Annotated in this window: 52 protein-coding genes (2 of these 52 cut by a window edge); 42 read left to right on the top strand and 10 right to left on the bottom strand. The window is 69.1% G+C overall.

What is annotated here, in order from left to right; all coding sequences use genetic code 11:
- From JJB11_RS17105 to JJB11_RS17075, 7 genes are all read left to right on the top strand, one after another.
- Nucleotides 1-210, top strand: the 3' end of a protein-coding gene (locus tag JJB11_RS17105) for a chorismate mutase (RefSeq protein ID WP_201174009.1). 210 nt of this gene lie to the left of the window's left edge; only the last 210 of its 420 coding nucleotides appear in the window; the start codon falls outside the window, past its left edge; its stop codon occupies nt 208-210.
- Nucleotides 207-1,199: a tripartite tricarboxylate transporter substrate-binding protein gene (locus JJB11_RS17100; RefSeq protein ID WP_201964906.1), complete on the top strand. Its 993-nt coding sequence runs from the start codon at nt 207-209 to the stop codon at nt 1,197-1,199. Before JJB11_RS17105 ends, JJB11_RS17100 begins: the two co-directional genes overlap by 4 nt.
- 336 nt (nt 1,200-1,535) lie before the next feature.
- Nucleotides 1,536-1,952, top strand: a complete 417-nt coding sequence (locus JJB11_RS17095; RefSeq protein ID WP_201174005.1) for a hypothetical protein — start codon at nt 1,536-1,538, stop codon at nt 1,950-1,952.
- A gap of 124 nt (nt 1,953-2,076) precedes the next feature.
- Nucleotides 2,077-2,754, top strand: a complete 678-nt coding sequence (locus JJB11_RS17090; protein WP_201174332.1) for a heparan-alpha-glucosaminide N-acetyltransferase — start codon at nt 2,077-2,079, stop codon at nt 2,752-2,754.
- Nucleotides 2,755-2,835: 81 nt separating this feature from the next.
- Complete coding sequence (locus JJB11_RS17085) at nt 2,836-3,249, top strand: MarR family transcriptional regulator (protein WP_201174331.1); 414 nt, start codon at nt 2,836-2,838, stop codon at nt 3,247-3,249.
- 129 nt (nt 3,250-3,378) lie between these two features.
- Nucleotides 3,379-5,808: a catalase gene (locus JJB11_RS17080; RefSeq protein WP_201174003.1), complete on the top strand. Its 2,430-nt coding sequence runs from the start codon at nt 3,379-3,381 to the stop codon at nt 5,806-5,808.
- A 23-nt stretch (nt 5,809-5,831) separates the two neighbouring features.
- Nucleotides 5,832-6,305 carry a hemerythrin domain-containing protein gene (locus JJB11_RS17075; RefSeq protein WP_201174001.1) on the top strand — a complete coding sequence of 158 codons (474 nt, stop codon included), beginning with the start codon at nt 5,832-5,834 and terminating at the stop codon, nt 6,303-6,305.
- Nucleotides 6,306-6,371: 66 nt separating this feature from the next.
- Here the strand turns inward: JJB11_RS17075 and JJB11_RS17070 are convergent, their stop codons facing one another.
- The 5 genes from JJB11_RS17070 to JJB11_RS17050 are packed head-to-tail and all read right to left on the bottom strand — an operon-like array spanning nt 6,372 to nt 9,924.
- Nucleotides 6,372-7,151, bottom strand: coding sequence for a peptidylprolyl isomerase (locus tag JJB11_RS17070; protein WP_201173999.1), 780 nt, complete (start codon nt 7,149-7,151; stop codon nt 6,372-6,374).
- 25 nt (nt 7,152-7,176) lie between these two features.
- Complete coding sequence (locus JJB11_RS17065) at nt 7,177-7,470, bottom strand: BolA/IbaG family iron-sulfur metabolism protein (RefSeq protein WP_201173997.1); 294 nt, start codon at nt 7,468-7,470, stop codon at nt 7,177-7,179.
- On the bottom strand, nt 7,467-8,021 hold the full coding sequence (locus JJB11_RS17060; RefSeq protein ID WP_201173995.1) for a septation protein A: 555 nt from the start codon (nt 8,019-8,021) through the stop codon (nt 7,467-7,469). Before JJB11_RS17060 ends, JJB11_RS17065 begins: the two co-directional genes overlap by 4 nt.
- Entirely contained in the window at nt 8,018-8,437 is a 420-nt protein-coding gene (gene msrB, locus JJB11_RS17055; RefSeq protein WP_201173992.1) for a peptide-methionine (R)-S-oxide reductase MsrB, read from the bottom strand. The genes JJB11_RS17060 and msrB overlap by 4 nt, the downstream gene beginning before the upstream one ends.
- Nucleotides 8,434-9,924 carry a protein adenylyltransferase SelO gene (locus tag JJB11_RS17050; RefSeq protein ID WP_201173989.1) on the bottom strand — a complete coding sequence of 497 codons (1,491 nt, stop codon included), beginning with the start codon at nt 9,922-9,924 and terminating at the stop codon, nt 8,434-8,436. Before JJB11_RS17050 ends, msrB begins: the two co-directional genes overlap by 4 nt.
- Before the next feature lie 120 nt (nt 9,925-10,044).
- Here JJB11_RS17050 and JJB11_RS17045 point away from each other — a divergent pair, with 120 nt between their 5' ends.
- Genes JJB11_RS17045 through JJB11_RS17030 form a run of 4 tightly spaced genes read left to right on the top strand, consistent with a single transcriptional unit; the run spans nt 10,045 to nt 14,472 of the window.
- The gene (locus JJB11_RS17045; RefSeq protein ID WP_201173986.1) at nt 10,045-10,356 is read left to right on the top strand and encodes a hypothetical protein; all 312 of its coding nucleotides are present in this window, start codon (nt 10,045-10,047) and stop codon (nt 10,354-10,356) included.
- Nucleotides 10,311-10,763 carry an N-acyl amino acid synthase FeeM domain-containing protein gene (locus JJB11_RS17040; RefSeq protein WP_377371981.1) on the top strand — a complete coding sequence of 151 codons (453 nt, stop codon included), beginning with the start codon at nt 10,311-10,313 and terminating at the stop codon, nt 10,761-10,763. Before JJB11_RS17045 ends, JJB11_RS17040 begins: the two co-directional genes overlap by 46 nt.
- An 8-nt stretch (nt 10,764-10,771) precedes the next feature.
- Entirely contained in the window at nt 10,772-13,306 is a 2,535-nt protein-coding gene (locus JJB11_RS17035; RefSeq protein WP_201173980.1) for a hybrid sensor histidine kinase/response regulator, read from the top strand.
- 5 nt (nt 13,307-13,311) lie between these two features.
- Nucleotides 13,312-14,472: a hybrid sensor histidine kinase/response regulator gene (locus JJB11_RS17030; RefSeq protein WP_201173978.1), complete on the top strand. Its 1,161-nt coding sequence runs from the start codon at nt 13,312-13,314 to the stop codon at nt 14,470-14,472.
- Here JJB11_RS17030 and JJB11_RS17025 read toward each other — a convergent pair.
- Nucleotides 14,469-15,491 (bottom strand): AraC family transcriptional regulator, encoded by a 1,023-nt coding sequence (locus tag JJB11_RS17025; RefSeq protein ID WP_201964903.1) that lies wholly within the window; start codon nt 15,489-15,491, stop codon nt 14,469-14,471. The two genes, JJB11_RS17030 and JJB11_RS17025, sit on opposite strands and share 4 nt — an antisense overlap.
- A 164-nt stretch (nt 15,492-15,655) precedes the next feature.
- On the opposite strand from JJB11_RS17025, the gene JJB11_RS17020 reads away from it, so the two are divergent.
- The 22 genes from JJB11_RS17020 to JJB11_RS16915 all read left to right on the top strand — a co-directional run bounded on the left by JJB11_RS17020 (nt 15,656) and on the right by JJB11_RS16915 (nt 41,883).
- Nucleotides 15,656-17,356 (top strand): carboxylesterase/lipase family protein, encoded by a 1,701-nt coding sequence (locus JJB11_RS17020; protein ID WP_201173977.1) that lies wholly within the window; start codon nt 15,656-15,658, stop codon nt 17,354-17,356.
- A 78-nt stretch (nt 17,357-17,434) separates the two neighbouring features.
- On the top strand, nt 17,435-19,063 hold the full coding sequence (locus JJB11_RS17015; RefSeq protein ID WP_201173975.1) for a 3-(methylthio)propionyl-CoA ligase: 1,629 nt from the start codon (nt 17,435-17,437) through the stop codon (nt 19,061-19,063).
- A 127-nt stretch (nt 19,064-19,190) separates the two neighbouring features.
- Entirely contained in the window at nt 19,191-20,423 is a 1,233-nt protein-coding gene (locus JJB11_RS17010; RefSeq protein ID WP_201173974.1) for a branched-chain amino acid ABC transporter substrate-binding protein, read from the top strand.
- A 98-nt stretch (nt 20,424-20,521) separates the two neighbouring features.
- Nucleotides 20,522-21,469: a branched-chain amino acid ABC transporter permease gene (locus JJB11_RS17005; RefSeq protein WP_201173973.1), complete on the top strand. Its 948-nt coding sequence runs from the start codon at nt 20,522-20,524 to the stop codon at nt 21,467-21,469.
- Nucleotides 21,470-21,542: 73 nt separating this feature from the next.
- Nucleotides 21,543-22,880 carry a branched-chain amino acid ABC transporter permease gene (locus tag JJB11_RS17000; protein ID WP_201174329.1) on the top strand — a complete coding sequence of 446 codons (1,338 nt, stop codon included), beginning with the start codon at nt 21,543-21,545 and terminating at the stop codon, nt 22,878-22,880.
- Nucleotides 22,877-23,647: an ATP-binding cassette domain-containing protein gene (locus tag JJB11_RS16995; protein WP_201173971.1), complete on the top strand. Its 771-nt coding sequence runs from the start codon at nt 22,877-22,879 to the stop codon at nt 23,645-23,647. The genes JJB11_RS17000 and JJB11_RS16995 overlap by 4 nt, the downstream gene beginning before the upstream one ends.
- Nucleotides 23,647-24,342 carry an ABC transporter ATP-binding protein gene (locus JJB11_RS16990; protein ID WP_201173969.1) on the top strand — a complete coding sequence of 232 codons (696 nt, stop codon included), beginning with the start codon at nt 23,647-23,649 and terminating at the stop codon, nt 24,340-24,342. The genes JJB11_RS16995 and JJB11_RS16990 overlap by 1 nt, the downstream gene beginning before the upstream one ends.
- Before the next feature lie 315 nt (nt 24,343-24,657).
- Nucleotides 24,658-26,760, top strand: coding sequence for a 3-hydroxyacyl-CoA dehydrogenase NAD-binding domain-containing protein (locus tag JJB11_RS16985; RefSeq protein ID WP_201173967.1), 2,103 nt, complete (start codon nt 24,658-24,660; stop codon nt 26,758-26,760).
- 4 nt (nt 26,761-26,764) lie between these two features.
- Entirely contained in the window at nt 26,765-28,240 is a 1,476-nt protein-coding gene (locus JJB11_RS16980) for a M20 family peptidase (RefSeq protein ID WP_201173965.1), read from the top strand.
- Nucleotides 28,241-28,270: 30 nt separating this feature from the next.
- A complete protein-coding gene (locus JJB11_RS16975) occupies nt 28,271-29,446 on the top strand; it encodes an acetyl-CoA C-acyltransferase (protein ID WP_201173963.1) in 1,176 nt (391 codons plus the stop codon).
- 143 nt (nt 29,447-29,589) lie between these two features.
- The gene (locus JJB11_RS16970; RefSeq protein WP_201173962.1) at nt 29,590-31,446 is read left to right on the top strand and encodes an acyl-CoA dehydrogenase; all 1,857 of its coding nucleotides are present in this window, start codon (nt 29,590-29,592) and stop codon (nt 31,444-31,446) included.
- Nucleotides 31,446-31,649, top strand: coding sequence for a hypothetical protein (locus JJB11_RS16965; protein WP_201173960.1), 204 nt, complete (start codon nt 31,446-31,448; stop codon nt 31,647-31,649). The genes JJB11_RS16970 and JJB11_RS16965 overlap by 1 nt, the downstream gene beginning before the upstream one ends.
- A 104-nt stretch (nt 31,650-31,753) precedes the next feature.
- Nucleotides 31,754-32,650 carry a phosphatase PAP2 family protein gene (locus JJB11_RS16960; protein WP_201173959.1) on the top strand — a complete coding sequence of 299 codons (897 nt, stop codon included), beginning with the start codon at nt 31,754-31,756 and terminating at the stop codon, nt 32,648-32,650.
- Between the two features lie 11 nt (nt 32,651-32,661).
- Nucleotides 32,662-33,573: a hypothetical protein gene (locus JJB11_RS16955; RefSeq protein ID WP_207190051.1), complete on the top strand. Its 912-nt coding sequence runs from the start codon at nt 32,662-32,664 to the stop codon at nt 33,571-33,573.
- The gene (locus JJB11_RS16950; protein ID WP_201173956.1) at nt 33,570-34,643 is read left to right on the top strand and encodes a glycosyltransferase family 2 protein; all 1,074 of its coding nucleotides are present in this window, start codon (nt 33,570-33,572) and stop codon (nt 34,641-34,643) included. The genes JJB11_RS16955 and JJB11_RS16950 overlap by 4 nt, the downstream gene beginning before the upstream one ends.
- Nucleotides 34,636-36,210, top strand: coding sequence for an ArnT family glycosyltransferase (locus JJB11_RS16945; protein ID WP_201173953.1), 1,575 nt, complete (start codon nt 34,636-34,638; stop codon nt 36,208-36,210). The genes JJB11_RS16950 and JJB11_RS16945 overlap by 8 nt, the downstream gene beginning before the upstream one ends.
- Nucleotides 36,211-36,328: 118 nt before the next feature.
- Entirely contained in the window at nt 36,329-37,120 is a 792-nt protein-coding gene (locus JJB11_RS16940; RefSeq protein WP_201173950.1) for an SDR family oxidoreductase, read from the top strand.
- Nucleotides 37,121-37,124: 4 nt separating this feature from the next.
- A complete protein-coding gene (locus JJB11_RS16935) occupies nt 37,125-37,553 on the top strand; it encodes a hotdog fold thioesterase (RefSeq protein ID WP_201173947.1) in 429 nt (142 codons plus the stop codon).
- 14 nt (nt 37,554-37,567) lie between these two features.
- Nucleotides 37,568-38,584: an NADP-dependent oxidoreductase gene (locus JJB11_RS16930; protein WP_201173939.1), complete on the top strand. Its 1,017-nt coding sequence runs from the start codon at nt 37,568-37,570 to the stop codon at nt 38,582-38,584.
- Between the two features lie 100 nt (nt 38,585-38,684).
- Complete coding sequence (locus tag JJB11_RS16925) at nt 38,685-40,352, top strand: isovaleryl-CoA dehydrogenase (RefSeq protein ID WP_201173936.1); 1,668 nt, start codon at nt 38,685-38,687, stop codon at nt 40,350-40,352.
- Nucleotides 40,353-40,372: 20 nt separating this feature from the next.
- The gene (locus JJB11_RS16920; protein ID WP_201173934.1) at nt 40,373-41,329 is read left to right on the top strand and encodes a glutathione S-transferase family protein; all 957 of its coding nucleotides are present in this window, start codon (nt 40,373-40,375) and stop codon (nt 41,327-41,329) included.
- Nucleotides 41,330-41,337: 8 nt separating this feature from the next.
- Entirely contained in the window at nt 41,338-41,883 is a 546-nt protein-coding gene (locus tag JJB11_RS16915; protein ID WP_201173932.1) for a methylated-DNA--[protein]-cysteine S-methyltransferase, read from the top strand.
- Here JJB11_RS16915 and JJB11_RS16910 read toward each other — a convergent pair.
- Nucleotides 41,880-42,605, bottom strand: a complete 726-nt coding sequence (locus JJB11_RS16910) for a DUF1223 domain-containing protein (protein WP_201173930.1) — start codon at nt 42,603-42,605, stop codon at nt 41,880-41,882. The two genes, JJB11_RS16915 and JJB11_RS16910, sit on opposite strands and share 4 nt — an antisense overlap.
- A gap of 47 nt (nt 42,606-42,652) precedes the next feature.
- The gene (locus JJB11_RS16905) at nt 42,653-43,327 is read right to left on the bottom strand and encodes a hypothetical protein (RefSeq protein ID WP_201173929.1); all 675 of its coding nucleotides are present in this window, start codon (nt 43,325-43,327) and stop codon (nt 42,653-42,655) included.
- 132 nt (nt 43,328-43,459) lie between these two features.
- Between JJB11_RS16905 and JJB11_RS16900 the strand changes: the two genes are divergently transcribed.
- The 4 genes from JJB11_RS16900 (at nt 43,460) to JJB11_RS16885 (ending at nt 49,025) form a co-directional block, all read left to right on the top strand.
- Nucleotides 43,460-45,781 carry a Tex family protein gene (locus JJB11_RS16900; protein WP_340643159.1) on the top strand — a complete coding sequence of 774 codons (2,322 nt, stop codon included), beginning with the start codon at nt 43,460-43,462 and terminating at the stop codon, nt 45,779-45,781.
- A gap of 61 nt (nt 45,782-45,842) precedes the next feature.
- A complete protein-coding gene (locus tag JJB11_RS16895; RefSeq protein ID WP_201173925.1) occupies nt 45,843-46,787 on the top strand; it encodes a nucleotidyl cyclase domain-containing protein in 945 nt (314 codons plus the stop codon).
- 5 nt (nt 46,788-46,792) lie between these two features.
- Nucleotides 46,793-47,908 (top strand): protein kinase domain-containing protein, encoded by a 1,116-nt coding sequence (locus JJB11_RS16890; protein ID WP_207190050.1) that lies wholly within the window; start codon nt 46,793-46,795, stop codon nt 47,906-47,908.
- 28 nt (nt 47,909-47,936) lie between these two features.
- Nucleotides 47,937-49,025 carry a phospholipase gene (locus JJB11_RS16885; RefSeq protein WP_201173914.1) on the top strand — a complete coding sequence of 363 codons (1,089 nt, stop codon included), beginning with the start codon at nt 47,937-47,939 and terminating at the stop codon, nt 49,023-49,025.
- A gap of 545 nt (nt 49,026-49,570) precedes the next feature.
- On the opposite strand, the gene JJB11_RS16880 is transcribed toward JJB11_RS16885, so the two are convergent.
- The gene (locus JJB11_RS16880; RefSeq protein ID WP_201173911.1) at nt 49,571-50,707 is read right to left on the bottom strand and encodes an iron-containing alcohol dehydrogenase; all 1,137 of its coding nucleotides are present in this window, start codon (nt 50,705-50,707) and stop codon (nt 49,571-49,573) included.
- 106 nt (nt 50,708-50,813) lie between these two features.
- Between JJB11_RS16880 and JJB11_RS16875 the strand changes: the two genes are divergently transcribed.
- Genes JJB11_RS16875 through JJB11_RS16865 form a run of 3 tightly spaced genes read left to right on the top strand, consistent with a single transcriptional unit; the run spans nt 50,814 to nt 54,784 of the window.
- Nucleotides 50,814-51,728, top strand: coding sequence for an alpha/beta hydrolase (locus tag JJB11_RS16875; RefSeq protein ID WP_201174328.1), 915 nt, complete (start codon nt 50,814-50,816; stop codon nt 51,726-51,728).
- Nucleotides 51,725-52,594, top strand: coding sequence for a YbgC/FadM family acyl-CoA thioesterase (locus tag JJB11_RS16870; RefSeq protein WP_201173908.1), 870 nt, complete (start codon nt 51,725-51,727; stop codon nt 52,592-52,594). The genes JJB11_RS16875 and JJB11_RS16870 overlap by 4 nt, the downstream gene beginning before the upstream one ends.
- Complete coding sequence (locus JJB11_RS16865) at nt 52,595-54,784, top strand: O-antigen ligase family protein (protein WP_201173905.1); 2,190 nt, start codon at nt 52,595-52,597, stop codon at nt 54,782-54,784.
- Here the strand turns inward: JJB11_RS16865 and ygfZ are convergent.
- On the bottom strand, nt 54,760-55,659 hold the full coding sequence (ygfZ, locus tag JJB11_RS16860) for a CAF17-like 4Fe-4S cluster assembly/insertion protein YgfZ (protein WP_201173902.1): 900 nt from the start codon (nt 55,657-55,659) through the stop codon (nt 54,760-54,762). The two genes, JJB11_RS16865 and ygfZ, sit on opposite strands and share 25 nt — an antisense overlap.
- 47 nt (nt 55,660-55,706) lie before the next feature.
- Here ygfZ and mltG point away from each other — a divergent pair, with 47 nt between their 5' ends.
- Both mltG and tmk read left to right on the top strand, forming a co-directional pair.
- A complete protein-coding gene (gene mltG, locus JJB11_RS16855; RefSeq protein ID WP_201173899.1) occupies nt 55,707-56,708 on the top strand; it encodes an endolytic transglycosylase MltG in 1,002 nt (333 codons plus the stop codon).
- On the top strand, nt 56,705-56,849 hold the beginning of the coding sequence (gene tmk / locus JJB11_RS16850; RefSeq protein ID WP_201173896.1) for a dTMP kinase. It continues 497 nt past the right edge of the window; the window shows 145 of its 642 coding nt (coding positions 1-145); its start codon is at nt 56,705-56,707; the stop codon falls past the right edge of the window. The genes mltG and tmk overlap by 4 nt, the downstream gene beginning before the upstream one ends.

Genomic DNA, 56,849 nt, shown 5'->3' with positions numbered 1-56,849 from the left:
CCGGCGCGCCAGGCGGAGGTGTTCGCCCGGGTGCGCGCGTTGGCCGAACGCCACCAGCCGGCGTTCAACGGCGGCTTCGCCGGCTTGCCGGACGTGGTCGAGTCCGCCTACCGGGCCCTCGTGGCAGGGTATATTGCATGCGAACAAAACTACTTCGGCCAGACCGAAGCCATCGCAGCAACCTCTCCACCGAAAGCGAACGAACCGTGAACGCACGCCGCCAGATCCTCCGAACCCTCGCGACCACCACTGCCTGCGCCGTCCTGCTGGGCGCGCCGTGGACTGCCGCGCAGGCGCAGGGCGACTATCCCGCCAAGCCCATCCACCTGATCGTTCCCTTCGGCGCCGGATCGACCCCCGACGTGTTCGCCCGCCTGGTCGGCGACCAGGCGAGCAAGACGCTCGGCCAGCCCATCGTGGTGGAGAACCGCGCCGGCGCGGGCGGCAACATCGGCACCGGCGCGGTGGCCAAGGCGGCTCCGGACGGCTACACCATCGGCGTGTCGATCACCGGCCCGCTGGTGAACAACACTCTCATCTACAAGAACCTGCCCTACGACCCGTTCAAGGACCTCGCGCCCATCACCTTCGGCGTGCACCAGGGCAACGTGCTGGCCGTGAGCAATTCGCTCCACGTCGACAACATGAAGCAGCTGATGGAGCTGCTGCGCAAGAACCCGGGCAAGTACAACTACGCGTCGGTCGGTGTCGGCACGCTGTCCCAGCTGAGCATGGAGGCGATCAAGGCGCTGACCCACAGCTACGTCGTGCAGGTGCCGTATGCGTCGTCTCCCGCTGCGGTGATGAGCGTGATCCAGGGCGACACGCAAATGGTGAGCCTGGCGCCGCTGGCGGTGATGCCGCAGGTGGAAGCCGGCAAGATGAAGGTGATCGCGGTGTCCACGGCCAAGCGCCTGCCGCAACTGCCGAACGTGCCGACCTTCCGCGAAAGCGGCGTGCCGCTCGACGGCAGCGCCTGGATCGGCGTCGTCGCGCCCGCCGGAACGCCCAAGCCGATCATCGACAAGCTGAACGCAGCGTTCGTCGCGGCCATGCGCGACCCGGCGATCGTCTCCAAGCTGCGGGCGCAGTACATGGAGCCGGAGCCCGGCACCCCCGCGCAGTTCGAGGCCTTCATGAAGGCCGAACTCGCCAAGTGGGGCCCGATCATCAAGCGCGCCGGGATCAAGGCCGACTGAAGCGCGGCCGGCCGGCCCTTTGAAGCCTGGGTGGTGATCGAGGCAGGAGAACGCAGAGGACGCGAAGGTTACGCAGAGGACGCAGAGGAAAACCTTTCTCAGGAAAATCCCCTTTCCAGACTGTCTTCTCTGCGTCCTCTGCGTAACCTCTGCGCTCTCTGCGCTCTCTGCGTTCTCCTGCCCGATCGCGCACCCAGCCCCTACCGCCCACTGGCTCAGGCGCTGTGGCAGGCCGGTCGAACATCTGGCCGCCGCCTACTTTCGCCCCCAGCCGACACCTACGGTTCATGGCGGTGGCGTGCGGCTCAATCGGGGTTCCCTGTCACGGAGAGCCTCATGCGCCGGTCCACCTTCCTGACCCTCTACCTTGCCGGCGTGCTGCTGCAACAGGTCGCGAGCCCCTGGGTCGTCCTGGGGCATCTCGCGGCGGCGCCGGACCAGCTCGCGCTCACGGATGTGGTCACGCTCTGCATGCCGCTGCTCCTGGTGGCCATCTCCTACTTCCGCGGGCAGGCGATCGGCATCCCGCGGCTGCCCCTCTGGCCCGCGGCCGCGCTGATCGCCTCCGGCATGCCCTTCTTCATCGGCTGGACGCAGATGCTGCTGACGCAGGCACCGGTGGACTGGAGATCCCTGCCTGCGGCCTGGCTCGCGGTGCTCGGCGGCGTGGGGGTCGGCGTCCCCTTGCTGCTGCACCTCGCTTGCGTCCACCTCGGCTGCGAGGAGCCGCGGGTCGCACCGGCTGCGACCTGAACGCGTGCGGGCAGCGTCCCGCCCGCGCCACCCGACCGGCCCTACACTCGGCCGCGTGCCAGCCACCCCCACCCGGATCCGTTTCGACCGCATCGATGCCCTGCGCGGCATCGCCATCGTCTGGATGACGATCTTCCATTTCTGCTTCGACCTCAACTACTTCGGCTGGATCCGGCAGAACTTCCTGTACGACCCGTTCTGGACCACGCAGCGCACGCTGATCGTGAGCCTGTTCCTGTTCTGCGCCGGACTGGGCCAGGCGGTCGCCCATGAGCAGGGGCAGGGCTGGCCGCGTTTCTGGCGTCGCTGGGCGCAGGTCGCCGGTTGCGCGCTGCTGGTGACGGCGGGATCGGCGGTCATGTTTCCCGACAGCTTCATCTACTTTGGCGTGCTGCACGGCATCGCGGTGATGCTGATCGTCATGCGGCTGACGGCCAACTGGGGGCGCTGGTTGTGGCTCGCCGGCGCCATCGCCATCCTGCTCGCGCGCGCGGCGCTGCCGGTGCACGTCCACTTCGGCAACCTGCACCTGCTCAACGAGCGCTGGCTCAACTGGATCGGCTTCGTATCGCTCAAGCCCGTGACGCAGGACTACGTGCCGCTGCTGCCCTGGATCGGCGTGATGTGGTGGGGCCTGGCCTCTGGCCAATGGCTGCTGCGCAAGCGTCCGGCCGTGGTGCAGGGGCCGATCCCGCGCGCCGCCGCGCCGCTGGCGTGGCTGGGACGCTGGAGCCTTTCCTGGTACATGCTCCACCAGCCGGTCATGCTGGGCGTGCTCATGCTGGTGCGGCACGCGGCCTAGGAGCCGGCCGGGCAGCGGGACGGGCCTGCCGGTATATCGTGGTGCGATTTATACTCGCCGGGCACCACGCCGGGAGGTCCCATCTTGAGCAGACGCAGAAGCTTCAGCAAGGCCGAGCTGGTGACCCGTTCGGAGTTCCGGCACCAGCTGCGCCGGTTCGAACGGGTCGGCGAGGACGCCGCCCGCGAGCGCGGGGTGACCTTCGCCCAATACCTGCTCCTGCTGCACCTGGCGGGCATGCCCGAGCGCGACTGGGCCCTCGTGGGCGAGCTGGCCGACCGGCTGCAGCTGGAGCACCACAGCACCGTGGGGCTGGTCTCGCGCTGCGAGACGGCAGGGCTGGTGGAGCGGCGGCGCTCCGAAGAGGACCGGCGCCAGGTGCAGGTGCACCTCACGCGCGCGGGTCGCGCAACCATGGCGGCCGTTGCCTCGGAACTCTCGGAAGAGCTCGACACGCTGGTGCACTACCTCGACCAGGCAAGCACCGCGGGGTGAGCTGCGGCGTAGCTCATCGTTGATCTTTTCCGGCCGTGCGGCGCGGCCGTCGGCGCGCGCCTACACGCTTGGCCCCCTTGTCGCATTACGGTGAGCGACTGGCAATTCGCCAGGTTCTTTCGTTCCGTCATGCCCAAGATTCCCAAGGCCTCCGCGCCATCCAAGAAGCCGGCGGCCCAGGCCGCCTCACGCAACACCGACAGCGGACCCGCCCAGGTGGCGGGCGATGCAGGCGGCGACCTCGCCGCCCGCAAGATGGCCGAGACCGAGCAGATGGCCGCGGCCATGGACAACCACGAAGCCAAGGCAGCGGAGCACGGCTTCGACAACGGCGTCGACCCGATGCCGGGCGCCGTCGTCGAAGCGCCTTCGCGCCTGCCCGGCGCCAGCACCTTGTCGGAGGCGAACAGCTCGGACAAGGTGGGCACCGAGGCGCTGGACGGACTCAACGCCACGATCGAATCGCTCGATCGCGTGCGCGTGGATTCCACCGGGCGCCCGCTCACCACGAACCAGGGCGTGCGCATCGCCGACAACCAGAACTCGCTGAAGTACGGCGTGCGCGGGCCGGCGCTGCTGGAGGACTTCATCCTCCGCGAGAAGATCACCCACTTCGACCACGAGCGCATCCCCGAGCGCATCGTGCATGCGCGCGGCTCCGGCGCGCACGGCTTCTTCGAGTGCTACGAGCCGGTCACCGACCTCACCAGGGCCGCGCCGTTCCAGCAGGCCGGCAAGATCACGCCGGTGTTCGTGCGCTTTTCCACCGTGGCCGGCGAACGCGGGTCCAAGGACACGGCGCGCGACGTGCGCGGCTTCGCCGTCAAGTTCTACACGGACGAGGGCAACTGGGATCTCGTGGGCAACAACATCCCGGTGTTCTTCATCCAGGATGCGATGAAGTTTCCCGACCTGGTGCACGCGGTGAAGCCCGAGCCGCACCACCAGATGCCGCAGGCCGCCAGCGCGCACGACACCTTCTGGGACTTCGTCTCGCTGATGCCCGAGTCGACGCACATGCTGATGTGGGTGATGTCGGACCGCGCCATCCCGCGCAGCTTCGCCACCATGGAAGGCTTCGGCGTGCACACGTACCGGCTGGTGAATGCCGAAGGCGACTCGGTGTTCGTCAAGTTCCACTGGAAGCCGAAGTACGGCACGCACTCGCTGGTGTGGGACGAGGCGGTGAAGATCTCGGGTGCCGACCCGGACTACCACCGGCGCGACCTGTGGGAGCGCATCGAGTCGGGCGCGTATCCGGAGTGGGAACTGGGCCTGCAGGTGTTCACCGAGGAACAGGCGGAGCAGTTCAGCTTCGACATCCTCGATGCGACGAAGATCGTGCCGGAGGAACTGGTGCCCGTGCGCATCGTCGGCCGCATGGTCCTGAACCGCAACCCGGACAACTTCTTCGCCGAGACCGAGCAGGTGGCCTTCTGCGTCGCCCACGTGATCCCCGGCATCGACTTCTCCAACGATCCGCTGCTGGCCGGCCGCATCCACTCCTACGTGGACACGCAGATCTCGCGCCTGGGCGGACCGAACTTCCACGAGATCCCGATCAACTCGCCCCTGGCGCAGGTGCACAACAACCAGCGGGACGGCATGCACAGGCAGGCCATCCCCCGGGGACGCGTGGCGTACGAACCGAACTCGCTCGCAGGCGGCTGCCCGTTCCAGGCCGGAGCCATGCAGGGCTTCGTTTCCGTGCCGGCCCGCATCTCCGCGAAGGAGGAGCAGGGCAAGGTGCGCGCGAAGCCCGAGAAGTTCGCCGACCACTACACGCAGGCGCGCCTCTTCTTCGAGAGCCAGACGCCGGTGGAGCAGGACCACATCGCGAACGCCTTCCGGTTCGAGTTGAGCAAGGTGACCGTGCCGGCGATCCGCGCGCGCATGGTCGCGTCGCTGCGCAACGCGTCCGAAGTGCTGGCGCAGAAGGTGGCCGATGGCCTGGGCATGGAGCCGTTGCCCGATCCGCTGCCGCTCGCGCTGCCCAATCCTGCCAGGCCGGAAGTGAAGAAGTCGCCGGCGCTCTCGCTGATGGCGCGGCCCGGCGATGGCTCCCTGCGAGGGCGCAAGGTGGCACTGCTCGTCGGACCCGGCGTGGATGCCGGCGCGCTCGAGCAGCTGCAGGCCGCACTGCTGGAGCGCGGCGCCGTCGGCCGCCTGGTCGGCCCGCGCATCGGTGCGTTCGCGACGGTCGCGGGCGGCACGCTGGACGCGGACGCCTCGATGGAGAACGAGCCCGGCTTCCTGTTCGACGGCCTCGTGCTGCCCGATGGCGATGAAGCGGTTGCGGCGCTGGCGCAGGACGGCCACACGGCGGAATTCATCAAGGACCAGTTCCGCCACTGCAAGACCATCCTCGCGATCGGCGCCTCGCGCAAGCTGCTCACGCAGGCAGGGCTGCCGCAGTCCATGGAGAAGAGCATGGCGCAGGGCGGGACAGGCCTCATCGTCGTCGATGCGGGCCAGTCGGCCGCCGGTATCACGGCCTTCCTCGACGGCCTGGCGAAGCACCGCCACTTCGGCCGCGAAACGGACCCGCCCCTCGTTTGACATCGCGCAGCCAAGGAGACCCCATGCCCGAATCGATGCCCCAGGATGCGTGCGAGCTGCTCGACGCCGACCACATCGCCGTGAAGCACCTGTTCGTGGAGTACGCGCGCCAGGCCATGGCCGCGCCCGAGGAAGCGCGCGATCGCCAGGCGCTGGCGCAGCGCATCTGCCAGGAGCTGACCGTGCACGCGCAGATCGAGGAGGAAATTTTCTATCCGGCGCTGCGCGAAGCGATCGCCGCGCCGCAGTTGCTGGACGAAGCGCAAGCGGAACACCAGCAGGCCAAGGCACTGATCGCCCGGATCCGGGGCATGCGCGCGCCCGATCCGCGCATGGACGATCTGGTGAGCCAGCTGGCGAACGCCGTCGAGCACCACGTGAAGGAGGAGCGCGACGTGCTGTTCCCCAAGGCCCGGGTCGCGCCCGGCCTGGATCTCATGGCCTTGGGCGCGCAGCTGAAGGAGCGGCAGGACGAGTTGGTGGGGCAGGCCGCCTAGCCCAAAGGAAAAGCGGCCCGCGGGCCGCTTTCTCGTCGAACACTCGCGCGCCCGAAGGCGCGGTGTTCACTCCACCTTCGCGCTCTTGCGCAGGCTTTCCTGGAACTGCGCGAGCTTTTGCTGCTGCAGTTGCTGCGCGATCTGGGGACGCACGTCTTCCAGCTTCGGCAGCTTCGCGTCGCGGATGTCGTCGACGCGGATGATGTGCCAGCCGAACTGCGACTTGACCGGCACCTGGGTCATCTCGCCCTTCTTCAACTTGGTCATCGCCTGCGCGAATTCCGGCACGTAGCTGGAGGCCGTGGCCCAGTCGAGGTCGCCGCCGTTGGCGCCGGAGCCCGGGTCCTTGGACTGCTTCTTGGCGATGTCCTCGAATTTCGCGCCCTTCTTCAGGTCGGCGATGATCTTCTTGGCCTGGTCCTCGTTCTCCACGAGGATGTGCCGGGCCTTGTATTCCTTGCCGCCGTTGGCCGCGGCGAACTTGTCGTACTCCGCCTTGATGTCGGCGTCGGTGACGGGATTCTTCTTCTGGTAGTCGGCGAACAGCTCGCGGATCAGGATGGTCTGGCGGGCCAGCTCCATCTGCGCCTTGTAGTCGTCGGTGGCGTCGAGTCCGCGCTTCTGCGCTTCCTGCAGGAAGATCTCGCGCGCGATGACCTCGTCCTTCAGCTGGCCCTGCATCTCGGGGCCGACCGGGCGGCCGGCCTTGGCCAGCTGCGCTGCCAGCATGTCGACGCGCTCCTTCGGGACCGGCTTGCCGTTGACGATGGCGACGTTCTGCGCCGCGGCGGGCAGGGCGATGCCGACGATGGCCGCGAGGACCGCGGTCAGGAGGACTTTCTTCATGGGGTGGTTTCCCTAGCGAACGGAATCAGGATGGAGCGCTCTCGATCGCCAGGGCATGGATGCCGCGGTCGCGGTCGATATAGTCGCGCAGGGCATCATACACAAGGCGGTGCGAGGCCACCCGGGACTGCCCGGCAAAGAACGGTGAAGCGATCCGGATGCGGAAATGTGTCCCGCTTCCGGTGCCGTCCTGGCCTGCGTGCCCGAGGTGCTCGGCGCTCTCGTCGATCACTTCCAGGCGGGTGGGCGCGAGCCGCTCCTGTAGGCGCACGCGCAGGCCCTCCGCCGTGATGCCGGTCCCGGTGGCGGCGCCGCTCACGAGTCGCTCGCCTCCGCCTTCTTGCCGTCCTTCATGTAGCGGCCGAGGTAGAGGGCCTGGCCGAGGACGAACAGCAGCATCAGTCCGAGGCCGCCGAAGAGCTTGAAGTTGACCCAGGTGTTCGTGTCGTAGTGGAACGCCACCCACAGGTTGAGCACGCCCATGCAGGCAAAGAAGGTGGCCCAGCTCCAGCTCATGGCACGCCACGCCGGCTCCGGCAGTTCCAGCTGCGCTCCCATCAGCGACTTCAGGAAGTTCTTGCGGAAGAACAGCATCCCGCCGGCGAGCGCTCCGCCCATCATCCAGTAGAGGACCGTCGGCTTCCACTTGATGAAGGTGTCGTCGTGCGCGAGGATGGTCGCGCCCCCGAACAGCACGATGATCGCCAGGCTCAGCCACTGCATGGGTTCCACCTTGCCCGTGGAGTAGCGCAGCCAGGCGATCTGGGCTACCGTCGCGGCGATGGCGACGCCGGTGGCGACGTAGATGTTCGCGAGCTTGAACGCCACGAAGAACAGGACGATCGGGAAGAAGTCGAGGAACAGTTTCATTCGTTCTTGCCTTCGGGCTGGAAGTCCAGCGAGGCGGAGTTCATGCAGTAGCGCAGGCCGGTCGGGCCCGGACCATCTTCGAACACGTGGCCCAGGTGGGCGCCGCATTGCGCGCAGACCGTCTCGGTGCGGACCATGCCATGGCTGGTGTCACGGATCTCCTGGATCGCCCCGGGCACGGCCTGCGAGAAGCTGGGCCAGCCGCAGCCCGCGTCGAACTTCGTGTCGGCATCGAACAGCTTGGCGCCGCAGCAGATGCAGTGGTAGCTGCCGTCGGCCCAGACGCGCTCGTACTTGCCGCTGAAGGGCCGCTCGGTCGCGGCGTGGCGCGTGACCTCGAAGGCGCCGGGCTCGGCGCCCTTGTCCTTCAGGAGGGCCTTCCATTCGGCCTCGGTTTTTTCGATCGGAAACGTCATGAGGAGCAGCTGATCTCGATGTGGGTCGCCCAGTCGGGCGGGAAGCCGGCGCGGTCGTCGTGGTCCGGATGTTCCTCGAACGGGGACTGCACCAGGCTGAGCAGGGTTTCGACTTCCGAAAAGTCCCCGAGTTTCGCCTGCCGGATGGCCAGTTCGCACAAATGGTTGCGCAGCACGTATTTTGGATTGGCCGCCAGCATGCGCGCTCCGGGCTCGCCTGCCTCGTCGGCGAGACGCGCCTCGTATTGTGCGACCCAGCCGTCGAATCCGGCGCGGTCCAGGAACAGGTCGCGCACGGCCGCCAGGTCGCCCCCGGCCGCGAAGCGCGAGAGGCGGCGCCAGAAGATCGGGTAATCCACCGGTCCTGCGGCCAGCAGCGAGAGGATCTGTTCGACCAGCTGACGATCGCCTGACTTTTCCGAGGCCAGCCCGAGCTTGGCGCGCATGCGCGCTTCCAGTTCGCGCGGGAACGCGGCCTTGTACGGCTCGAGCGCGGCCAGCGCCAGTTCCTCGTCGCCTATCAGGGGGAACAAGGCCTGGCCCAGGCAGAAGAGGTTCCAGTAGGCGACGTTCGGCTGGCGGTTGAACGCGTAGCGGCCGGTCTCGTCGCTGTGGTTGCAGATTTGGGTCGGCACGAAGGCATCGAGGAACTGGAACGGCCCGTAGTCGATGGTGAGGCCCAGGATGCTCATGTTGTCCGTGTTCATCACGCCGTGGCAGAAGCCCACGGCCTGCCACTGCGCCACCATCGCCGCCGTGCGGAGGGTGACCTCCTCGAGCAGCGCCGCATAGGGGTTGCCGCCCAGGCGGTCCGGGGCGCGGCAGTGCGGGTAGAAGGTGTCGATCACGTAGTCCGCGAGTTGCCGCAGCTCGTCGAGCTGGCCGCGCGCGGAGAAGTGTTCGAAGTGCCCGAAGCGCACGAAGCTGGGAGCGACGCGTGTCACCACCGCGGCCGTCTCGACCTCTTCGCGCCGCACGGGTTGCGGCGAGCCGGTCACCACCAGCGCGCGGGTGGTCGGCACGCCCAGGCCGTGCATGGCCGCGGAGCAGAGGTATTCGCGGATGCTGGATCGCAGGACGGCGCGGCCGTCGCCCATGCGCGAATAGGGTGTGCGCCCGGCGCCCTTCAACTGCAGCTCCTGCACGCCCTGCGGGGTGGCGATGCCACCCAGGAGGATGGCGCGCCCATCCCCGAGCTGGCCCGCCCACACGCCGAACTGGTGGCCGCTGTAGACGCTCGCCAGCGGACGCGCGCCTTGCAGCGCCTGGTTGCCGGTGAAGGCGGCGACCGCGTCGCTGCCGGCCAGCCGGTCGGCGTCGAGCCCGAGGTCCGCGGCCAGGCGCCGGTTCACCGAGACGAGGTGCGGGTCGGGGAGGGGGGTGGGGCGCAGTTCGGTGAAGAACGCGGGCCCGAGCTGCGCGAAGCCATGCTGCCACGCGGGCCCGAGCTCCAGGGCCGCTGAGGCCTCTGCGAGGGCTTGGTCCATGGGGGGATTGTCCGCTGAAGCGTTCGCCCGGAGCGGCTTAGGGGAATGGCTTACTGTGCCGTAAAGGGGCCTGCATCACATAATCCCGTAAAGCTGTGCCTACACATGGGAGGACGAGAAGTGAGTGATTTTTCTGAACTGGAGCAATCATTGGCGCTGCCTGCCCTGGCACCGCAGGAGGATGTTCGCACCGCGCGCGGCCGGGCCCATGCCCAGGAATCGACCCGCTCCTACGACGTCAAGCTTTCGGAGGTGGAATTCCGCCGCCTGCACGCAGCCGACGAGGTGCATGCCATTCAGAGAATGCGAGCGGAGATCCAGCTTCCGGGAACGGCGCTCGCCGATCCCGGATTCTTCGCACGAGAAAAAAAAAGGACCGAGAAGGGGTGGTCGGTGCATTCGAATGGCAGGATGCGTTCATCGGGACGATGAGGTTCCTGCCCATGGGCAAGGGCCTGAGCCCCGTCGAGGGTCTCTTGCGCGAACGCGGCGCCGCCGCTCTTGCCACCCGGGGCAACTGGGAATTCGGACGATTGGTCCTCGATCCCGCTTACCGCGCGGGACCCGAACTCCTTAACAAGTGCGTGTTCCTCGCGGTCTCCCATCTGGCCAGCGAGTTCCACTGCAACTACGCCTTTGCCTCCTGTACTCCCGTCCTCAGTCGCCTGTATCGTCGCTTCGGGTTTTCCGTGATCGCCAATGACGTGCGCGTGCCCGGCGACGAGAAGCCGTACCATTTGATCCAGGCCTCCATCGCCGACGTCCTGGAGTCCTCCGCCGGCACGCCCGCGGAACGTCAGCTGGCTCGTCGCCTCGGCGGCGTGGCAATGGCAGCGTGAGGTCCACCATGTCGATCAAGACCTTGTTCACCCCGCTGCGCAGGCTGTTCGGGTATTACGAGACCTACCACGGCAACGGTCGCCCATTGCTGAAGTTCATCGGGATCATCGGTTCGCTCACGTACCTGAGCTTCTACCTGATCCGCTTCACCAAGCCCAACCCGAAGCCCTTCGACGACATCGGCATCCGTGCGTTCGTCATCACCCTGTTCGCGCTGCTGGCAGCGCACGACCAATGGCCGGAGAAGCTGAAGAAGTTCTACCTGCCTTACTCGTACGCGGCCCTGATCGTCTGCATGCCGTTCGTGAACGTCTACGTGTCGCTCGAGCGCGGCGGCGGCGTGCCGGCGATGTCCAACTGCTTCATCGCGCTCAGCTTCCTGGTAATGCTGACGGACTGGCGCAACACGATCGCCATGCTGCTGGTGGGGATCAGCATGGCGGCGAGCCTGTTCTTCGCGTTGCACCCGGGTGGCCACTGGCCCGCCGACATGCTCGCGCAGATACCGGCCTACCTGATCATCCTGATCGGCGGTGGCGCGTTCAAGCTGTCCGAGAAGCAGATCGACAGCGAAAAATCCCGGCTGGCCGCTGCGCTCGCGGGCTCGATCGCGCACGAGATGCGCAATCCGCTCAGTCGCATCCTCTACGCGCTGGAGAAGATGCAGGCCGTGCTCGCCCGACCCAAGGTCCACGAGTCGGTCAAGACGCTCGAAGGCGAACAGATCGATGCCTTGTACCGCCACCTTGCGGACAGCGAGGGCGCGGTCCGCCGCGGCTTGCAGGTGATTTCGATGACGCTGGACGGCGTCAGCAACAAGCCGATGGACGCCACCGGGTTCCGCTACCTCTCCGCGGCCGAGGTCGTCCAGCAGGCTGTCGAGGAATACGGCTACGAGAGCGACGACGCTCGCAACCGGGTCAGCGTGAAGATCGAGAGCGACTTCACCTTCCGCGGCGACGAGACCGCGTACCTGTTCGTCCTATTCAACCTGATCAAGAACGCGCTCTATTACGCCGCGGCGTATCCGCGCCTGCACGTGACCCTGACGGTCGGGGACCAGCAGGTGAAGGTGCATGACACGGGGCCCGGCATTCCCGCGGACGTGCGCAAAACCCTGTTCGAGGTGTTCCGCTCGGTGGGCAAGAGCGGCGGCACAGGCCTGGGACTCACTTATTGCCAACGTGTGATGCATGCCTTCGGCGGGGACATCCGGTGCGATTCGGTGCCCGAGGAGTTCACCGAGTTCAGCATGACCTTCCCCAAGGTCACGGACGAGGAGCGCGAGCGGCACCGGCTGGAAGTCATCGCCGAAGCGCGCACAGTGCTGGCCGGCAAGCGCCTGCTGGTCGTGGAGGACGACGAGGCCCAGCGGGCCATGACACTGCGCAAGCTTGAGGCGATCGCCTCCACCACCGAAATCGACCAGGCCGCCGACGGGCAGCTCGCATTGCGCATGCTCGCCGAACGCAAGTACGACCTCGTCCTGCTGGACCTGCGCATGCCCGGACTGGACGGATACGCCGTGGCGGAGCGGGTGCGCGGGGGCGACAGCATGAACCGCGGCGTGCACATCGTCGCCTACAGCAGCGAGCCGGCCCACCTTTCTCGCTTCCGTGCGCTGCAATCGGGCATGGATCATTTCCTGAGCAAGCCGTGCGCCGAGATGCAGCTGCTCGCCAACCTGCAGCACATCATCCGCCGCAGGGGGGCAACCTCCGTCTCCGCGGCCAGCCGGCTGGCGGGCCGCCGCATCCTGGTGGCGGACGACAGTGCATTCAACCGCAAGGCCATCGCGGCGTACCTGCGCAACGCGGCGGCGTTCGTGATCGAGGTGGAGCACGGTGCCGCGGTCCTTCAGCAGCTGCGGGCGCAGGAGGGGATCGACGCAGTGATCGTCGACCTGCACATGCCCGGCATGGACGGCCTCGAGACCGCGCGGGCCATCCGCGCGTCGCGCGAGGGCTGGTGCGGCGTTCCGATCGTCGCGATGACGGCCCGATCGGACGAGCCTGCCGTCGCGGCGGCTACCGCGGCCGGCATGAACGGCTTCCTGGTCAAACCGGTGGATGCGCTCGTCCTGTACGACACGCTCAGCCGGCTTATCACCGGGGGGAGCGCCATGGCTCCGCACCCGGAAGCCCCTCGCACGCGCGAGGCGCGGGCAGAGTCCCAGGATCACGACGGCATGCTGAACCTCCAGCGCCTCGAGAGCTACCGCCGCCTCGGCATGCTCGACGAACTGCTGAACGACTACCTGCCCGAGATGCAGCGGCTCGTGAGCGACCTGCAGAAGACGGTGGACGAGGGTGACGTGCAGGGCAGCATCGATGCACTGCACTCGTTGCTCGGCATGAGCGGCGAGGCCGGCGCGCAGGCGCTCTACCAGAACGTGCGACGGCTCTACGTGCCGCTGCTCGAGGAAGGCCTGTGGCCCTCGGGACAGGAATGGCTGCCGCAGCTGCAGGCGCTGGCCGCGCGGACCGAAGAAGCCTTGAAGGCATACTGCGCGCAACAGGCGGCCTCGGGCGCCGCATCCTGAGGACCATGCAGTACGAGCTGACCGGCGAGATCCCTTCGATCCTCTATGTCGACGACGAACCCACCTCCCGCAAGTGGTTCGCGCTCGAGTTCGGCGACGAGTTCCGCGTCCTGACCGCCGGCAGCGCGGACGAAGCGCTCCAGATGCTGCGCGAGCGCAGCAGCGAGTTCGGCGTGCTGGTGACCGACTACCGCATGCCGGAGAGCGACGGCATGAAGCTGCTGCGCGCCGTGCAGCGCGACTTCCGCCACGTGATCCGGCTGCTGGCCACCGCCTATGCCGAAAAGGACGTGGCCATCGCCGCGGTGAACCAGGGCAAGGTGCTGCGCATCCTCGAGAAGCCGCTCGATGGAGAGGCGACGCGCGAAGCGCTGCGCGAAGCGCTCTCCGTCTACCGGGCGCAGGCGCTGGACCGGCTGGTGAACGAAGGCCGGGTGGCGGCGCTGCGCGAAGCGCTGGGCTTTCTCGCCCATGAACTGAACACGCCGTTGGCGACGGTCCGCGGCTACGTCAGCTCGGTCGCCGGGCGTTACGTGCAGCCCGGGCCGGACGCGCCGGCCGGCCTAGCGCAGTTCACGGAGGACCATCCCGGGGAGCTCGTGACCGCGCTGGAGCGCGCCGAGCGGCGGGCGCTCTATTGCCAGTCGCTCGTGTCGACCTTCGTGCAGTCCGCGCGCGACGCGTATCCGGACGCGCAGCCGCAGTCCATCACCGCCAGCAGCCTGGTCGAAGCCTTGCTGGACGAGTTCCCCTTCGAGGAGAACGAGCGCTCCTGCGTGGTGCTCGACGTGCGGCGCGACTTCCGCCTGCCCGGGCGGCGCGACCTGCTGTACCTCGTGCTGTGCACGCTCGCCAAGAACGCGCTGCTCGCGATGCGCGGCCGCGCTGGCTCGCGCCTGTGGCTGGAGGTGGACTCCGGCGGGGAGCACGCGAAGGGGCGCGCGTGGATCCGCGTGCGCGACAACGGGCCCGGCATCCCGCCGGAGGTGCTAGCCAAGCTCACCAGGGAGCCGGTCACGACCCGGTCCGGGGCGGGCGGCAGCGGCATGGGCCTCATGTTCTGCCAGCGCGTGATGCAGGCCATCAGCGGCGCGATCGAGGTGCACTCCACGCTCGGTGAAGGCGCGATGGTGACGCTGTACTTCCAGCCCCTGGGCGCACCCTAGGCGGTCGCGGGGTGCAGCGCGACCTGTTCGCGGTACTGGCCCGGCGGCATGCCGAACCAGCGCCGGCAGGCACGGAAGAAGTTGCTGGAGTCGCCGAAGCCGAGCAGGTCCGCCACCTCGCACAGCGAGTAGCGCGCATCGGCCAGGTACTTGCCCGCGAGTTCGCGCCGGGCGTCGTCCAGCAGCTGCTGGAACGACGTGTTCTCGGCGTGCAGGCGCCGCTGCAGGGTGCGGTCCGCCAGCGCCAGGCTGGCCGCCACCTGCTCGCGCCGCGGCTCGCCGCGATGCAGGCGCCGCACGATCTCGCTGGTCACGCGGTAGCTGATGTTGGCGTGGCCCAGGCGCGCGAGCCGCTCCTCCATCACTTGCTGGTGCAACGCCAGCATCCCGGGGTTGCGCGAGGGCAGGGCGGTCTGCAGGTCCGCAGCGGCCAGCAGCATGCGGTTTTCGTGGCAGTCGAAAGCCACCGGGCAGCCGAAGGCCACCGCGTACGCGCCGCGCTCGGGCGGCGGCGGAAACTTGAACTCCACTGCGAGCGGCTGCACGTCGCGGCGCGTGAGCCACTGCGACAGCGTGAGCATGCCCAGCATGCCGTACGCGAAGCGCTGGCGCGGGACCGGCCGCGTGTTGCCGGTGTGCCCCAGCTCCAGCCAGGCGCCGTCCTGGTCCGCGGCCACGACCTGGAAGGTCGCGGCGTCGGAAATCAGCGCGAGGTAACGCGCGAACGCCTGCAGCGCGCTGCGCAGGTCGGGACTGGAGAGCATCGCGTAGCCGACCACGTCGAAGTTCACGTGGCGCAGCGTGAGGGCCCGGTCCATGCCCAGCGTGCAGTCGCCCGAGCGTTCGACCGCGAGCTCCCACAGCCGGCTGACTTCGTCCGCCGTGAAACGCTCGTCGGGGTTTTCCACGCGCTCGGGCGCGATCTCCGCCGTCCGCACCAGCCAGGGCACGTCCACGCCGCGCGAGGCGAACATCTCCAGCAGGCCACGGACCCAGGTGCAGGAACTCGAGCGTTGCATTCAGTGGCTCCGCAAGTCAGTGGTTTGGCCGTCTTGGGATAGCGGCCGGGGTCCGCCCCCTGCCTAGACTGCGGCAGGCGGCGCGGGAAGGCATTTCATGCCAGCGCCGCCGCGCCGGCAAGCGGGATTCCCCGGGCCCGGCGACAACAGCCAAGGAGACCTGCATGCGTTTGTCCCGGACCCTCACTTCGGCGCTCGCCGCCGGCTGCGCGCTCGCGCTCGTCGCCTGCGGCGGCGGCGGCGGCAGCGCCGACCCTACCATCCGCCAGACGAGCTTCGGACTGGTGTCCGGCGTGTCCGCCGCGGGCGCCCTGTCATGGAAGGGTATCCCCTACGCCAGCCCGCCGGTCGGCGCGCTGCGCTGGAAGGCGCCTGTGCTCCCGCAGGGCTGGAGCAGCGTGCGTGACGGCAGCAAGTTCGGCAACGCCTGCATCCAGAACGGCCGCATCTACGGCCCCGGCGCGCACAACACCTACGACGCGACGATCGCCACCACGCTGAACACCCCGGTGGGCAGCGAAGACTGCCTCACCCTGAACATCTGGCGGCCGGACTCCGCCAAGACCGACCTGCCGGTGATCTTCTTCGTGTACGGCGGCAGCGACATCTCGGGCTACACGGCCGACCCCGTGTACGACGGCGCGGCGCTGGCCAAGTCCGCCGAGGCGGTGGTGGTCACGGCGAACTACCGCGTCGGTCCCTTCGGCTTCTTCAATCTTTCGCAGCTGAAGACCGGCGACCCGGTGCAGGACTCGGGCAATTTCGCGCTGCTCGACCTGATCCAGGCGCTCAAGTTCGTCAAGTCCAACGCGAACGCCTTCGGCGGTGATGCGTCCAACGTGACCCTCATGGGCCAGTCGGCAGGCGCGATCAACGTCTACGCGCTGTTGACGTCGCCGCTGGCGACCGGCCTGTTCCAGAAGGCGGTGCCGCTGTCCGGCGGCATCTCGCTGGGCACCAACCTGCCGCCGGGCAACATCCCGACGCTGAACCCGGCCACCACGTATGCCAACCAGGGCAATGCGCTGCTCGCCAACCTGCTGATCGCCGACGGCAAGGCCACCGACTCCGCTTCCGCGCAGGCCTACATCGCCACGCAAAGCGCGGCGGACCTGGCCACCTACATGCGCAGCAAGGACGCCGGGACGATCCTGACCACGCTGCTGGCCAAGGGACTCACGGGCTCGGGCCCGATCCCGGACGGCACGGTCATCCCGACCGACCCGATCGCCGCGATCGCCGCGGGCAAGTACAACAAGATGCCCGTGCTCGCCGGCAACACGGCGGACGAGGGCAAGCTGTTCGCGCCCTTCCTGACCCTGCTCGGCGGGCCGGCCGGCTTCAAGATCGACGACGCGACCCGCTTCAACATGATGATGAACTTCGACCCGAACGCGCCCACGGCGCTGACGGAGGCGGACATCCTCAACGCGGCGTACGTGCCGTCCAACACGCCGGTCACCGGCTGGACCGCCAAGGCGAGCCTGCTCGCGTCGGTCTTCATGGCGCCGAGCCGCGACAACGTGCTGAACGCGCTGAAGACGCAGCAGCCGAACGTCTGGTACTACCAGTTCAACTGGGCCCAGGAGCCGGCGCCCTGGAACACCGTGTACGGCGCCGCGCATGCCTTCGACCTGCCGTTCCTGTTCGGCAATTTCGGTCCCTCGCTGTTCTCCAACGCGGCGAACAGCAAGGCCAACGAGCCGGGCCGGCTGGCGCTGTCGTCCGCGATGATGGCCAGCATCGCCGCCTTCGCCCGCAAGGGCGACCCGAACAACGCGGCGCTCGGCACCACCTGGCAGCCCTGGCCCTCGCGGCTGTTCTTCGACGCCACGCCGACCCAGGCGAGCATCACCACGCAGTAAGGGTGGCCCCGGGCGCGGTGGCGGCCGCGCCCGGTTTAGGATAGCCAGCGTCAGGGACAACGTTCCGAGGAGACGACGATGCTGGGACTCATGCAAAGCCAACCGCTGCTCATTTCGGCGCTGATCACGCACGCCGAACGCCACCATGGCGACGGCGAGATCGTGTCGCGCCGGGTGGAGGGCGACCTCCATCGCTACACGTGGCGCGACGTCGGCCAGCGCGCGCGGCAGGTCGCGAACGCCCTGGACGCGGAGCAACTGCTCTTCTCCGACCGCGTGGCGACGCTCGCCTGGAACGGCTATCGCCACCTGGAGCTGTACTTCGGGGTCAGCGGTTCCGGCCGCGTGCTGCACACGATCAATCCGCGGCTGCATCCCGACCAGGTCGCGTGGATCGCCAACCACGCCGAAGACCAGGTCCTGTGCTTCGAGCTCAGTTTCCTGCCGCTCGTGCAGGCGGTGCACGCGCGCTGCGGCACGATCAAGAAGTACGTCGCCCTGTGCGGCCCCGACCAGCTGCCCAAGGACAGCGGCATCCCCCACCTCGTGAGCTACGAGGACTGGATCGGCGGCCGCCCGAGCACGTACGACTGGCCGACGTTCGACGAAAACTCCGCGTCCAGCATGTGCTACACGAGCGGCACCACGGGCAACCCGAAGGCGGCGCTCTACAGTCACCGTTCGACCATCCTGCACGCCTTTGCCGCGTGCCTGCCGGACGTGATGGCGCTGTCGGCGCGCGATTCGGTGCTGCCGGTCGTGCCCATGTTTCACGTCAACGCGTGGGGCATCCCGTATTCGGCGGCGCTCACCGGCTGCAAGCTGGTGTTCCCGGGCGCGGCCCTCGACGGCAAGTCGGTGTACGAGCTGATGGAGCAGGAAGGCGTGACCTTCGCCGCGGGCGTGCCGACCGTGTGGCAGATGCTGCTCGGGCACGTCAAGCAGAACCACCTGCGCTTCTCGACGCTCAAGCGCACCGTGATCGGCGGCTCGGCGTGCCCTCCGGCCATGATCGACGCCTTCCGCGAGGAGTACGGGGTGGACGTGCTGCACGCGTGGGGCATGACGGAGATGAGTCCCCTGGGAACGCTCTGCACGCTGAAGAACAAGCACCTGGCCATGTCCCCCGACGAGCAGATGAAGATCCGCCTGAAGCAGGGGCGCGCCATCTTCGGCGTGGACATGAAGATCGTGGGCGACGACGGCAACGAGCTGCCCTGGGACGGCAAGACCTACGGCGACCTGTACGTGCGCGGCCCGTGGGTCGTGCGCGAGTACTTCAAGGGCGAGGGCGGCGACCCGCTGGTGGACGGCTGGTTCCCGACGGGCGACGTGGCGACGATCGATCGCGAGGGCTACATGCAGATCACCGACCGCAGCAAGGACGTGATCAAGTCCGGCGGCGAGTGGATCAGCTCGATCGACATCGAGAACATCGCGATGGCGCACCCGGCCGTGCAGATGGCGGCGTGCGTCGGCATGCGGCATCCCAAGTGGGACGAACGTCCGATCGTCGCCGTCGTGAAGCGGCCCGGCATGGAGGTCACGCGCGAGGAGCTGCTCAAGTTCTACGAAGGCAAGATCGCGAAGTGGCAGGTGCCCGACGACGTGGTGTTCGTGGAAAGCATCCCGCTCGGCGCGACCGGCAAGATGCTCAAGACGCGGCTGCGCGACCAGCTGAAGGACTACCGCCTGCCGACCGCGTGAGGCCGGGCGCAGCGGCTGTCACATGGGCGATAAGCGCGGGGATTGCTTACGGGCAATCCCTGACCGTTGCAGCGCACCACTGCAGTACCCTGCGCGCTGTCGTTGCCATCACTCCAGGAGACAAGCAATGAAGTTCACGTTGAAGATCGTCAGCGCCACCGTCATGCTCGCCGCCGCCGGGGTGGCGTTCGCGCAGAAGGGCGAGACCGTGCGCATCGCATTCATGGACCCGCTGTCGGGGCCGTTCGCGAACGTGGGGCAGAACCAGCTCAAGAGCTGGCAGTTCGTTGCGGACCGCCTCTCCGGCAAGAATCCCGCGGGCGTGAAGTTCGAGGTGGTCGGCTTCGACAACAAGGGCTCGCCGCAGGAGACCCTGAACACGCTGAAGGCGGCCATCGACCAGGGCTTCCGCTACGTCGTGCAGGGCAATGGCTCCGGCGCCGGCCTGGCGCTCGAGGACGCCGTGGAGAAGTACAACGAGCGCAACCCCGGCAAGGAAATGGTCTACCTGAACTATGCCGCGGTGGATCCGGCGATGACCAACGAGAAGTGCAGCTTCTGGCACTTCCGCCTGGACGCGGACACCTCCATGAAGATGGAGGCGCTGACCTCCTTCATGAAGGACCAGCCGCAGATCAAGAAGGTCTACATCCTGGGCCAGAACTATTCGCACGGCCAGCAGGTCTCGAAGTTCTTCAAGGAAGACATCCATCGCAAGCGCCCGGACATCCAGATCGTCGGCGACGACCTGCACCCCATCGGCCAGGTGAAGGACTTCTCGCCCTACGTGGCGAAGATCAAGCAGTCCGGCGCCGACGCGCTGCTGACCGGCAACTGGGGCCAGGACCTGACGCTGCTGGTCAAGGCGATGAACGACGCCGGCCTGAAGATCCCGATGTACACCTACTACGCCGGCGTGACCGGCACGCCCACGGCGCTGGCCGCCGGCGGCGAGAGCCAGGTGTACGTGGTGGCCTACGGCCACGCGAACCACACGGGCGATCTCGCGCAGATCGCCAATGACTTCCACAAGAAGTTCAACGACGACTACTACACCTACGCCACCTACAACGGCATCAACCTGCTGGGTGCCGCGATGGCCAAGGCCCACAGCACCGACCCGGTGAAGGTGGCGCATGCCATGGAAGGCCTGACGGTCAAGAGCTTCGCCGGCGACGTGACCATGCGCGCCTCCGACCACCAGCTGCAGCAGACCATGTACATCACCAAGTGGCAGAAGGCCAGGAAGGGCGAGTACAGCGTCGAGAACACCGGCTTCACCTTCGTGCCCATCAAGCAGATGGACCCGTATGTGTCCAGCACACCGACCAGCTGCCAGATGAAGCGTCCCGCCGGCTGACGCGCAGGTGACCGCGCAAGCCGGGACGGTGTCGTCCCGGCTTTTTTTTGGCTGCCGCTCCGGCAGAATGCAACACGACACAACGAGACGGAAGCCGGATGGAGTTCTTCACCATTTCGCTCTTGAACGGCATCAGCTACGGGCTGCTGCTGTTCATGCTCAGCTCGGGCCTCACGCTGATCTTCAGCATGATGGGTGTCCTGAATTTCGCGCACGCGAGTTTCTACATGCTGGGAGCGTATTTCGCATACAGCGTGTCGCAGTTGATCGGCTTCTTTCCGGCCCTGGTCGTGGCGCCGCTTCTGGTGGGGCTGATCGGCGCGCTGTTCGAGAAGTACGCGCTGCGCCGGGTGCACAAGTACGGACACGTGGCCGAACTGCTGATCACATTCGGGCTGTCGTTCATCGTGCTGGAGGTCGTGCAGCTGATCTGGGGCACGAGCTCGGTGGACTACCGCGTGCCGGCGCTCCTGAGCGGGCCGCTCTTCACCCTGTACGGAACGCAGTTCCCGATGTACCGCGGCTTCATGATGCTGATCGCGCTGCTGATGCTGGTAGCCATCTGGCTGCTGCTCACGCGCACGCGCATCGGCCTGGTGATCCAGGCGGCGCTGACGCACCCCGAGACCGTGGAAGCGCTCGGGCACAACGTGCCGCGGGTCTTCATGCTGGTGTTCGGCGGCGGCACCGCGCTCGCCGGCCTGGCGGGCGTGATCGGCGGCAATGCGTTCGTCACCGAGCCCGGCATGGCGGCCACGGTGGGTTCGGTGATCTTCGTGGTCGTGGTGGTCGGCGGCATGGGCTCGCTGGCGGGCGCCTTTGTCGCGTCGCTGGCCATCGGCATCATCCAGACCTTCGGCGTGGGCATCGACGCCTCGCTGGCGGGCGCCGCGCAGTCGGTGGGCTGGGGCATCACGCCGGACACCTTCGGCTATCCGCTGTGGAAGCTCAAGATCAGCCAGATCGCGCCGATCATGCCGTACATGCTGCTGGTGCTGATCCTCATCTTCCGGCCCAAGGGCCTGCTCGGAACGCGGGAGGGTTGACATGACGACCACCCTTTCAGACACCGGGGTCGGCTCCGAAGCCGAACGCGAGAACCGCCGCGTGGGTGTGGCGATGGACCTGCCCGGGGCCGTGCCGCGCCCGGTGCCCGAAGCGGCCGGGCGGCAGGCGTATTACAGCTTCCGGCCCCTCAACGTCGGACGGTGGGTCGTGTGGAGCGGCTACGCCTTGCTCCTGCTGGCGGCACCCTTCGTCTTCACCAGTAGCCTCGCGCTCACGATGCTCAGCCAGATGGGCGTCGCGATCATCGTCTGCCTCTCGTACAACATGCTCCTGGGGCAGGGCGGCATGCTCAGCTTCGGCCATGCGGTGTATTCGGGCATGGGCTCCTTCCTGGCGATCCATACCCTGAACCTGGTGTCCAAGGGGCAGCTGCCACTGCCGGTCAGCCTGATCCCGATCGTGGGCGGGATCGCCTCCGCGTTGTTCGCGGTGCTGTTCGGCTACGTGACCACCAAGAAGGCGGCCACGCCCTTCGCGATGATCACGCTGGGCATCGGCGAGCTGGTGTGGGCGTCGTCCCTGATGTTCCCCGAGTTCTTCGGCGGCGAGGGCGGCATCTCCGGCAACCGCGTCGCCGGCGGCCATCCCTTCGGCATCACCTTCGGGCCGCAGATCCAGCTCTATTTCCTGATCGCGGTCTACACCTTCGTGTGCACGGCGGGCATGTTCGCCTTCACCCGGACCCCGCTGGGGCGCATGCTGAACGCGGTGCGCGACAACCCGGAGCGCGTGGAGTTCGTCGGCTACGACACGCAGAAGGTGCGCTACATCTCGTTCATCATCGCGGCCTTCTTCGCCGGCATCGGCGGCGGCCTGGCGGCGCTGAACTTCGAGATCGTCACGTCGGAGGTGGTGAGCGGCTACCGCTCCGGCGCCTACCTGCTGTTCACCTTCCTGGGCGGCGCGACCTTCTTCTTCGGTCCCATCATCGGCGGCGTGCTGATGGTGCTGGCCTTCGTGCTGCTGTCGGAATTCACCAAGGCCTGGCTGCTGTACCTGGGCCTGATCTTCCTGTTCATGGTGATGTACGCGCCCGGCGGCATCGCGAGCCTGATCATGATGAACGTGCGCGTCGCATCCTTCGGGCGCCTGAAGGAGCTGTGGGTGAGTTACCTGGCGCTGGCCTGCACGGCCGTCGTCACGCTGCTCGGCGCCGCCACGATGATCGAGATGGTCTACCACCTGCAACTCAACGCGGCCCTCGGGCCCAAACTGACCTTCCTGGGCGTGGGACTGAATGCGCGCGGCGCCGACAGCTGGTTTGGCGCAGTCTTCGTCATGGCGACCGGCATCGGCCTGTTCGAGGTCTCGCGCCGGCACTTCGTGCGCCAGTGGGGCGAGATCCACGAGTTCATCGCCAGGGAGATGAAGCGGAGGGAGGCGCTGTGACGCTCGCCTTGGAATTGAAGGACCTGCGGAAGTCCTTCGGCAGGACCGAGATCATCCGCGGCTGCAGCCTGCAGGTGCAGGCCGGCGAACGGGTGGCCGTGATCGGCCCGAACGGGGCCGGCAAGTCCACGCTGTTCAACCTGATCAGCGGGCGCTTCCCGCCCACCAGCGGGCAGGTGCTGCTCAACGGCCAGCGCATCGAAGGCAAGAAGCCCTTCGAGATCAACCGCCTGGGCCTCTCGCGCAGCTTCCAGATCACCAACATCTTCCCCAAGCTCTCGGTGTTCGAGAACCTGCGCTGCGGCGTGCTCTGGAGCCTGGGCTACAAGTACACCTTCCTCAAGTTCCTGGCCGACCTGCAGGACGCGAACGAGCGCGCGGAGCAGCTGATGGAGAGGATCCGGCTGCACAAGAAGCGCGACGTGCTCGCCGCGAACCTCACGTACGCGGAGCAGCGCGCGCTCGAGGTGGGCATCACCATCGCGGGCGGCGCCAACGTGATCCTGCTGGACGAACCGACGGCGGGCATGAGCCGCGAGGAGACCCGGCGCTTCATCGACCTGATCAAGGAGGTGACGGTGGGCAAGACCCTGCTCACCGTCGAACACGACATGGGCGTGGTGTTCGGGCTGGCCGACAAGATCGCGGTCGTGGTGTACGGCGAGATCATCACGTACGACACGCCCGAAAGGGTGCGCGCCAACCAGAAGGTGCAGGAGGCGTACCTCGGCTCCAGCGTGGCGGACGAACAGGCGGGAGCGCACTGATGCTGCAAGTGGCGGACCTGCATGCCTACTACGGCAAGAGCCACGTCCTGCACGGCGTCGAGTTCGACGTCGGCGAGGGCGAGATCGTCGCGCTCCTGGGGCGCAACGGCTCCGGCCGCTCCACCACCGCCAAGGCGGTCATGGGCATGGTGGAGAGCACCGGCCACGTGCACTGGAAGGGCCAGGACATCGTCGGCCGCAAGCCCTACGAGATCGCGCACCTGGGCCTGGGCTACGTGCCCGAGAACCGCGACATCTTCCCCAAGCTCACGGTGCACCAGAACCTGATGCTCGGGCAGAAGAGCGCCAAACAGAAAGGCCGCTGGAGCTTCGACGACATGTACGCCATGTTCCCGCGGCTGAAGGAGCGGCAGCACACCGAGGCCGGCGTGCTGTCCGGCGGCGAGCAGCAGATGCTCACCCTGTGCCGCACGCTGATGGGCGACCCGGACCTGATCATCATCGACGAGCCGACCGAAGGCCTCGCGCCCAAGATCGTCGAACTGGTGGGCGAGTACCTCAAGACGCTGAAGACGCGCGGCGTCTCGGTGCTGCTGATCGAACAGAAACTCACGATCGCCATGGCGATCTCCGACCGCGCGCTGGTCATGGGCCACGGCAGCATCGTGTTCCACGGCACGCCCGAGACCCTGCGCAAGGACGCGTACATCCGCAAGGAGTGGCTGGAGGTTTGAGTTTTACGGCGGCCGGCGCGCCTCGTTGGGCCCGTCGTGCTCGTAGGCTGGCGGTGAGCGAAAGCGAACCCCAGCGACCGGCGTCGCGAAGCAAGCTGGGGTTCGCTGCGCTCACCACCAGCCTACGAATCACCAATCGCCCTTTCCAGCCACCGCCGCGCTGGAGTTAGCCCCTCTCTTCTGCTACACCTGCACTGTTTTGTCCCCCTCGCGACAAGGGGAGGTGAGGCGCCTCTTCTCCCCCTCTAGAATCGCAAAAAGCGAACGACCGTTCTTTTCCCGCTTCCTCCCCGATCACCCATTGGAGATTTCCGCATGACGGCTGAATACAAGGTGCATGGCGACGTCGCCGTGATCACGATGAACAACCCGCCCGTCAACGGGCTGGGTTACGCCACGCGCGTCGCCATCGCGCAGGGCATCGACCAGGCCAATGCGGATCCGGCGGTGAAGGCCATCGTCCTGACCGGCGCCGGCAAGGCCTTCTCGGGCGGCGCGGACATCAAGGAGTTCGGCACCGCGAAGGCCACGCAGGACCCGAACCTGCTGTCGGTGATCCTCGCCTGCGAGAACTCGGCCAAGCCCATCGTCGCGGCGATCCACTCCGTCGCCATGGGCGGCGGCCTCGAACTGTCCCTGGGCTGCCACTACCGCATGGCCGCACCCGGCGCCAACATCGCGCTGCCGGAAGTGAAGCTGGGCCTGATCCCCGGCGCCGGCGGCACCATGCGCCTGCCGCGCGTGCTGGGCGTCGAGCCCGCGTTGAACATGATCGTCAGCGGCGAGCCGGTCAAGAGCGAGATGCTCGCGCAACTGCCCGGCCAGAAGCTGTTCGACAAGATGGCGAGCTCGCGCGAGTCGCTGCTGGAGGAAGCCATCGCCTTCGCGCGCTCGGTCGCCGACCAGCGCCCGCTGCCGCTGGTGCGCAACCTGCCTGCTAAGCACCCGATGGGCGACGCGTACTTCCAGTTCGCGCGCAACATGGTCAAGGGCATGGCGAAGAACTTCCCGGCGCCGGCGAAGTGCGTCGACGCCGTGGAGGCGTCCACGAAGAAGAAGTTCGACGAGGGCATGGCCTACGAGCGCGAGATCTTCACGGCGCTGATGTTCACGCCGGAGTCGCGCGCGCTGCGCCACCTGTTCATGGCCGAACGCGCGGCCTCCAAGATCGCCGACGTGCCGGAAGACACTCCGCAGCGCGAGATCAAGTCCGTGGCCGTGATCGGCGCGGGCACCATGGGCGGCGGCATCTCCATGAACTTCCTGAACGCCGGTATCCCGGTGACCATCCTCGAGATGAAGCAGGAAGCGCTGGACCGCGGCATCGCCACGATCCGCAAGAACTACGAAGGCCAGGTCAAGAAGGGCAAGCTGAAGCAGGACAAGTACGACCAGCGCATGGCGCTGCTCAAGACCACGCTCTCGTACGACGAGATCGGCCAGGCCGACCTGGTGATCGAGGCGGTGTTCGAGGAGATGGGCGTCAAGCAGAAGGTGTTCGAGAAACTCGACGAGGTGATGAAGAAAGGCGCGATCCTCGCGTCCAACACCTCGACGCTGGACCTGAACAAGATCGCCTCCTTCACCAAGCGGCCGCAGGACGTGGTCGGCCTGCACTTCTTCAGCCCGGCCAACGTGATGAAGCTGCTGGAAGTGGTGCGCGGCGAGAAGACCGGCAAGGACGTGCTCGCGACCGTGATGTCGCTGGCCAAGAAGATCAAGAAGACGGCGGTCGTCTCCGGCGTCACCGACGGCTTCATCGGCAACCGCATGATCGAGCAGTACAGCCGCCAGGCCGGCTTCCTGCTGGACGAGGGCGCGACGCCACAGCAGGTGGACAAGGCGATCGAGAAGTTCGGCTTCGCCATGGGGCCGTTCCGCATGGGCGACCTGGCCGGCAACGACATCGGCTGGGCGATCCGCAAGCGCCGCGCGCAGGAGCGTCCCAACATGCTGTATTCGCGCACCGCCGACAAGCTGTGCGAGCTGGGGCGATTCGGCCAGAAGACCGGCGCCGGCTGGTACGACTACGCGCCGGGCAAGCGCGACGCCATTCCGTCCAAGCTGGTGGAAGACATGATCGTCGAACACCGCAAGTCGCTGGGGATCGAGCCGCGCAAGATCTCCGACGACGAGATCGTGCAGCGCCTGGTGTTCGCGCTGGTGAATGAAGGCGCGCGCATCCTGGAAGAGGGCATCGCTGCCCGCGCGAGCGACATCGACATGGTCTACATCACGGGCTACGGGTTCCCGGTCTTCCGCGGCGGCCCGATGCTGTACGCGGACCAGGTGGGCCTGTTCAACGTGGTGCACGCGATGCGCCGCTTCCAGCAGAACCCGCGCGACGACGCGAAGTTCTGGGAGCCCGCGCCGCTGATCGTGAAGCTGGCGGCCGAGGGCAAGGGCTTCAACGGCTGATCGCATGATCAAGCGCGTCATCCTGGTTGTCTTCGCGGCGGTGCTGCTGCTGGCCGCGGCCGTCGCCGTGAACACGATGCGGCATGGCTCGCTGCAACTCGACGTGGCGGCCGCACCGCCGCTCGCGATCGACGACCGCATGGTCGCCGACAAGCTGGCGGGCGCGCTGCGCTTCCAGACGGTGTCGAGCCTGACCGATCCGGAGTTGAACGCGGGCGAGTTCCGCAAGCTGCAGGACTACCTGCAGCAGCGCTTCCCGAAGCTGCATGCGACGCTGCAGAAGGAAACCGTCGGCGGCCTGGCCTTGCTGTACACATGGAAAGGCACGGACCCGACCGCGAAGCCGATCGCCTTGATGGCGCACCAGGACGTGGTGCCCATCGAGCCGGGCACCACGTCGCAGTGGCATGCGCCGCCCTTCGCCGGCGAGATCCACGACGGCTACGTGTGGGGCCGCGGCTCCTGGGACGACAAGGGCAACCTCATCGCGCAGATGCAGGCGATCGAGAGCCTGATCGAAGCCGGCTTCCAGCCGCGGCAGACGGTGTACCTGATCTCCGGCGCCGACGAGGAAGTGGGCGGGCTGCGCGGAGCGAAGCAGGTCGCCGCCCTGCTGCAGCAGCGCGGCGTGAAGCTGGACTTCGTGCTGGACGAGGGCCTCTTCATCGGCGAAGGCCTGATTCCGGGCGTCGCCAGGCCCACCGCCCTGGTCGGCATCGCGGAGAAGGGCTACGTGACCGTGCTGCTCAAGGCCAAGGGCGTGCCGGGGCACGCATCGGCACCGCCGCCGCCCGGGCAGACCGCGATCCGCAAGGTGAGCGATGCGCTGCACGCGCTGGACGAGCACCAGCTTCCGGCGCGGCTCGAAGGCGTCGCCCGTGAGATGTTCGAGACGCTGGCGCCGGAGATGAGCGGCTTCCAGCGCGTGGCGCTGTCCAACCTGTGGCTGTTCGATCCCGTCGTGCGGCGCCAGCTTGAGAAATCCGGCGCCACCAACGCCATGCTGCGCACGACGACGGCGCTGACCATCGTCGAGGCCGGCAACAAGGCCAACGTGATCCCCGGCCAGGCCGAGGCCACGATCGACTTCCGCATCCTGCCCGGCGAGACCCGCGCGACCGTTCTGCAGCACGTGCGCGATGTGGTCGGCCCCGACATCCAGGTGGGCGACGTGGGCGGCAGCCTCGAGCCCACCGGCGTCTCGCCCACCGGCGCGCCCGCTTACCAGGTGCTGAACCGGACCATGCGCTCGCTCTTCCCGGACGTGCTGGTCACGCCGGCGCTGTACGTGGCGGGGTCCGACTCGCACCACTTCACCGGCCTCACCGACAACATCTACCGCTTCTCGCCCGTGCGCGTGAAGCCCGAGGACGTCCACCGGATTCACGGCACCGACGAGCGCATGTCCGTGGCGAACCTCGGCGAGATGGTCCGCTTCTACCACCAGCTGCTGCGCAACCTGAATGCGCCGGCTCCCTGACCCGAACCCGTCCCTGAAAGGCAATCCACCATGACCAAGGCCGTCATCGTCTCCACCGCCCGCACGCCCCTCGCCAAGAGCTGGAAGGGCGCGTTCAACATGACGCATGGCGCCACGCTGGGCGGCCACGTCGTCAAGCACGCGCTGCAGCGCGCCGGCGTCGCGCCGGACGCCGTCGAGGACGTGATCATGGGCTGCGCCAATCCCGAGGGCGCGACGGGCATGAACATCGCGCGCCAGATCGCGCTGATGGCCGACTGCCCGATCACCGTGTCCGGCATGACGGTGAATCGCTTCTGCTCCTCCGGCCTGCAGACGATCGCACTCGCCTCGCAGCGCGTGATCGCGGGCGAAGGCGACGTGTTCGTGGCGGGCGGCGTGGAAAGCATCTCCTGCGTGCAGCAGGAGATGAACACGCACATGCTGCGCGACCTGGCGCTGGAAAAGAAGAAGCCGGAGATCTACTGGTCGATGCTGCAGACGGCCGAACAGGTTGCCAAGCGCTACGAGATCAGCCGCGACCGCATGGACGAATACGGCGCGGCCAGCCAGCAGAAGGCGTGCGCTGCGCAGGAAGCCGGCAAGTTCAAGGACGAGATCGCGCCGATCACGGTGAAGGCCGGCGTTGCCGATGCGGTGATGGGGCTGATCACCAAGGAAGTGACGATCTCGCAGGACGAGGGCCTGCGCCCCGGCACCACCAAGGAGAGCATCGCCGGGATCAAGCCGGCGCTGCCCGGCGGCGTGATTTCCGCCGGCAATGCGAGCCAGTTCTCCGACGGCGCCGGTGCCTGCGTCGTGGTGAGCGAGGAGTACGCGAGCCGCAACAACCTGAAGCCCATGGGCCGCTTCCTCGGCTTCGCGGTCGCCGGCTGCGAGCCCGACGAAATGGGCATCGGGCCCGTGTTCGCCGTGCCGAAGGTGCTGAAGAAGCTGGGCCTGACGGTGCAGGACATCGACCTGTGGGAACTGAACGAAGCGTTCGCCGTGCAGGTGCTGTACTGCCGCGACAAGCTGGGCATCCCCGCCGACCGCCTGAACGTCAACGGCGGCGCCATCGCCGTGGGCCATCCCTATGGCGTCTCCGGCCAGCGCCTCACCGGCCACGCCCTCATCGAAGGCAAGCGCCGCGGCGCCAAGCGCGTCGTGGTGACGATGTGCATCGGCGGCGGCATGGGGGCGGCGGGGGTGTTCGAAGTTCTCTGAAGACGGACAACCGGACGCAGAGGGCGCAGAGGTTTCGCAGAGGACGCAGAAGAAAACCTTGAAAGGTTTCCTTGACTCTTTTGCGTCCTCTGCGTGATCTCTGCGTCCTCTGCGTCCGGTAGTTGGGTTTTCTTCAATCGCCCATGACATCCTCCCTCCGCCCCACCATCGACTTCCTCCTCTACGACTGGCTGCATGCCGATGGTCTGAACGAGCGCGCGCGGTTTGCGGATCATTCGCGCGAGACCTTCGATGCCGTGCTGGACACCTGCGAGCGGATTGCGCGTGACAAGTACGCGCCCTTCAATCGACTCGTCGACACGGAGGAGCCGCGCTTCGATGGCGAGCAGGTGATCCTGCCGAAGGCGACGCACGAGGCGCACGATGCCTATGTCGCCTCCGGCATGCTCAGCGCCGCGCAGGACTATGCGGAGGGCGGCATGCAGCTGCCCTACACGATCGAGGCGGCCGCCGGCACCTTCTTCGCGACGGCGTCGGTCTCCATCGGCGGCGGCCTGCTCACCAAGGGCAACGCGAACCTGCTGATGGTGCACGGCACCGAGTTGCAGAAGGAAGTCTTCGCGCGCAACGAGTTCGGCGGCCGCTTCTCGGGCACCATGGCGCTGTCCGAGCCGCAGGCGGGATCGTCGCTCTCGGACATCACGACACGCGCGACCCCCGACGGCGCGGACTTCGAAAGCGATCCGCTCGGTCCGCGCTACCGCCTCAAGGGCAACAAGATGTGGATCTCGGCGGGCGAGCACGAGCTGTCCGAGAACATCGTGCACCTGGTGCTCGCGAAGATTCCCGGCCCCGACGGCAAGCTGGTCCCCGGCACGCGCGGCATCTCGCTGTTCATCGTGCCGAAGAAACTGGTAGCCACCGACGGCCAGCTTACGGGCGAACGCAACGACGTCGCGCTCGCGGGCCTGAACCACAAGCTGGGCTGGCGCGGCACGACCAACACGCTGCTGAATTTCGGCGAAGGCAAGTACCCGGTCCGCGCTGGATCCGGAGGCGGGCTCGACGGGCGCGGCGCCGGCGCCATCGGCTACCTGGTGGGCAAGCCGGGCGAAGGCCTGCGCTGCATGTTCCACATGATGAACGAGGCGCGCATCGGCATCGGCCTGGCCGCCACGGCGCTGGGCCTCGCCGGCTACTACGCTTCCCTCGACTACGCGAAGAACCGTCCGCAGGGGCGGCCCGTGGGTCCCGGGGGGAAAGATGCATCACAGCCGCAGGTGCGCATCATCGAGCACGCGGACATCAAGCGCATGCTGCTGGCGCAGAAGTCGTATTGCGAAGGCGCGCTCGCCCTGCTGCTGTACTGCGCGCGCCTCGTGGACGAACAGCACACGGGCAGTCCCGAGGCCGCGGAGGAAGCGCGGCTGCTGCTCGAGGTGCTGACGCCGGTGGCGAAGAGCTGGCCCAGCGAGTTCTGCCTGGAGGCGAACTCGCTCGCGATCCAGATCCATGGCGGTTACGGCTACACCCGCGACTTCCCGGTGGAGCAGTACTGGCGCGACAACCGCCTCAACATGATCCACGAGGGCACGCACGGCATCCAGGCGGCGGACCTGCTCGGGCGCAAGGTCGTGATGGAGGGCGGCAAGGGGCTGGCGCTGCTCGCCGCGCGCATCAACCGGACCATCGAGCGCGCGCTGCAGCAGCCGCATCTGGCCGAGCATGCGAATGCGCTGGCGCAGGCCTTGCAGAAGGTCGGCGCCGCGACCAAGGCCGCGTGGGCCACCGGCGATCCCGCCGACGCGCTGGCCAATGCGGTGCCCTACATGCAGGCCTTCGGCCACCTGGTGATCGCGTGGAGCTGGCTGGACGTGCTGCTGGTGCAGCCCCCCACGCCGGCGCGGGCAGCCGACGAGGGCAGGGCGCGCGCGGCCCGCTACTTCTTCCATTACGAGCTGCCCCGGATCCCGGCCTGGCTGCGCGTGGTGGAAACGCGCGACACGACCTGCGCCACGACGCCCGAGGACGCGTTCTGATGACCGAGGAGCGCACGCTGGCGCGCCTGGATGTCCTGGCCTGGGTCCTGATCTACGGCGGGCTGTTCACCCTGGTGCTGGGCATCGCCTCGCACGGCAGGACGGCAGTGGGCGGATGGAGCCTGTCCGTGCTCGGAGCGGTCGCCACCGTGGCTGGAATCGTCGTCATCGTCGTGCGCGCCCGGCTGAGCCGCAAGCCCTGAGGTCATCGGCGCCCCGCGCGGGTGGCCAGGCTTCAGGTGCCCTACACTCTGTGGTCCTGTGGCGGACCTCGCCACCCAGCCTCTTTCGTGTGTCATCAACGTGCATGCCGTCCGCCCAGCCGTCGAGCCCCGCGCCTTCGGCCGGTGAGCTTCCTTCCCGCGCGTTCGCGCATCCCCGCGCCGGCGCCTGGTTCCTCGCCGCCTTCGTCCTGGTCCTCGCGGGCTCGGGCGTGCACGCGTTCGGGCTCGACCGCACCTGGATGATGGCGGTGCACGCGCACGCGGCGGGCGCAGTGGCTGCGACCTTCTGGTCCTGCCTCACCGTCGCCGGCCTCGGCTGGTCCGCCCTCGTGATCCTGCTGGCGGCCGACCGGCGCAGCGGTGCGCTGGCAGCCACCATCGTTCCGAGCCTCGTGATCGGCGGGCTGCTGGCGCACGTTCCCAAGCACCTGATCGCCGAGCCCCGGCCGGCGGCCACCGACATCGCCCCGCAACTGCACGTGATCGGGCATGCCTTCACCGGTGCGGTGTCCATGCCGTCCGGGCACGCCCTGGCCGCGGGAGCGGGCGCGGCGTTGCTCTGTACGCTGGCCGCGCGCACGCCGGTAGCGCGCGTGCTGATCGTGGTGGTCGCGGTCCTGATCGCCGTGTCGCGCGTGGTCGTCGGCGCGCACTGGCCTGGCGACGTGCTGGTGGGCGCCGGGCTGGGCTTGCTGGCGGCGGCCATCGTTCTCGCGCTGGCAGCGGGCCGCCGGACCGGCGCGTGGTATCGCTGGCTCGCGCCGCGCCTTCGCACCTGCGCGGGCCAGCGCTGGATCGCGGCCGTTGAGCTCGGTGTGGCCGCGGGCCTGCTGTCCGAAAACACGGGCTATCCTGCCGGCGTTCCGATGGTGTGGCTGCTGGTCGCGGTCGCCGTCATCAGCGCAGGCCTGCGCCTGGTCGCCAGCCGCCACGCAGGCGAGCCGGTCGAAGCGCAGGACGCGCGCGCGGGCCTGCCGTGAATCCGGCCACCGTGTCCGCTCCTGCGCAGGCGTCCGGCTCGCGCGGCCGCGTGCTGCGCTGGGTGCTCACGATCGTCGTCGCGGCGGTGCTGTGGGTCTGGCTGCTGCGGCACGCCAACCTCTCGGCGCTCGCGCAGCAGGCCGGCCGCCTGCCCGCATGGGGCTGGTGCGCAGCCGCCGCCGGCTTGCTGGGCGGCCATGCGCTGCGTGCGTGGCGGCTGCAACGCGAATGGCGGCACATCCGCCACGCGTCCTTGTGGCAGTGCCTGCGCATCCTGCTGCTGCACAACGCGATGGTGCTGCTGATGCCGCTGCGCTCGGGCGAGGTCGGCTTCCTCTGGGGCGTGCAGCGCGAGTGGGGCGTGGGCTGGGGCGCGGCCGGCGTCGTGCTGCTGCGCTGGCGCCTGCAGGACGCGCTCGTGCTCGCCTTCCTTGCCGTGCTGCTGTTCCTGCCGCTGCCCTGGTCCGTGCGCGTGCTGCTCGCGGCTGCCTGCGCGCTGCTGGCGTGGGTCTCGCTGCCGACGCTGTGGGGATGGCTGCTGGCGCGCACGGGCCGCGCCGGCGCCGCGGCTCCCGCTTCCTGGTGGGGCGGGTTTCCGGCGAGCGTCGCGAACTGGACGCTCAAGGTCATCGCCAACGGCGGGCTGCTCGCGGCCCTCGCTGGCATTCCCTGGCTCGCGGGCCTGCGGGGCGGGCTCGGCGGGGAACTCGCCGGCGTGCAGCCGCTGCAGCCGCCCGCTGGCCTGGGCACTTACGAAGCCGGCATGTGGTTCGGGACCGCACTGCCGGCCCACTGGCAGGCGCAGGTGGTGTCCGCCGCGCTCGCCGTGCACGCCTTCAGCCTGGCCGTCGCCCTGCTGGCGGCCCTCGTGACCCGGCTGCCGTTGCCCACGTGGCGCGGCGGGGAGAAGATCGCACCATGAATACCGTTTCGTTTCCGCCTGCGGCCCTGGCCGGACTGCAGGCTCACGACATGCGCGGGCCGGACGGCGCGCCCGTGCGGGCGCACCGCCTTTCCGTCGTCGTCCCCATGTACAACGAGGTCGGCAACGCCGTGCCGATGGTCGATGCGGTGCAGTCCGCGCTGGAAAGCTACCCCTGGCCGTGGGAGCTGATCGTCGTCGACGACGGCAGCAGCGACGGCACCGGCCAGGCGCTGGACCGCCGGGCCCGCGAGGTGGGACCGCACATCCGCGTGGTGCACCTGGCGCGCAACTTCCGCCAGACCGCGGCCATGCAGGCCGGCATCGACGCCTCCCGCGGGGACGTCATTGCCACGCTCGATGGCGACTTGCAGAACGACCCCGCCGACATCCCGCAGATGGTCGCGCGCCTGCTGGAGGAGGACCTCGACCTCGTCGCTGGATGGCGCAAGGAGCGGCAGGACGGCTTCCTGCTGCGGCGCCTGCCCTCGATCCTCGCCAACCGCCTGATCCGCAAGGTCAGCGGACTGCACTTCCAGGACCTGGGCTGCAGCCTGAAGGTGTTCCGCGCGAGCGTGCTGCGGCAGGTGCGCCTCTATGGCGAGATGCATCGCTTCATCCCCGCGTGGCTGGCCACGGTGACCAGTCCCTCGCGCATGGCGGAAGAACCGGTGCGCCACCACGCGCGCCGCGCGGGCGAGTCGAAGTACGGCCTGAGCCGCAGCTTCCGCGTGCTGCTGGACCTGGTGGCGGTGCACTTCTTCCTGCGCTTCGGCTCCCGGCCCGGGCACTTCTTCGGCGGCATCGGCCTGGTGGTCGGCGCGATCGGCGGGCTGTTGCTCGCCTATCTCGGCGTGCTCAAGCTGCAGGGCCACGACATCGGCACGCGCCCCTTGCTGTCGCTGGCCTTCTTCCTGGTGCTGGGCGGCGTGCAGCTGCTCACGACGGGCATCCTGTCGGAGCTGCTGATGCGGGTCTACTACGATGTGGGACGCGCGCGTCCGTACCGGGTGCGCGAGCGCGAGCCGCTGGAGCCGCCGACCCCGCAGGACGCAGGCTGGCATGAGTGATCCGGCGGGCACGCGGGGCTGGCCCGCGTTCCTGGTGCCCAGCCGTGCGGCGCAGCGCATCGCCTGGGCGCTGGTGCTGGCGCTGCCCTTGCTGTGGCAGCTCGGGGGCACGCCGCTGTTCGACGTGGACGAGGGCGCCTTCTCCGAGGCCACGCGCGAGATGCTGGCCAGCGGCGACTGGGGACACACCACGCTCAATGGCGCGCCCCGCTTCGACAAGCCGATCGGCGTCTACTGGTTGCAGGCGATCGCCGTGCGCCTCTTCGGCCTGAACGAGTTCGCGCTGCGGCTGCCCTCGGCCCTGAGCTGCTGGGTGATGGCGCTCGCGCTGGCGGCCTTTGCCGCGGAGCGCTGGGGACCGCGTGCGGGCGCGCTCGCGGGCGCGATGACGGTCAGCAGCGTCGGCTTCCTGGTGATCGGGCGCAGCGCCACGGCGGACAGCCTGCTGAACGTGCTGCTGGTGCTCGCCGCACTCGACGCCTGGCGCTACATCGAGAGCGGCAAGTCCGCGCCGCTGCAGCGCGCCTACGCATGGGTGGGCCTGGGCCTGCTGGTGAAGGGGCCGGTCGCCGTGCTGGTTCCCGGCGCCGCCGTGTTCGTGTGGACCGTCGCCAGCGGGCGCTGGCGCCTGCTGGTGGCGGCGCTCGCCGAGTGGCGGGGCTGGGCCTGGCTGCTCGTGCTCGCGCTGCCCTGGTACGTGTACGCGCTGCATCGCGACGGCATGGCCTTCGTCGATGGCTTCCTGCTGCACCACAACGTCGAGCGCTTCACCGGCACCATCGGCGGCCACCGCGGCTCGCTGCTGTACTACGTGGCGGTCATGCCCTTGCTGCTGATGCCCTGGACGCCGCTGGTGGCGGTCGTGGTGGCGCGGGCGCGCTCGCTGTGGGCCCAGCCGCTCGGGCGCTACCTGCTCGGGTGGTCGGGCTTCGTGCTGCTGTTCTTCTCGTTCTCCAGCACCAAGCTGCCGCACTACGCGCTGTACGGCTGCGCACCGCTGGTGCTGCTGATGGCGCGCGCGCTGGAGCAGGCCCGGCCCTGGGTCGCTCGCATGGTCGCCGCGAGCGTGGTGGCGTGGACCTGCGTCGTCGCGGCCGTGCCGGCGCTCGTCGCGCATTTCGCACCCACGGTGAGCGACCCGCTGTACCACGCGCTGCTCGCGGGCGCGCCCTCCGCGTCCTTGCTGGCGCCCGCGCTCGTGCTGTTGCTGGTCGCCGTGCTGGGCTGGGGCGCGTCGACGGCGCAACGCTGGTGGCGGCTGCCAGCCGCCGCGGGCGCGGTCGCGCTGCTGGTCTGCGGCTGGAGCCTGCCCTGGTTCGGCGAGACGCTGCAAGGCCCGGTGCGCGCTGCCGCGGCCGCCGCCGCGGCGCATCCCGGCAGCATCGTGCAGTCCGGCGTGCACCTGCCCAGCTTCTCGGTGTACGCCGAACGCATCGTGCCCAAGACCGACGCGCCGCTGCCCGGCGACATCGTGCTCGGTCGCGCGGACCGTCCGCCTGCCGGGGCGGCGCGACCGCACCTGTTCGAGCAGCGCGGCATCGTGCTGTTCGGGCCGGCGGCGCCCTAGCGCGCGGCGCCGTTTCCCTCTGGCGCGCAGGCTGCTGGCGCGGCCTGTCCCTCAGGAGCCAGCCGGCGCCCGGCAATTTGGGCATGATGTTTCCCCTGCGCACTTACCGCTTGGAAGCATGACCCGCACCGTCCAGCAACTCTTCGATCTCCAGGGCAAGACCGCCCTCGTCACCGGCGGATCCCGCGGCCTCGGCCTGCAGATCGCCTTCGCGCTCGGCGAGGCCGGTGCGCGCATCATGCTCAGCTCGCGCAAGGCGGGTGACTTGGAGGAGGCCGCCGCCGACCTGCAGGCCGCCGGCATCGACGCGCGCTGGGTCGCCGCCGACTGCGCGCGCGAGGAGGACATCCGCAAGCTCGCCGAGCAGACGATGGAGCGCATGGGCGACATCGACATCCTGGTGAACAACGCGGGTGCGGCCTGGGGTGCTCCGGCCGAAGACCATCCGGTCGATGCCTGGGACAAGGTGATGAACCTGAACATCCGCGGCTACTTCCTGCTGTCGCAGGTGGTGGCCAAGCGCAGCATGATCCCGCGCCAGGGCGGCCGCATCGTCAACATCGCATCCATCGCGGGCCTGGGCGGCAACCCGCCCGAGATGAACACCATCGCGTACAACACTTCCAAGGGCGCGGTGATCACGTTTACGCAGGCGCTGGCCGCGGAGTGGGGCAAGTACGGCATCAACGTCAATGCGATCTGTCCCGGCTTCTTCCCCAGCAGGATGACCAGGGGCACGCTGGACCGCATCGGCGTCGACAAGCTCGCCGCCAACGCGCCGCTGCGGCGGCTGGGCGACGATGAGGACCTCAAGGGCACCGCGCTGCTGTTTGCATCCGACGCCGGCAAGCACATCACGGGCCAGTGGCTCGCGGTCGATGGCGGCGTGTCGGTGGTGACGGGAGGCTGAGCGCGTGGCGATCCCCAATCTGTTCGGCGTCGAGATCCCCTTCGTCGATCATCTCGGCTTCGAGATGGTGTTCATGGAGGGCGGCCACTCCGAGCTGCGCTACCTGCCGCGGCACGAGCACATGAATTCGTTCCTGGTCGCGCACGGCGGTGCGGTGATGACGCTGCTGGACGTGGCCATGGCGACCGCAGCGCGCAGCGTGGACCTGGAAATCGGCGTCGTCACCATCGAGATGAAGACCAGCTTCATGCGGCCCTGCAAGGGCATGCTCACGGGCAAGGGCCGCCTCATGCACCGGACGAAATCCATGGCCTTCACCGAAGGCACCGTGTTCGACGAGGCTGGCAACGCGTGCGCGCACGCGACCGGGACCTTCAAGTACGTGCAGCGTCCGGCGCCCAGCGCGCCGGCCAACACGATCTCCACCGACTGAACCAGGAGTCCGACATGCCCAGGAACAAGCAGATCCTGCTGGACAACCGCCCGCAGGGCGAGGCCAGCGCCAGCAACTTCAAGCTGGTGGAAAGCGACACGCCGCCGCTGAAGGACGGCGAGGTGCTCGTGCGCCACCATTTCCTGAGCCTGGATCCCTACATGCGCGGCCGCATGAACGATGCCAAGAGCTACGCCGCACCGCAGCCCCTGGGGCAGGTGATGCAGGGCGGCACGGTGGGCGAGGTGGTGGAAAGCCGCAACCCGAAGTACGCGGTGGGCGACAAGGTGGTCGGCTTCGGCGGCTGGCAGGAGTACAGCGTCGTGGCCGCGGACCAGCCCGGCGCGCTGCGCAAGGTGGACACCACGCACGTGCCGCTGTCGCACTACCTCGGCGCGGTCGGCATGCCGGGCGTGACGGCCTGGTACGGACTGGTGCGCATCATCGAGCCCAAGGCGGGCCAGACCATGGTGGTGAGCGCCGCCAGCGGCGCGGTGGGCAGCGCTTTCGGTGCGCTCGCCAAGGCGCGCGGCTGCCGTGCCGTCGGCATCGCCGGCGGTCCCGACAAGTGCCGTTACGTCACCGAGGAACTGGGCTTCGATGCCTGCGTCGACTACAAGCAGCACAAGGACGCGAGCTCGCTGTCCAAGGCGATCAAGGACGCGTGCCCGGACGGCATCGACGGCTACTTCGAGAACGTGGGCGGCATGGTGATGGACGCGGTCATGCTGCGCCTGAACGCGCACTCGCGCATCGCGCTGTGCGGAATGATCGCCGGCTACGACGGCCAGCCCGTGCCGATGAGCTATCCGCAGCTGCTGCTGACCAACCGTGTGCGGCTGCAAGGCTTCATCGTGAGCGAGCACATGGAGGACTGGCCGCAGGCGCTGCAGGAGCTGGGCACGCTGGTCGGCTCCGGCAAGCTGCGCCCGCGCGAGTCGGTGGCCCAGGGCCTCGCGTCCGCGCCGGAGGCGTTCCTGGGCATGCTGAAAGGCCGCAACTTCGGCAAGCAGCTGGTCAAGGTGAGCTGAAGGCCGCGCTGCGCCGCCGCGCCGGGCCTGCTGCCCCGGCCGCGACTGCGGCGCGCCGCGGATGTGGGCCATACTAGGTGTCCTCCGCCTGGGAGCCCCCATGCCCGAGCTCACGCACGAAGTCTTCAACCAGCCCGAGCCGCTGGTGGACCGCAACCTCTTCGCGCTCCACCGGCCGCTGCAGGACGGGCTTCGGTTCAACGCGCCCGGCCTGGACACGGCGCCGCTGTCCGCCCTGGGGCGACTCGCCGGCAGCGCCGAGATGCAGATGCATGCGCGGCTGGCGAACACCCATGTGCCCGAACTGCACACGCACGACCGCTTCGGCCGGCGCATCGACGAGGTCGAGTTCCACCCGAGCTACCACGTGCTCATGAACGCGGCCGTCCAGGCGGGATTGCATGGCACGCCCTGGGCCTCCTCGCTGCCGTCCGCTGCGGGCCGGGGCGGCGGCCACGCCCACGTGCTGCGTGCCGCCGGCTTCATGCTCTTCACCGAGCTGGAGCCCGCTATCCTGTGCCCGATCTCCATGACCTACGCGGTGACGCCGGCGCTGCGCTCGAACACCGGCGTGTTCCGCGACTGGGCGCCGCTGCTCACCAGCCGCAGCTACGACCCGCGCCCCGTGCCCTGGCGCGACAAGGCCGGCGTGACCATGGGCATGGGCATGACGGAAAAGCAGGGCGGCTCCGACGTGCGCGCGAACACCACGCGCGCCGAGCCGCTGGGCCAGGACGAGTGGGGCGCGCGCTACGCCGTGACCGGCCACAAGTGGTTCTTCTCCGCGCCCATGTGCGATGCCTTCCTGGTGCTGGCGCAGACGGCCTCCGGCCTGAGCTGCCTGTTCCTGCCGCGCGTGCTGCCCGACGGCACGCGCAACGCCATCCGCATCCAGCGCCTGAAGGACAAGCTGGGCAACAAGGCGAACGCCAGTTCCGAGGTGGAGTTCCAGGACGCGACGGCCTGGCTGGTCGGCGAGCAAGGCCGCGGCGTGCCGCAGATCCTGGAGATGGGCACGATGACGCGTCTGGACTGCGCCCTGGGCACGAGCGGCCTCATGCGGCAGGCGCTGTCGCTGGCGCTGAACCACACCTCGCAGCGCATGGCGTTCGGCAAGCGCCTGGTCGAGCAGCCGCTGATGCGCAACGTGCTGGCCGACCTCGCTCTGGAAAGCGAGGCCTCCACCGCGCTCGCGTTGCGCCTCGCGCGCGCGTTCGACCGCCGCGAGGACGCACACGAGGCGGCGCTGGCGCGCCTGCTGACGCCGATCGCGAAATTCTGGATCTGCAAGCGCGGCGCGCACTTCGCGCAGGAAGCCATGGAATGCCTGGGCGGCAACGGCTACGTGGAAGAGGGCGGGCAGGGCGTGATGGCGCGCATCTACCGCGAGATGCCGCTCAACTCCATCTGGGAAGGCGCCGGCAACATCATGGCGCTGGACCTGCTGCGCGCCTTGCGCAAGGCGGATGCAGCCGCTGCATTGGCGCAGGAGCTGGCGCCGGTGCGCGGCGCACACCCGGCGCTGGACCGCATGGCCGCCGGCCTGCCCACGCGCGTGGAGGAGATGGCGAGCGAAGTCGAAGCGCGCCGGCTGGCGCAGGACGTCGCCCTCACGGTGCAGGCCGCGCTGCTGCGGCAGACTGCGCCCGACGCCGTGTTCGACGCGTTCTGCGCCTCGCGCCTGGGCGGCGACTGGGGCCAGGCCTTCGGCACGTTGTCCGCCCGCACCGATTTCGACGGCATCCTGCAGCGCGCCTGGCCGCACTGAGAACACCAACACGAGGCTGAATGAACAACGACATCATCCTGCATCACTACGCGAGCTCGCCGTTCTCGGAAAAGATCCGGCTGATGCTCGGCTACAAGAAGCTGCCCTGGAAGTCGGTGCTGGTGCCGGCGATCATGCCCAAGCCGGACGTGCTCGCGCTCACCGGCGGCTACCGGCGCACGCCGGTGCTGCAGGTCGGGGCCGACATCTACTGCGACACGGCCCTGATCTGCGACGTGCTGGAGCACCTGCGCCCCGAGCCCACGCTCTATCCGCCGCACCTGAAAGGCGTGTGCCGCATCTTCGCGCAGTGGGCCGACAGCTCGCTGTTCTGGGCCGCGATGGGCTACAACCTGCAGCCGCGCGGCGCCGCGCACGTGTTCGCCAAGGCGCCGCCGGAAGCGGCGAAGGCGTTCTCGGAGGACCGCAAGGCCATGTCGGGCAACATGGTGCGCCTGCGTCCCGGCGATGCGACCTCGGCCTACCGGTCCTACCTGCGCCGCATCGCCAACATGGCCGACGAGCACGACTTCCTGTTCGGGATGGAACCCTGCGTCGCCGACTTCTCGGCCTACCACGGCATCTGGTACACGCGGGCGCAGGTGCCCGTGCTGGCGGACATCCTGAACGCAACGCCCTCCGTCGGCGAGTGGGCCAACCGCATGGAGGCGATCGGGCACGGCGCGATGACCAAGCTCGGTTCCGGCGAGGCGATCGCGATGGCCAAGGCCGCCGAGCCGGCCGCCGCAGGCGCCAACCTGCTGATCGACAGCGCGTTCCAGGACGACCACGGCATCCCGCTGGGCACCCGCGTGACGATCGCGGCCGAGTCCTTCGGCAACGAGCCCACCGAAGGCGAGCTGATCGCGGCGACGCGCACGCACTACAGCCTGCGCCGCGAGGACCCGCGCTGCGGTGTCGTGCATGTGCATTTCCCGCGGATCGGCTACGTGCTGCGAGCCGCTGCGCCGACCTGAGCGCGACCATGGCCGGCGCGCTGGGCTTCTGCCTGTTCGACACGGCGATCGGCGCCTGCGCCATCGCGTGGAGCGAAGCCGCCATCGCCGCCGTGCAGTTGCCGGAAAGCACGCGGGCCGGCACGGCCGCCAGGCTGCAGCGGTACACGGGCGCGCTGCCCGAGAGCGATCCGCCTGCGTGGGTGCAGGAGGCGATCGTCCGCATCCAGGCGCTGCTGCAAGGCGCGCGCGACGACCTGGCCGATCTCCCGCTCGATTTCAGCGGCGTCCCCGCGTTCCACCAGCGTGTCTATGCCATCGCGCGGGCGATCCCGCCGGGAGAACTGCTGACCTATGGCGAGGTTGCGCGGCGGGTGGGCGAACCCGGCGCTGCGCGCGCCGTTGGCCAGGCGCTGGGACACAACCCCTTCGCACCGGTGGTGCCCTGCCATCGCGTGCTCGCGGCCGGCGGCCGCTCCGGCGGCTTCTCTGCGGAGGGCGGGGCGCTCACGAAGCTGCGCATGCTGGAGATCGAGGGCGCCCGCCTCGGTGGCGCACCGGGCCTGTTCGACTAGGCGCCGCACTGCAGGCTGAGCGCCTGCAGCGGCCTGCCGGTCCCGGCCTCCTCGACCACCAGGTTCACCTGCTGCGGATGTCCCGCCGTGGGGGCGATCGGCCGCAGTGCCAGCTGGCCGGGTCCTTCGTGCGTGCCGACGGCAACGAATTGGCGGACGACGAAGTCATGCTGCAGGAACTCGCCCGCGTTCTCGCCGGCCCGCACCTTGCTCGCATGCGCGTGCTCGGTGACCGTCCAGTACGCGTCCCAGCGCGTTCCTGCCGTCGCCGGCGTGACCTGCGCGAGCGCCTGGCCGTCCTGCCACTGCATCCGGATCACGGCGCCGGCCGCTTCCCGCGAGCCCGCAAAGGGCGCGTCGAAGTCGTGCGCCTCCCGGCCGTCCCGCACGAGTTGCGGTGTGTAGACCTGCGCGGAGCCCGAGCGCACCGCCAGTTGCCGCTGGCGCGCGTTGTTCGCGGGGGAGGCGAACCGGTCGATCCAGCCCAGCGAGTCCCAGTAGCTCACGTGGAAGCCTTCGGCCACCACTTGCCCCGCGGCAGCGGCCTGCTTCAGTCCCGACAGCCACCGGTCCACGGGTGGGCAGGAACTGCAGCCTTCGGAGGTGTACAGCTCGACGACGGGCGTGCGCGTCGCCGGCGACTGGGCGCGGCAGGCGAGCGACTGTGCCGCAAGCGGCATGCTCGCGGCACCGAACACGCAAAGGAAAAGGATGGCGCGCATCGGCGACTCCCGGACGGCGGATGCCGCCAGGCAGTCACCTTAGCCGCTCAGAACCACTTGCGCCAGCCCGACTCGCTCGGCTTGTCGGCTGCGGTCGCTCGCTCCTCGCGCCGGACCTCGCGCTGTTCGCGTTCGCTGTCCTGGCGGATGCGCTCCTCTTCCCGCACACCGGCCTCGCGGGCCTCGCGCGCAGCCACGGACTCCTGCATCGGCGGCACGTTCGGGGTCACGGGCGGCACGCCCATCCGGTTGACGCGGCCGTCGAGCCGGTTCTCCAGCTCGGTCATGCGCGCGGCGATCGTGCGGTTGATCTGCTCCATCTGCACCTGCAGCTCGCGGCGGGTTTGCAGCATCGCCTTGTCGAACTCCGAGGCCGCAATGGCGTCGCGCTCGCGCATTTCCTTCAGGTGGGTGTCCAGCTGCTGGCGCAGGTCCACGAAGCGGGAAGCCTCCGCCTTGTCGGCCAGCTCACGCTGCGCTTCCAGGGTCTTGTGGTGCTGGCGGTAGTCGATCAGCGACTGCGTGCGCATCGCAATGCTCGAAACCAGGAACAGCACGAGCGTCAGGGCGAGCAGGGTCAGCAGGATGAGGCCGAGCGGCGCATCAGCCGCGATGGGACCGAACAACAGCGTCGTGGGGCGGACCACTTCGCCCCAGTTCAGCGCGGCGAAGCCTGCGACGAGCAGGATGGCCACAACCAGCAGGATGGTGCGGGTGCGCATGTAAACCTCCTTGTGTTGCAGGCATTCTCTTCCGTATACCACTCGCGACTGTCAGCCAGCGCCTTAAAGAGCTGTGGGTGGGCGTGTGGCAAACTCGCGCGCTTCCCGATGGTTCTCCCCAGCAGTAACACCGTGCAAAAAATCCTGCGGCAGATCGCCGCCGAACTCCGCGTCCGGGAAGAACAGGTCCGCGCCGCCGTGGACCTCCTCGATGGCGGCGCCAGCGTCCCCTTCATCGCGCGCTACCGCAAGGAGGCCACCGGCGGCCTCGACGACATCCACCTGCGCGAGCTGGAAGCCCGGCTCTCCTACCTGCGCGAGCTGGAAGAGCGGCGCGAAGCCGTGCTCAAGAGCATTGACGAGCAGGGCAAGCTCACGCCCGAGCTGCGCGCCGCCGTGGAGGCCGCGCCGACCAAGCAGGAGCTGGAGGACCTGTATCTCCCGTACAAGCCCAGGAGGCGCACCAAGGGCCAGATCGCGCGCGAAGCCGGCATCGAGCCGCTGGCCGACCTGCTGTGGGCCGACCCCACCCGCGATCCGGCTGCGGAAGCCCAGCCTTTCGTGAAGAAGGAGAAGGGCGAGGGCGGCGAGGACTTCACGACCGTCGCGGCCGTGCTCGATGGCGTGCGCGACATCCTGTCGGAGCGCTGGGCCGAGGACGCCCCGCTGGTGCAGTCGCTGCGCGAATGGCTCTGGACCGAGGGGCTGCTGAAGTCCAAGCTCGCGGCCGGCAAGGACGAGAACCATCCGGACGTCGCGAAGTTCCGCGACTACTTCGACTACGACGAGCCGATCGGCAAGGTGCCGTCGCACCGCGCGCTGGCGGTGTTCCGTGGCCGCGCGCAGGACATCCTGGAGGTGAAGCTGGCGCTGCCGGTCGACCCCGAGCCCGGCCAGCCTTCGATTGCCGAAGGGAAGATCGCGCTGCGCCTGGGCTGGAGCCACCAGAAGCGGGCCGCCGACGACCTGCTGCGCAAGTGCGTCGCGTGGACGTGGCGCGTGAAGCTGTCGCTGTCCACCGAGCGCGACCTGTTCTCGCGCCTGCGCGAAGACGCGGAGAAGGTGGCGATCAAGGTGTTCGCCGAGAACCTGCGCGACCTGCTGCTGGCCGCGCCGGCCGGCCCGCGCGTGGTGATGGGCCTCGACCCAGGTATCCGGACCGGCGTGAAGGTGGCGGTCGTCGATGCGACGGGCAAGCTGGTGGACACCGCCACGGTGTATCCGCACGAGCCGCGCCGCGACTGGCAGGGCTCTCTCGCCGTGCTCGGGCAGCTGTGCCTCAAGCACGGCGTCAACCTGATCGCCATCGGCAACGGCACCGCCAGCCGCGAGACCGACAAGCTGGCGGGCGACCTCGTGAAGGGTCTGGGCCAGGAGATCCAGCGCGTGGTGGTGAGCGAGGCCGGCGCATCGGTGTATTCCGCGAGCGAGTACGCATCGCAGGAAATGCCCAACGTGGACGTGAGCCTGCGCGGTGCCGCCAGCATCGCGCGCCGCCTGCAGGACCCGCTGGCCGAACTTGTCAAGATCGACCCGAAGTCCATCGGCGTGGGCCAGTACCAGCACGACGTGAACCAGAGCGAGCTGGCGCGCACGCTGGAGGCGGTGGTGGAAGACTGCGTGAACGCGGTCGGCGTGGACCTCAACACCGCGAGCGCCCCGCTGCTCTCGCGTGTGTCCGGCCTCTCGCCCTCGGTGGCAAAGGCGGTCGTGCAATGGCGGGAGGCCAACGGCGCCTTCCGCAGCCGCCAGCAACTGCTGCAGGTGAGCGGGCTCGGCCCCAAGACGTTCGAGCAGAGCGCGGGCTTCCTGCGCATCCGCGACGGCGACAACCCGCTGGACATGACCGGCGTGCACCCGGAAACCTACCCGGTGGTGGAGAAGATCCTCGCCCACGCGAAGAAGCCGGTGCAGGAGATCATGGGCCGCGCCGAGATGCTCAAGACGCTGCGCCCGGAGCTGTTCGCCAACGAGCAGTTCGGCGTGATCACGGTCAGGGACATCCTCGGCGAGCTGGAGAAGCCGGGGCGCGACCCGCGTCCGGACTTCAAGGTCGCGCGCTTCAACGAGGGCGTGGACGACATCGCCGACCTGCAGCCCGGCATGGAGCTGGAAGGCACGGTGAGCAACGTCGCGGCCTTCGGCGCGTTCGTCGACCTGGGCGTGCACCAGGACGGCCTGGTGCACGTGAGCCAGCTCTCGCACAAGTTCGTGAACGATGCGCGCGAGGTCGTGAAGACCGGCGACATCGTGAAGGTGAAGGTGCTGGAGGTGGACCCGGTGCGCAAGCGCATCAGCCTCACCATGAAGCTCGGGGCGCCGGTGGCGCGCCGCGACGGCCCGCGCGAGAACCGCTTCGAGGGCGCGGGACGCGGCCAACGCGCAACAAACAATCCCGCAATTGGCGGCGCGATGCAGGGCGCATTTGCCAAACTGCAGGGTTTGCGCAAATAGCTGGCGGGGCCCGGCCGCACCCGGGCCACAATAAGCGCATGTTCCACAGCTGCCGTCGCGGATGAACGCCGAGTCCGCACCGCTTCCGGTGCCGGCGAGCGTGCTGTTCCTGCGGATGCGCGGGTGGGCAGAGTCCCTCCCGAGCGAGCAATCCCGTCGCCGCACCGAGCTGGCCGCCACGGTGCGCACCGCGCTGGCCGCCTGGTCCGAGGACCGTCGCGTGGTACTCGAGGCCGCCGACGGCCTTGCCGTGGTGGGCGAAGGCGATCCGGCCCAGGCCTTGCAGGCTGCGCGGCTCGCCGCCCTGAGCACCACGGACGGGGACGTCGGCATCGGCCTGCACCACGGGCCGGTGCGCGCCAGCGGCGACACCGTCACGCAGGTCCGGGTGCAGGGCGATGGCATAGCCACGGCCGCGGCGCTGGCCGGCTTCCACGGCCCGCAGACGGTGCTCATGTCGCAGTCCTTCCGCGAAGCCCTGGCGGCACGCTCGCCCCGGCAGGCGGAGACCCTGCGGCCCGCGGGCGAAATGGTCGACGAGCGCCTGCGCTCGCACACCTTGTTCGTGTTCGATCCGGTGCCCGCCCGGCGGCGTGCCGTGCGGCGCGCCCTTGCCGGCGTGCTGGGGATGATGCTGTTGCTGGCGGCCGGACTGGCCGCGCGGCAGATGCGCGAGCGCTACGAGGAAGCGCACCGGCCGGCCATCCTCGTGCTGGACATCAAGCCCACCGGCGAGGTGTTCGTCGACGGCGACGCGAAGGGCACGGCCCCGCCGCTCGTGCGCCTCTCGGTGCCGCCCGGCACGCACATCATCGAGGTCCGCAACGGCAAGCTGCCGCCCCTGATCACCGAGGTGCAGTTGCAGCCGGGCGAACAGATGGAACTGAAGCACGTGTTCGTGCCGCCGCCGCCTCCCGTCGCGCGCAAGCCCAAGCCGCAGCCGCCCCGCAAGCTCACGCCGGCCGAGAAGCTGGAGCACGCGATCTCGAAGTACAAGTTCTGGTGACCGCCGTGGCCCCGCATCCGCCCTTCACCCACCTTGGCCGCTACCGCGTGCTGCGCGAGCTCGGTCGCGGCGCCATGGGCGTCGTCTACCTTGCCGAGGACGATTCGTTGCAAAGGCAGGTCGCCATCAAGACGCTGCTGGTGCCCGAGGAGGAGACCTCCGCCGAGCGCCGCAACCTCGAGGCGCGCTTCATCCAGGAAGCGAAGGCGGCCGGCGGCCTGAACCATCCCGGCATCATCACCATCCACGACCTCGGCCGCGAAGGCGACTGGCTGTACATCGCGATGGAGCTGTTGGAAGGGACGGAGCTCAAGGATCGCATGGTCGTCGGCGGCTTGCCGCTGGTCGAGGCCGTGGACATCGCGGCGCAGGTGGCAGCCGCGCTGTCCGTCGCGCATGCGCGCGGCGTCGTGCACCGCGACATCAAGCCGGGCAACATCATCCTGGTGGCCGACGGGCACGCGAAGCTGATGGACTTCGGCATCGCGCGCATGAAGAGCTCCGACGTGCGCACGCAGAGCGGCACGATGATGGGCTCGCCCAGGTACATGTCGCCCGAGCAGGTGGGCGGCCACCCGGTGGACCACCGCAGCGACATCTTCTCGCTCGGCTCGCTGCTGTACGAGATGGTCTCGGGCCACCCGGCGTTCGAGTTCGGCAATCTCGGCGAGCTGCTCAACGCCATCATGCGTTCGACGCCGCCGGCACCGAGCACCTGGCGCCCGGAGATCCCGCCGCAGCTGGAAGTCGTGATCGCCCGGGCGATGGAGAAGAACGCCGCCGCCCGCTACCAGGACGCGGCGGGGATGGCGCGCGACCTGGCGCAGTGCCGCGCGATGCTCGCGCGTTCGCGCACGAGCCCGAGCGTGACGCCTTCGTCACCCGCAGACGCCTTTGCCGCCACCGTGATCGGCGATGCCACCCTGGCGCAGGATCGCGCGCCGGAGGGCCTGCCGCTGTCGCCGCTGTTCAATTCCACGGCGGCGGTGCAGCGGCTGCTGCGGCCGGCGCAGGAAGAAGGCGAAGCGGCGCCGCGGCCGCAGCGGCAACTGGGCTGGCTCGCCTGGCTGTTCGCCTATGTGCTGGCGGGCGCGGGCGCCGTGGCCATCGCGCTGGGCTGAACCCGCGCAGCCCCTGGTCGAACCGCCGATGCGAGCCTTGCGCATTTACGCCGGCCCCCTGGCGCGCCGGCACGTCGAAGAACACGGCCTGCGTCCGGCCGATGTGGGCGTGGTGCCTGCCGCCGCCGGCGGGCCCAAGGGCTTGATCCTCGGGCCGCTGGACCGCTTCCTGTTTGGCGACTGGCTCGCGCGAACCGAGCACGTGGTGCATCTCGTCGGCGCGTCCATCGGCGCCTGGCGCATGGCGACCGCGTGCCTGCACGACGCGGTGCAGGCCTTCGAGCGCATGGAGCGCGACTACATCGCGCAGGACTATTCGGCGCCACCCGGACGCCGCACGCCCACCGCAGCCGACGTGTCGCAGCGTTTCAGCGAAGGGCTGGAAGGGTTCTACGGCGGCCGCGTCCAGGAAGTGCTGGCGCATCCGCGCTTCCGGCTGCACATCGTGACGGCGCGCGGGCGCCACCTGCTGCGGCGCGAACATCGCATCGCGATGCCCATCGGCTACCTGGGCGCGTTCGTGAGCAACACGCTGCACCGCAAGGCCATGGGCGCCTGGCTGGAGCGCGTGGTTTTCTCGGCCCCCGAGCAGGGCGAGCCCGCCGCGCTGCCTTTCGGGACGGACGACTTCCCCACGCGCCAGGTGCTGCTCACGCAGGACAACTTCCAGCCCGCGCTGCAGGCGAGTTGTTCGATCCCTTTCATGCTGCAGGCCGTGCACGACATCCCGGGTGCGCCGCGCGGCGCTTACTGGGACGGCGGCATCACGGACTACCACCTGCACCTGAAGTACCGATCGGGGCCCGGTCCCGGCCTCGTGCTGTACCCCCATTTCCAGCAGGCCGTCGTACCCGGCTGGCTGGACAAGGGCCTCAAGTGGCGCCACCGCGCAACTTCGTTCCTCGATCGCATGATCGTTCTCGCGCCGGATCCTGCATGGGTGCGGCAGTTGCCGAATGGCAAGCTGCCGGACCGTACGGACTTCGCTCGCTACGCCACGGACCCACAGGCCCGCGCCCGCGCCTGGACCGCCGCAGCGCAGGCGAGCCGGCAGCTCGCGGACGAGTTTGCGCAGTGGGTGGAGAAGGGCGACGCAGGGGCAGTCGAGGCGCTGTGAGCCGAGTCGCGCGGCGCGCTGATACGGCAGGGTGCCGGGGGAAACCACGAAGAGGTGCGCTCTTCGGAGGGCGGGGGCGTCGCGGCAGGCGGCGTGCGGTGCAGGCCCGCTGGGCATCGGTCGGCGCTGCGCGCCGACTCCCCTGGAAGCCGGTCCGGGCGGCGTCGCGCGGCACAACTCGCAGAGAGTTTGCCCGCTGGTCGCGGTCAAACTCTCTGCTCGGACAAGTGCCGCGGTAGCATGAAACGTACGCGCGGTTCGACACGCTGCGCTCTCGTAACCGCGCTCCGCCGCCCGGACCGGCTTCCAGGCGATGCCCCTGATGCGGGCCTGCACCGCACGCCGCCTGCCGCGACGATGGGCAGTCTGGCCCCTGCGGGGAAGACTCACGGTGGCCCGCACTCGTAGGCTGGCGGTGAGCACCGCGAACCCCAGCGATCCAGCGTGGCGCAGCAAGCCGGGGTTCGCCTGCGGTTCACACCAGCCTACGGCCTGCGCTTCAACCGCCGCACCTCTGGGGCCGGCTATCCGCCTTCGGCGTCCCCTTACATCGATTCTTCCAACATGCGCACGTAGTCCTCCCGGCTCGCCTCGCGCGGGTTCGTCTTGTGGCAGTGGTCGGCCAGCGCGCCGTCGATGATCTTGTCGAACATGCTGCGCTCCACGCCCATCGCGGCCAGGCCGGAGGGCAGGCCCAGGCGGGCGCTCATGTCGCGGATGGCGTCGGGGATCTCGGTGCCCGCGCGCAAACCCATGGCGCGTGCCATGCGGTCGAGGCGGCGGTCCTTCTGCACCGACGGCGCTTGCGCATTGAAGCGCACCACCGCGGGCAGGAACATCGCGTTCAGCGTGCCATGGTGCAGGCGGGGGTCCACGCCGCCCAGGCTGTGGCTGAGGGAATGCACGCAGCCGAGGCCTTTCTGGAACGCCATCGCGCCTTGCATCGACGCGCTCATGAGGTTCAGCCGCGCTTCCCGGTCGTTGCCGTCGCGTGTGGCGCGTTCGATGTGCGACCAGCCGCGCTCCAGGCCGTCGAGCGCGATGCCATCGGCCGGTGGATTGAACGCCGGCGCCATGAAGGTCTCCATGCAATGCGCGATCGCGTCCATGCCGGTCGCGGCGGTGAGCTTGGAGGGCAGGCCCAGCGTCAGTTCGGGATCGCAGATGGCCGTCTTCGGCACCAGGTGCCAGGAGTGGAAGCCGAGCTTGCGATGGTCGTCGACGATGATGATCGCGCCGCGCGCCACTTCGCTGCCCGTGCCGCTGGTGGTGGGCACCGCGATCAGCGGAGCGACCTTGTCCGTGATGCGGGGCGAGCCGCCTTCGATTGTCGCGTAGCGCGTCAACGGACCTTCATGCGTGGCCGCGATCGCCACGCCCTTCGCGCAGTCGATGGCCGAGCCGCCGCCGACGGCGATCAGTCCGTCGCAGCCTTGCGCCCGGTAGAGGGCCGTCGCGGCCCGCACGGCCGCTTCGGTGGGATTGGAAGGCGTCTCCGCGAACACGGCGTAGGGCAGGTCGCCCAAGGCGTCCAGCGCCTTCTGCAGCACGCCTGCCGCCTTCACGCCGGCGTCGGTCACCACCAGCGGCCGGGCGATGCCGACGCGCTGGCACTCCTGGCGCAGCAACTGGACTGCGCCGAAGTCGAACTGGATCTGGGTCACGTAGTAAATCAAGGCCATGGCTCGCGTCCCTTACGATGGGGCTCTCACTGTAAGCCAGCCGCCGCCGTGCGACGGTGCCCACCGCGTGCCATTTCTTCCGCAGTTTCCCGAACTGACCCCGGCCATGCGCTCGGTGCTGGAGCGCATGGCGCGCGCCCGGCACGTGCCGATGTACGAGCTCTCCCCGCAGCAGGCGCGCGCCGCCTACGAGGCCGGCGCCGGGGTGCTCGAGGTGCCCACGCCGCCGATGGCGCGCGTCGAGGACCTGCGCATCCCCACGCGCGATGGCGCGCAGGTCCCGGCGCGCCTCGTCGCACCGGCCACGGCGCCCGGGCTGCCGGTGCTGCTGTATTTCCATGGCGGCGGGTTCACGATCGGCAGCATCGCTTCGCACGACACCCTGTGCCGCACCCTCGCGCAGTCAGCCGGTTGTGCCGTGGTCTCCGTCGGCTACCGCCTCGCGCCGGAGCACCGGTTCCCGACCGCGGTGAACGATGCCTGGGACGCGACGCTGTGGCTGCAAGGTCAAGGATCCAGCCTCGGCGTCGACACCGGGCGCATGGCGGTCGGCGGCGACAGCGCGGGGGGTACGCTGGCCACGGTCTGCGCCACGCTCGCCCGCGACGCCGGCCTGGAGCTGAAGCTGCAAGTGCTGTTCTATCCGGGCTGCGCCGGCCGGCCGGAAGCGCCGTCGCACCAGCGCTATGGCGAGGGCCTGCTGCTGGAGCAGGCCCACATCGAATACTTCTTCGGCCAGTACATCGCCGAAGGCGAGCGCGACGACTGGCGCTTCGCGCCCCTGAACACGCCGGACCTCGAAGGCGTGGCCCCGGCGTGGTTCGGCCTGGCCGAATGCGATCCGCTGGTGGACGATGCGCTGCACTACGCGGATAAACTGCGCGCAGCCGGCGTCGCGGTGGACCTGGAGATCTATCGCGGCGTCACCCACGAATTCATCAAGATGGGCCGCGCGCTGCCGGAAGCCCGGCAGGCGCACGCGGACGCCGCGGCGGCCCTGCAACACGCATGGCAGGCATGAACAGAGAAGACTTCCGCTTCTTCCACAAGCTGCGGGTCCGCTGGGCGGAAGTGGACCTGCAGAAGATCGTGTTCAACGCCCACTACCTCATGTACTTCGACACGGCCGTGGCGGACTACTGGCGGGCGCTCGCGATGCCGTACGAGGAAGCCATGCACCTGCTGCAGGGCGACCTGTACGTGAAGAAGGCGACGGTGGAGTTCAACGCCTCGGCGCGCATGGACGATCGCCTCGACATCGGCCTGAAGTGCGCGCGCATCGGCAACTCCTCCATGCAGTTCCTGGGCGCGATCTTCCGCGGGGAGGAACTGCTGATCACCTGCGAACTGGTGTACGTGTTCGCGGACCCGGCCACGCAGACCTCGCGCCCGGTGCCCGCGGTGCTGCGCGAGATGCTCACCGGCTACGAGGCCGGCGAAGGGATGCTGCGGGTGAAGACGGGCACGTGGGCGGAGCTCGGCGAAGAGGCGAGCCGCATCCGCACGGCGGTGTTCGTCCAGGAGCAGCGCATCCCGGTGGAGCTGGAATGGGACGAGGCCGACCAGACGGCCGTGCACGCGGTCGCCTACAACCGCCTGGCGCAGGCGGTCGCCACCGGCCGGCTGCTGCCCGCGGACAACGGCGTCGCCAAGATCGGCCGCATGGCCGTGCACCAGGTGCTGCGCGGCTGCGGTTTCGGCGAGCAGGTCCTGCGCGCACTGGCCGCGGAGGCGCAGCGGCGCGGCGACCGCGGCATCGAACTGCATGCGCAGCGCACCGCCCGCGACTTCTATGCGCGCCTGGGCTTCCAGCCGCAAGGCGCGCCCTACGAGGAGGCCGGCATCCCGCACATCACCATGACCAGCGCGCTGCCGCTGGCCCGCTAGGTGGCGATCACCAGGGACGGGCGAGATGCAGGGCAGGGCGAGCGCAGCGGCGGTCTCGCGCCGTGGCTGCTTTGCCTCGCCGTGCTGCTCGCCCCGGCTGCGGGCGTGCACGGCGAGGAGATGCTGCAGGACACGCTGAAGTCGGCCATCGTCGCGTTCTGCGCGCTCGCTGCAGCCCTGGCGTTCTTCGTGGACCAACGCCGGCACCGTGAGCCCTTGCGCTGGCACACGGTGCTCTGGGTGCCGGTGCTCCTGCTCGCGCACGCGCTGGGCAGCATGGCGTGGTCGCATCCCTACCTCGCCGGCGTCGAAGCGGTGCGCTGGTTCCTGTTCGCCCTGATGGCGTGGCTGGCGCTGAACACCTGCACGCGCGAGCGGCTGCCCTGGCTGGCGTGGTGCGCGCATGGTGGCGCGGTGATCGCCTCGGTGTGGGCGGCGTGGCAGTTCTGGGGCGGCCTCGACTTGTTCCCGCAAGGGCCGCAGCCGGCATCCACCTTCGTGAACCGCAACTTCTTCGCCGAGTTCACCGTCTGCGCGCTGCCGTTCGGGGCGCTGCTGCTCGCACGCGCGCGCACGCCCTGGCAGGTGGGTGGACTCTCGGCGAGCCTGGGCTTCGTGCTCACGGCCTTGCTGATGACCGGGACTCGCTCGGCGCTGGTCGCTGCCGCACTGCTGGTCGTCGTGCTGGGCCTCGCAGCGTGGCGCTGCAGGAAGCAGCTGGCTCTCGCACAGTGGAACACGTCGCTGCGCCTGCTGGCCGTCGCGGGCCTGGCAGGCACGGTGCTGGTCCTCGGCAACGTGCCGACGGGCAACGCCGACATCGCGGGCGAGGGCTACGGCCTGACGCCGATCACGCGCGGTCTGCACCGCGCGCAGTCCATCACGCCCGGCGACCACTCGCTCAACGTGCGCATGGGGATGTGGCGTGCGACGCTGCGGGCGATCGCGGCGCACCCGCTCGCCGGCCTGGGCGCAGGCGCGTGGGAGAACGAGATCCCGCGCTACGAGGCGAGCGGCTCGCAGATCGAGACCGACTACTACGTGCACGACGAGTTCCTGCAACTCGTGGCCGAAGACGGCGTGGTCGGGTGGATCGCGCTGCTCGCGCTCGCGGCGTGGTTGGTCGGCGCAGCCCGGCGCACCTGGCGCGCGCAGGGCGAGCTCGCCGATGCCGATCGGCCCTGGCGCGCGGTGTTGCTGGCGAGCCTGCTGGCGCTGCTGGTGGTCAGCAGCATCGGATTTCCGTGGCGCCTGGCCAGCACAGGCGCGCTGTTCGCCCTGTGCATGGGCGCGCTCGCAGCGTCGGACGCACGCCTGGCCACAGCCTCACGGTCCTGGCTGCGCGCCATTCCGTGGTCGCCCCTCGCATCGAAACTGGCGCTGGCGGCGACGACGGCCTGCCTCGTGCTGGCCGTCCACATCACGCAGCAGGCGCAGGCGGCCGAGCGCGATTTGGTGCGGGCGGCGCGGCTGGCGCTGGCGATCTCGCGCTCCGGCGACCCGAACGACCCGCGCTTCGCCGGCGCCAGGCGCCAGGTCCTGCAACTGGTGCGGGCGGGCATCGCCATCAATCCGCACTACCGCAAGATCACCCCGATGGTGGCGGACGAATTCGCGCGTTGGGGCGATTGGGCCGACGCCGTGTGGATCTGGGAGAGCGTGCTCGCGTCGCGGCCGAACGTGGTGGTGATCCTCACCAACGTGGCCCGCGGCTACGACACGCTGGGCCGCCGCGAACAGGCCATGGTCGCACTGGCCCGCGCCCGCGCGATCCAGCCGCGCGCGCCCGCCGTGCGCTCGCTGGAGGTGCTGATGCTGGCCCGCGCCGGCCAGGAGCCCGCCGCCCTGGCCAAGGCGCAGGCATCGCTGGCCGAAGGCATCGCCGACTACGACCTGGTGAACACCGCTTTCATCCTGGCGGCGCGGGCCGGCGCGTACGCGGAAGCCAGGGAGCTGCTGGAACGCCGCATGCGGGACTGGCCGGAGAGCCGGGCGCGCGGCCTGGTGCAGATGGGCCGGCTCTACGACGAGGGCTTCCACGATCCGGACCGGGCGCTCGCCGCCTTCGATGCCGGGCTGGCGAGCGCGTCGGAGCGCGAGCGCCACGCGCTGCTGGCGAGCATTCCCGCCCGTTACCGCACGCAGCTCGCGCCGGCCGCGCCGGCTCAGACGTCCGCGAGCAAGAGGTAGGGCAGGGGGCGCAGTTGCAGGCCGGGGCCTGCGGCGGAGCCTGCGTGGAGGTCGCCGGCTTCGGCGGCGCTCAGTTGCAGTGAGACGATCGCGTCCCAGCCGCCGTCCGGTGCGGGCGCGGCCTGCGCCACGATGCCGGCGGGTTGCTCGGGATCGGCAGCCTGGAACACTTCCTGGCCGGCAGCGAGCTCGGCCTGCGCATGGGCGAAGAAGGCGCGGCGCTTGAGCGTGCCGCGGAACTGGCTGCGCGCCACCACCTCCTGCCCCGGATAGCAGCCCTTCTTGAAATTCACGCCGCCCACGGACTCGTAATTGAGCATCTGCGGCACGAAGGCCTCCACGATCGGCGCCGTGATCGTGGCTACCGCGCTGCAGACCTCGCCCCATTGCCAGAGGGCCGGCGGGAGCGGCGCACCGGCCGGGGCGGGCGCGTCCGCGGGTCCCACCCACAGCGCACGCGGCGTGCCTTGCGCCGGATACAGCTCGATGCGGCAGGCCTCGCCCTCGCGCGTGAGCGTCCAGGGCGCGCCGGTGGCGGGTTCGCCGGCGATGCCGTACACCGCGAACTCGCTGCTCGCATCGCTGAGCCGCGCCTTCGCGCGCAGCACGAACATAGCCAGCCGCTTGAGCGTGGCCGGCAGGATGTCGCGGCTGCACACCAGCAGGATGTCGTCGCTCGCGCGCTTGCAGCCGATGAAGCTGGCCAGCATGCGGCCCTTGGCGTTGCAGAACGCGGCCAGGCGGGCCTCGCCGGTGCCGAGAAGGGCGAAGTCCTGCGTGAGCTGGCCGTGGAGGAAGGAGGCTGCGTCCTCGCCGCGGGCGCGGATCACGCCGAGATGGGGCAGGGGAGCGACACCGTGGAAGGGATGCGACATGGGCTGAATTATCATGGCCGGGACTATCCAAGGATCGAAGCAGGGACGTGCGCCGCTTTATCAGAACCGTCTTCTTGCTGGCCCTGCTCGCTGCGCTCGCCGCCGGCGCTGCGGGCTGGTGGTGGATCCACCACCCGCTGCGCCTGCCGTCCGCGAGCGGCACGCTCGACCTCGACATCGAGCCGGGCACCTTGCCGCGCGGCGTCGCGCAGGCGGTGAAGGACGCCGGCGTCGCCGTCGACCCGCGCCTGCTGTATGCCTGGTTCCGGATCTCGGGCGAAGGCCAGCGCATCAAGGCCGGCAGCTACGAGCTCGAGCCCGGCATCACGCCCGAGCGCCTGCTGCAGAAGCTCGCCCGCGGCGAGGAGTCGCTGCGCGCCCTCACCCTGGTGGAAGGCTGGAACTGGCGCCAGGTCCGGCAGGCGCTCGCGCACGCCGACCAGCTGCGGCCGGACAGCGCCCAGCTGTCCGATGCCGACCTGATGAAGCTGCTCGGGCGTCCGGGGCTCATGCCCGAGGGCCGTTTCTTCCCCGACACGTACACCTATTCCAAGGGCACGAGCGACGTGAAGGTGCTGCAGCGCGCGCTGCGCGCCATGGACAAGCGCCTGGCGCAGGCGTGGGCCCAGCGTGCCCCGGAGTCCATCCTCAAGACGCCCGAGGAAGCGCTGATCCTCGCGAGCATCGTCGAGAAGGAGACCGGCAAGCCGGCCGACCGCAAGCTGGTGTCCTGCGTGTTCCAGAACCGCCTGCGCGTGGGCATGCCGCTGCAGACCGATCCGACGGTGATCTACGGCCTGGGCGAACGCTACGACGGCCGGCTGCACAAGGTGGACCTGCAGACCGATTCGCCGTACAACACCTACCTGCGTCCCGGCCTGCCGCCCACGCCCATCGCGATGCCGGGCAAGGCCTCGCTGCTGGCCGCGGTGCAACCCGCGCCCGGCAACTACCTGTATTTCGTCTCGCGTGGCGACGGCACCAGCCAGTTCAGCGCGTCGCTCGGGGAGCACAACCGGGCGGTCAATACGTACCAGCGCGGCAAATGAGCGGCCTCTTCCTCAGTTTCGAAGGCATCGACGGCGCCGGCAAGTCCACGCACATCGAGGCACTCGCCGCGGCGCTGCGGGCGCGCGGCCGCACCGTGGTCCTCACCCGGGAACCCGGAGGCACGCCCGTGGCAGAACAAC

Origin of the sequence: Ramlibacter ginsenosidimutans (assembly GCF_016654015.1) — a bacterium.
GTDB classification, from domain to species: Bacteria; Pseudomonadota; Gammaproteobacteria; order Burkholderiales; family Burkholderiaceae_C; genus Ramlibacter; species Ramlibacter ginsenosidimutans.
Note: the sequence above shows the minus strand (reverse complement) of the source record. Positions and strands in the feature narration are given on the sequence as shown.

Coding starts and splice junctions, on each gene's coding strand:
- JJB11_RS17095 (WP_201174005.1), top strand. CDS start 1,536: ATGCGCCGGTCCACCTTCCTGACCCTCTACCTTGCCGGCGTGCTGCTG.
- JJB11_RS17090 (WP_201174332.1), top strand. CDS start 2,077: ATGACGATCTTCCATTTCTGCTTCGACCTCAACTACTTCGGCTGGATC.
- JJB11_RS17080 (WP_201174003.1), top strand. CDS start 3,379: ATGCCCAAGATTCCCAAGGCCTCCGCGCCATCCAAGAAGCCGGCGGCC.
- JJB11_RS17075 (WP_201174001.1), top strand. CDS start 5,832: ATGCCCGAATCGATGCCCCAGGATGCGTGCGAGCTGCTCGACGCCGAC.
- JJB11_RS17070 (WP_201173999.1), bottom strand. CDS start 7,151: ATGAAGAAAGTCCTCCTGACCGCGGTCCTCGCGGCCATCGTCGGCATC.
- JJB11_RS17060 (WP_201173995.1), bottom strand. CDS start 8,021: ATGAAACTGTTCCTCGACTTCTTCCCGATCGTCCTGTTCTTCGTGGCG.
- msrB (WP_201173992.1), bottom strand. CDS start 8,437: ATGACGTTTCCGATCGAAAAAACCGAGGCCGAATGGAAGGCCCTCCTG.
- JJB11_RS17050 (WP_201173989.1), bottom strand. CDS start 9,924: ATGGACCAAGCCCTCGCAGAGGCCTCAGCGGCCCTGGAGCTCGGGCCC.
- JJB11_RS17035 (WP_201173980.1), top strand. CDS start 10,772: ATGTCGATCAAGACCTTGTTCACCCCGCTGCGCAGGCTGTTCGGGTAT.
- JJB11_RS17030 (WP_201173978.1), top strand. CDS start 13,312: ATGCAGTACGAGCTGACCGGCGAGATCCCTTCGATCCTCTATGTCGAC.
- JJB11_RS17025 (WP_201964903.1), bottom strand. CDS start 15,491: ATGCAACGCTCGAGTTCCTGCACCTGGGTCCGTGGCCTGCTGGAGATG.
- JJB11_RS17020 (WP_201173977.1), top strand. CDS start 15,656: ATGCGTTTGTCCCGGACCCTCACTTCGGCGCTCGCCGCCGGCTGCGCG.
- JJB11_RS17015 (WP_201173975.1), top strand. CDS start 17,435: ATGCTGGGACTCATGCAAAGCCAACCGCTGCTCATTTCGGCGCTGATC.
- JJB11_RS17010 (WP_201173974.1), top strand. CDS start 19,191: ATGAAGTTCACGTTGAAGATCGTCAGCGCCACCGTCATGCTCGCCGCC.
- JJB11_RS17005 (WP_201173973.1), top strand. CDS start 20,522: ATGGAGTTCTTCACCATTTCGCTCTTGAACGGCATCAGCTACGGGCTG.
- JJB11_RS17000 (WP_201174329.1), top strand. CDS start 21,543: ATGGACCTGCCCGGGGCCGTGCCGCGCCCGGTGCCCGAAGCGGCCGGG.
- JJB11_RS16990 (WP_201173969.1), top strand. CDS start 23,647: ATGCTGCAAGTGGCGGACCTGCATGCCTACTACGGCAAGAGCCACGTC.
- JJB11_RS16985 (WP_201173967.1), top strand. CDS start 24,658: ATGACGGCTGAATACAAGGTGCATGGCGACGTCGCCGTGATCACGATG.
- JJB11_RS16980 (WP_201173965.1), top strand. CDS start 26,765: ATGATCAAGCGCGTCATCCTGGTTGTCTTCGCGGCGGTGCTGCTGCTG.
- JJB11_RS16975 (WP_201173963.1), top strand. CDS start 28,271: ATGACCAAGGCCGTCATCGTCTCCACCGCCCGCACGCCCCTCGCCAAG.
- JJB11_RS16970 (WP_201173962.1), top strand. CDS start 29,590: ATGACATCCTCCCTCCGCCCCACCATCGACTTCCTCCTCTACGACTGG.
- JJB11_RS16965 (WP_201173960.1), top strand. CDS start 31,446: ATGACCGAGGAGCGCACGCTGGCGCGCCTGGATGTCCTGGCCTGGGTC.
- JJB11_RS16960 (WP_201173959.1), top strand. CDS start 31,754: ATGCCGTCCGCCCAGCCGTCGAGCCCCGCGCCTTCGGCCGGTGAGCTT.
- JJB11_RS16950 (WP_201173956.1), top strand. CDS start 33,570: ATGAATACCGTTTCGTTTCCGCCTGCGGCCCTGGCCGGACTGCAGGCT.
- JJB11_RS16945 (WP_201173953.1), top strand. CDS start 34,636: ATGAGTGATCCGGCGGGCACGCGGGGCTGGCCCGCGTTCCTGGTGCCC.
- JJB11_RS16940 (WP_201173950.1), top strand. CDS start 36,329: ATGACCCGCACCGTCCAGCAACTCTTCGATCTCCAGGGCAAGACCGCC.
- JJB11_RS16930 (WP_201173939.1), top strand. CDS start 37,568: ATGCCCAGGAACAAGCAGATCCTGCTGGACAACCGCCCGCAGGGCGAG.
- JJB11_RS16925 (WP_201173936.1), top strand. CDS start 38,685: ATGCCCGAGCTCACGCACGAAGTCTTCAACCAGCCCGAGCCGCTGGTG.
- JJB11_RS16920 (WP_201173934.1), top strand. CDS start 40,373: ATGAACAACGACATCATCCTGCATCACTACGCGAGCTCGCCGTTCTCG.
- JJB11_RS16915 (WP_201173932.1), top strand. CDS start 41,338: ATGGCCGGCGCGCTGGGCTTCTGCCTGTTCGACACGGCGATCGGCGCC.
- JJB11_RS16910 (WP_201173930.1), bottom strand. CDS start 42,605: ATGCGCGCCATCCTTTTCCTTTGCGTGTTCGGTGCCGCGAGCATGCCG.
- JJB11_RS16905 (WP_201173929.1), bottom strand. CDS start 43,327: ATGCGCACCCGCACCATCCTGCTGGTTGTGGCCATCCTGCTCGTCGCA.
- JJB11_RS16895 (WP_201173925.1), top strand. CDS start 45,843: ATGAACGCCGAGTCCGCACCGCTTCCGGTGCCGGCGAGCGTGCTGTTC.
- JJB11_RS16885 (WP_201173914.1), top strand. CDS start 47,937: ATGCGAGCCTTGCGCATTTACGCCGGCCCCCTGGCGCGCCGGCACGTC.
- JJB11_RS16880 (WP_201173911.1), bottom strand. CDS start 50,707: ATGGCCTTGATTTACTACGTGACCCAGATCCAGTTCGACTTCGGCGCA.
- JJB11_RS16875 (WP_201174328.1), top strand. CDS start 50,814: ATGCGCTCGGTGCTGGAGCGCATGGCGCGCGCCCGGCACGTGCCGATG.
- JJB11_RS16870 (WP_201173908.1), top strand. CDS start 51,725: ATGAACAGAGAAGACTTCCGCTTCTTCCACAAGCTGCGGGTCCGCTGG.
- ygfZ (WP_201173902.1), bottom strand. CDS start 55,659: ATGTCGCATCCCTTCCACGGTGTCGCTCCCCTGCCCCATCTCGGCGTG.